Origin of the sequence: Sulfurivirga caldicuralii, assembly GCF_900141795.1 — a bacterium.
Classification (GTDB): domain Bacteria; phylum Pseudomonadota; class Gammaproteobacteria; order Thiomicrospirales; family Thiomicrospiraceae; genus Sulfurivirga; species Sulfurivirga caldicuralii.
Map to the genome: position 1 here is coordinate 56,147 of NZ_FSRE01000001.1, position 53,703 is coordinate 109,849.

The window sequence follows — 53,703 nt, forward strand, 5'->3', positions numbered from 1 at the left end:
GACCTGCGCCGTATCGAGCAGCTGCTGACCGGCTGATGCGCGCCGCCTATTCCACCCTGCTTGCGCTGCTGTCTCCCTGGCTGGAATCCCGCCTGCAGCGTGCGCGACAGGGGGGTCCCCGACTTTTTTCACCGCCCGATTTTTCCGCCCTCGAAACTCGGTGGAAAACTGCCGAAAAACGCCCCATCTGGCTGCATTGCGCCTCGGCTGGCGAGGTGACGGCCGCTCAACCCCTCATTCAGCGACTGCAGCAGACCGGCACGCCATTCTATGTCACCGTCTTCAGTGCAAACGGTGCCGACAAGCTCATTCAGCTGTATGGCGAGCAGGTGCCGTGGGGCTGGCTGCCGCTGGATACCCGTGGGAATATGCGTGATCTGCTGCAGCGACTGCAGCCGCAGCACCTGTGGCTGCTGGAAAGCGAACTATGGCCCAACATGCTCGCCAGTGCACACGCCGCGGGTGTGCCCATTACCCTGATCAATGCCCGGGTGGGGGGCAGAAACCGTCGTGCGCCGACACTGCTGAGGCGGTTGTGGCGTGAAGTCGTGCCGCTGTTCGATCGTGTGCTGGCCCGGGGGCAGGAAGACGCCGCGTGGTTCGAGCAGCTGGGTGTGCCCGCCGAACGCATTGCGGTGCTGGGTAACCTGAAATGGTACAGTGCGCGCCTGCTGGCGGACGCGTCACCCCAGCCCCTGCGGCAGGTGCCTTATCATCTTTTCGCCTCGGCCTATGTTGAGGAGATGGACGCCTTTTTTCCGGCCATCGCTGAGCGCAAGGATTTACTTCCCTGGGTGGTGGTGCCGCGGCGCACGCGGGACGTGGACGCGATGGTTCGTAAGGCCGAGGATGCCGACCTGCGAGTGTGCGCTGTTGATTCGGACGAGACGGCGCGCAACGCTGAGGCGGATTGTCTGATCGAAACCCGCTTTGGCAACCTGACCCGCTGGATAGCTGGGGCGCACAGCGTGGTCATGGGGGGCAGCTTTGCCCCGTTTGGTGGCCACAACTTTCTGGAGGCTGCGGCGCTGGGGCTGCCGGTCATCACTGGTCCGGATATGGGCGACTTTGAGGCGGAAACGGCCCTGTTCCTGCAGCAGCATGCACTGCTGCAGACCGAAACCCCGGAAAAAGCGCTGGATGTGCTGTCCACGTGGGTGCGTCACCCCGAGCAGGGCGAAGCATTGGGGCAGCGCGCCCGGGCGCTGCTGCACGCCGAAGCCGAGGGCATCGCCCGGCGTTATTTCGACGCGCTCAATCTGTAAGCTGCTTGTCCTCCAGCCCGATATCGCGCCGTGCACTGACGATGGAGACGGTAAAGCCGGCCATCACGTCAAACAGGCTCATTATCAGCAGCATCAGAAAGAACTGATTGCCCGCCGCCGGCATCGCGATAAAGGCGATCAGAAAGCCGATGAACACCAGGGTGGAGAGCATGTGATCGATTACGGAAATGTTGCTCGGGCGTGTCGCCTTGATCACTTCGAAAAACAGGAACACCAGTCCGACCAGCACCAGCAGGCCGGCCGTGGTGATCGCCAGCGTTGCCCCAGAAAAGAGCTTGAATGTAATAATCGTTTCATAGAGCGTCTTGCCCCCACCGCCCAGATAGACGATGCCCAGATAGGCGAGCAGAATCCACAGCAGGGACGGGATGGCGAAAATCATGCGCATGGGGCGGTTCCTCCGCTTATCTCTGAGAGACAGTTATCCACAAGCGGCTATAATATGTGTTTTGAACCGCATATAAAAGGATTTGCTCCATGGCACGCGTGACTGTAGAAGATTGCCTCGACAAGGTTGAAAACCGTTTCGAGCTGGTACTGGTGGCGGCGAAGCGCGCCCGCCAGATCGAATATGGCGCTGAGCCCACCGTTCCACGGGAGGGGGATAAGCCCACCGTTATCGCCCTGCGCGAACTGGCGGAAGGCAATATCGACCCGCAGGTGGTGCTCAACGATCCCGACACGCCGCCGGTATTCGGCTGATCAGTCATGTCTGACCTGGGCGGCGAGGCGGGCCAGCACCTCACATTCGATGCGGCGCAGCAGTCGCTGGGACTGAAGCCGCCCGTGCCTGCGCTGCACACGTCCCCGGATTTGCAGGATACCCCCCTGCAGCAATTGCTGGAAACCGCCAGCACCTATCTGCCGCCAGAGCAGGTGGCCGAGGTGGAGCACGCCTTCGAATTCGCCGCCGCGGCACACGCCGGGCAGAAGCGCAAGTCCGGCGAGGACTACATCTGGCACCCGGTGGCGGTGGCCACCATTCTGGCAGAAATCCAGCTGGACAAGGTTAGTCTGATCGCGGCACTGCTGCACGACGTGGTGGAGGACACGCCCGTTGGCAAGGATGAGATCGCCGAGACGTTTGGCGAGACTGTGGCCGAGCTGGTGGATGGGGTCACCAAGCTGGGCAAGCTGGAAACCCGCTCGCCCCAGGAGGTACAGGCGGAAAACTTCCGCAAGATGATGCTGGCCATGAGCCGCGACATCCGCGTGATCCTCATCAAGCTGGCGGACCGCCTGCACAACATGCGCACCCTTGGCGTGATGCGCCCCGACAAGCAGCGGCGCATCGCGCGGGAAACGCTGGACATCTACGCCCCCATTGCTGCCCGTCTGGGCATCAACGCCTTTCGCATCGAGCTGGAAGATCTCGGTTTCAAGGCCATGCACCCGTGGCGCTACGCCGTGCTCGCCAATGCGGTGAAAAGGGCGCGTGGGCCGCGCCGAGAAATCGTGCAGCAGATCAGCGACACCCTCAACCGCCGGCTGGAGCAGGACAATATCCCCGGCCGTGTGGAGGGGCGTGAAAAGCATCTGTACAGCCTCTACAAGAAAATGCGCAAGAAGCGCATGAAGTTCGCCGAAGTGCGCGATCTGTTCGCTTTCCGCATCATCACCGACAGCGTGGACAACTGCTATCGTGCCCTCGGTGCGGTGCACCAGCTCTACAAGCCGCTGCCGCGGCGCTTCAAGGATTACATCGCCATTCCCAAGCCCAACGGCTACCAGTCGCTGCATACGGTGGTGTTCGGCCCCAACTCCACCCACATCGAGGTGCAGATCCGCACCGAACTGATGCACGAGGTGGCCGAGCACGGCATCGCCGCCCACTGGGAGTACAAGGAGAAGGGCTCGGTGCAGCCGTCCCCAGTGGAAGTGAAGGCGCAGGAGTGGATCAAGCACCTGCTGGAGATTCAGCAGAGTGCCGGCAACTCGGTGGATTTTCTCGAAAACGTCAAGGTGGACCTGTTCCCGGACGTGATCTACGTGTTCACGCCCAAGGGCGACATCGTCACCCTGCCGCGTGGTGCGACACCGGTGGACTTCGCCTATCAGGTGCACACCAACCTGGGGCACGCCTGCATCGGCTGTCGCATCGACCGTCAGCTGATGCCGCTGCGCACCCCGCTGGAAAGCGGACAGACGGTGGAGATCATCAAGGGCAAGGAGCTGCAGCCCAACCCGGCGTGGCTCGATTTCGTCGTCACCCCCAAGGCGCGCACGCAGATTCGCCACTTCCTCAAGCAGCAGACGCAGGCCAGCGCGCTGGAACTGGGACGCCGCCTGCTGATGAAGGCGCTGCTGCCGTTCAATATTCATTGTGAACAGCTGGATGAGCAAACCCGCGAACGGCTCATGCGCGCACTACAGATGAACGGCTGGGAGGAACTGCTGGAGAAGATCGGCCTGGGTGAGCGCAATGCCGCACTGGTGGCCAAGCAGATTCACGACTTCCTCCACGGCGAGAGCATGCCCGCCGATAAGCAGGAAGCATCGCACCAGCCACTGGCCATCAGTGGCACCGAAGGGCTGGCGGTCAGCTTTGCCAACTGCTGCCACCCCATTCCGGGCGATGCCATCATTGGCTTTATCTCCAGCGGCAAGGGGCTGGTCATCCATCGTCAGGACTGCCGCAATGTCAAGAATTACCGCAGCCAGCCCGACAAGTGGCTGGATGTAAAGTGGGAGCCCGAAGTGGCGGGCACCTACAAGAGCGTTATCCAGCTGGAGGTGGAAAACCGTCGCGGTGCGCTGGCGGAAATCGCCACCGCCATCGCCAGGACCGGCACCGACATCGCTCACGTGCAGTCCGAGGACAAGGACGACACCCTCAGCCTGATGCGCTTCGAGATTAGCGTGCGTGACCGCCAACATCTGGCACAACTGATGCGTCACCTCAAGCGCATTCCCATTGTGCACAAGATCATTCGTATTTGATGCCGCACCGCCACAGCGTACGACAGCACTTTTCCCGTGCCGCGGCTCGCTATGACGAGGCAGCGGTGCTGCAGCGTGCCGTGGCCGACCATCTGGACGAACGCCTCGATCTGGTGACGCTCGCGCCAAAGCGCATTCTCGATGTGGGCGCCGGCACCGGCATCCTCACCGAAAAAATGCTCGCCCGTTACCCCGACGCCGAGGTGGTGGCGGTGGATCTGTCCGAAGCTATGCTGCGCTGGGCGCACGGCAAGCTGCAGCGCCCCCGCTGGCCGTTGCTGGGCGGCCTGTGCGAACGGCTGGGCTGGACCCGCTGTCCGGCGCAGCTGGTGGCTGCGGACGCCGCCCGGCTCCCCTTTGCCGATGGCGTCTTTGATCTGGTGGTGAGCAACCTGATGCTGCAGTGGTGTGAGGATCTCGATGCCGTGCTGCGCGAACTGCGCCGTGTGCTGCGCCCCGAAGGGCTGCTCATGTTCACCAGCTTCGGGCCGGATACGCTGAAAGAGCTGCGCGCCGCCTGGGCGCAGGTGGATAGCCGCGAGCATGTGAACACCTTTATCGACATGCATGACGTGGGCGATGCGCTTATCCGCGCCGGTTTTGCCCAGCCGGTAATGGATGTGGAGCATTTTACCCTGACCTACGACGTGCCAATGGGGGTGCTTCAGGATCTGAAGGCGCTGGGCGCTACCTACGCGCCCAATGACCGGCGCGGGCTTACCGGCAAGGGTACCCTGCAACGCATGCTGGAAGCCTACGAAGTCTTTCGTCAACCCGACGGGCGTGTGCCCGCCACCTACGAGGTGGTGCATGGGCATGCCTGGGCGGGACAGGAAATTATCAAGGGCCCGAACCGCCCGCGCGACGGTGTGGTGGAAATGACGCTGGACGAGTTTCAGGCGCAGCTCAAACGTCGGGGGGACTAGCCGGGCTAGTTAGACTTGATCACTTGCTCCACCCATTCACATCCGCCTCTCTTGTCGCCCATGCGGATGCCGAGTACCTCGCGATAGCCTTCGGCATTAATGCCCGAGACCAGCAGGACCGCCTTGGTCACAACCCGCTGCTGTTCGCGCACCTTGATTCTTCGGCCTGAGCTTAAGCACTTGATTGAGTACGCTCCCCACCAGTTCTCCCAGTCCCTGTCTGTCACCTGTGAGCAGATTGGACAACAGGGTGTCGTTTACCGTAATCTTGTACTCGGCCATCGTGTTTTCTCCTTTCGGTTGGTTAATGTTTTGCAACATCAATCCTACGGTGAGGAGGCCACGGTGGCCAATTCAATTTACAGCACTATAGGGACTAACTCGCCAGCGGTCAGGGCGCGCATTGCTACGTTGCTGGGCGTGCCTGTTTCGGTTCAGTAAACCTCTGCGTCGGCTGGACAGGGCGGTTGTCGGCTAGGCGGCTTACACCGTGAGGGCACAGGGCGTGACGGTCCTCAGAAGGGGGCTTGCGACCGAGGGCTGGCATGGGGCGTGCAGCACCGATGTGTATTCGACCACATGGCGGATCTGCGGGGGGGATGCGGTGGCTGTTCGCTGATGCAGCGAGTCTGCGAAGGGTGTGAAGCTGGAAATTTTTGCGTGACGATTGAATGCGTTGCCCCACCGTTTTGATGGTTCAGGCTGCCGGGGTGGCGTAGACTTTGACGCGGTTGCGACCGGCCTGCTTGGCTCGATAAAGGGCGGTATCGGCCTTTTTGTAGAGGCCATCAAAGGATTCTTCAGGCTGCCATTGAGCGAGACCGGCGCTGAAGGTGATGGTAATGGATTGCTGTGTGTCCGGCTTGATGGTGTATTGTTCAAGTATTGTGCGCAGCTTTTCAGCCACTTCTAGAGCGGCTTGTAAATCCGTGTCCGGAAGCAGCAGAACAAACTCTTCCCCACCAAAACGGGCGAGCATATCCGTATCCCGGGTATGGTGTTGCATGATCTTTGCAGTGTGTCTGAGCACTTCGTCGCCGAAGTGATGCCCGTATCGGTCGTTGATCTGCTTGAAATGATCCAGATCGATAATGATCAGGCTGAGCGGGGTTTTATTACGTAGCGCCCGGCCGCGTTCACGTCGCCACAGCTGCATGAATGCGCGGCGGTTCAGGGTGCCGGTAAGGGGGTCCAGGCTGGATACGCGCTGCAGTTCACGCAGAGCGTTTTCCTCGCGCGTGATATCTTCCACCTGCCAGAAAATCCCCTTGACCTCGTTGTTTTCCAGCAGTGTCTGGGCGGAAACCACTACCCATTTTTCCTGGCCATTGATGCTGCGAATGGGAAGCTTGACCTTAAGCAGGTGTCCGGGGTGGGTGAGCAGATCGTAATAGGCTCTGAGCAGCGATTGGCGGGCAGTTTCGTCGGTAATCAGGCTGCTCAGCGGTGTTCCCATTCCGTCCAGAACTTCGGGGCGAATGCCCAGAATGGCTTCAAGCGCGGCATTGCTGCGTATGATGCGCCGCGCCTGGTCCTGCACCATCATGCCAATGGGCGAGTGGGTGAACACGGTTTCCAGCAGGGAATAGTTCTTTTCAAGGGCATCTTGTGTGTACGTTGCTGTCCTGAGCGTCTTAAGATGGTGACGATGGTAGAGGAGCAAGCTGATTATCAGGGCGAGAAGCAGGCAAAGCAGAAGCAGTAGGCCGGCCTGCGTGTCAACCGTGTTGGGGGGGGCTGCGGTGGCTGGCACTGAATGGTACACCAGAACACCACCAATCAGGCGATGCGGCTGAAGGAATACCGGAATGGGCCTTATGGTGCACCTGAAAGGCGAAACGTGTCGTCGCAAGCGCTCCATATGATGCTTCGTTGCCGGTAAAGGCCTCTTCTGCTCGCTATACTGGAGCCATGGCATCATCAGGGGCGGTGATTGCATTTGGCAGTCTTGCTGAAATGATTTAAAACCACATTATAGGCATGTGATCCCGTACTGCTAATTTTTTTGCATGATAGGCCATAACAGATTTTGATACGGGTCATCACCTGTTGTTATCTGTCTGTCCTGACATTCCTTTTTTATGGACTGTAATTCAAAAAGTCTGATTGGTTGTGGCATTTGCGGAGGTGCCTTAATCGGGATCCGCTGCGAACTGGAGGGCTGTTCCATTGATGCAATAGCGCAGTGCGGTAGGCGGCGGCCCATCGGGAAAGACATGCCCAAGATGCGCATCGCATTGGGCGCAGCGCACTTCGGTGCGGATCATGCCGTGACTGCGATCCTCCAGCGCTCGCACAGCGTCGGGATGTATTGGCGCGGTAAAGCTGGGCCAGCCACTGCCAGAGTCGAACTTGTCCGCACTGGCAAACAGCGGTGCGCCGCAGCAGACACATTGGTAGGTGCCGGGACGCTTTTCCTGCAGCAATGGGCTGGAAAAGGGCGGTTCGGTGCCGCATTCTATACAGATGTAATGTTGCTCAGGCGTCAGGGTCTTTTTCATGTCAACAGCTTCCTCTGAAAATCCAGGTTTGCAGGCCGCACGCATTCAGTGGCGTGAAGGCGGCACGCCAGAATCTGATGCGTTTGGCGATGTTTATTTTTCCCGTGATGGCGGCCTGGCAGAAAGTGAATACGTCTTTTTCAAGCATAATGGTCTGCCGGCGCGCTTTGCGCAAGCGCAGGATGCGTTTTTCATTGCTGAAACGGGCTTTGGCACCGGCCTTAATGCGTTGCTGACTTTTGAGCACTGGCAACGCACGGCACCGCCGCATGCAGTGCTGCATTTCATCTCTTTCGAAAAGTTTCCCCTGCGCAGAGCCGACCTGATCCGTGCTCATGCAGCCTGGCCTGAGCTGGCGGTCATGGCCCAGCAGCTGCAGGCGGGATATCCGCCGCTGACACCGGGCTGGCATCATGTACCCATCGCTGACAATATTTTGCTGTGGCTGTGGTTTGGCGATGTCCATGAGGGCTTGGCAGATCTCGAGGTGCCCGGTGGCGTGGATGCCTGGTATCTGGATGGGTTCGCGCCCAGCAAAAATCCGGACATGTGGACGGCGCCCTTATATGAGCAGATGGCGCGACTGAGCCATGCCGAAACCACGTTTGCTACCTTTACCGCGGCCGGTGTGGTGCGCCGTGGCCTTGAGGCGGCGGGTTTCGCGGTGGACAAGGTGCCGGGTTTCGGCCGCAAGCGCGAAATGATTTGCGGTCATTTCGCCGCAGGGGCACCACGTCAACGTTTGCAGAAACCCGAGCAGGTGCAGGTTGTAGGGGCAGGTCTTGCGGGCGCTGCGGCGGCGCGGGTGCTGGCGGACGCTGGGATGGCGGTGACGGTTTACGAAGCCGAAAGCCCTGGCGCGGGTGCCTCCGGCAACTGGGCAGGTGTGCTGCACCCGCTGGTAACGGCGGACTGGAGCCTGCGCAGTCAGTGGTATCAGCTGGCGCTGGAGCAGGCGCTGCCGCGCTGGCGCGACGCCATTGCTGCCGGTGTGGCCGGTCGGCTGTCCGGCTTGGATCAGCTTCTGGTTACCCCTGCCTGGCAGGTGCGCTTTGAAAAATTCGCGCACCGGTTTCCGGATCATGATTTGTTCCATGTTGTTGAAAAACCGTGTAAAACAGCTTTTAATGCAGTGCATTATCCACAAGGCGGCTGGCTTTCTCCGCCCAAGTTGGTACAGCATTTGCTTGACCATCCACGCATCGAGATGAAGCGTCAAAAAGCAGACGTTCATTCGAGAGGATTGGATAAAGCGATGACAATTTGGGCGACTGGTGTTGGAGAGAGCCCGCTTCGGTCAGCAATTCGGCCAGTTAAGGGACAGGTCAGTCGCTTGAGCGGCTCTATGCCAGCACTGCATGAGCCCCTGGTTCATCAGGGTTATAGCGTGCCGACCACGATGGGGTTGATTACCGGCGCAACGTTCGAAAAAACGGCGCTGGATCAAACCATCCCCACGCGGGAGGGACATGCGCATAACCGCCAGCTTCTGGCGCAGGCCTGTCCTGAGCTTGAACTGGGTGATACGCTGGAAGGACGTGTCAGTCTGCGGCCAACCACGCGAGATCATATGCCGATCATCGGTGTGGATGCTGCCCGGCAGCAGGCCTTTTCGCTGGGGCATGGCGCGCGTGGATTGATTTCGGTCTGGTATGCAGCTCATCAGCTGGCCACTCAACTGGGCGCCTGTCGTCGTCCTTGCTTTATCCGCATAGAACATCAAAGTCGCATCAGTCGCGTGTAAGCCACTACCGCGACAATATGCACAAGGGATAAAGCCATGGGCGGAAGAAAACGACTACATGGGGTGTTTGCCGTACTGGCCCTGTATTCATTGATCGGGTGTAGCTATTTTCCTGGCGATAAAAAAGCGCCATCTGCTCAGGCCGTGCAAGCGCAGGGGGGCGCATTTGAAGTGACGGTCAGCCAGACTTTGCCTGATGAGACACAGATGCCTCAGGCGCAGGCTGCTCTGGAAAAGCAGGCTGTGACGCAACTGCAGAAACATTTCCTCGAGGAAGTGATTCAAGCTGAGCAGGAACGTCTGCAGGCTCATCTTTCGCTATATGAAAAGCGTCTGCTGGGCAAAATGGCATGGCGGGCGGACGCAATCCCCCCGATCGAGCTTCCCACCTTTATGGCAAAAGTTACCTATAAAGAGGATACACTGAAGGTGACCAAAGAGGTGGATCGCGCTGCGCTGGCCAAAATACTGGCTGAGCGCATTGCCAAAATCGATCAGGTGCTGTTGGCGTACCGTTTCGTACCGGATTCGCAGCCTCGTCTGGTCCAGATTCAATACCTGTTGCCGGCTTATCCGCTACTGCTGGAGCGGCAGCTGTATGAGCGCGTGCTGCAGCGCCTGCCGATGGATTATGATCGGCGTGTGCAGGATATCTATGCCACTACACTGCTTGGCAAGTTGCAGACGTTGATGCGTAAGTTTACCATCGAGGTGCGTGCCAACCTGTCCAAGGATGCAACGGTAGAGACCGGGCTACGCACGTTGCTGGCAGAACAGGGCCTGAATCTGCAGGGGATGCCGGATGTGTTTGTGCTCTACGATGCGCAGCGACAGGTTACGGCATTTAACGGTGGGGTCGAAGTGACAGTTCAGGGGCGCATTAGTCTTGCTGATGCCAATGAAGTGCCATTTGCTCAATTCAATTATCACGTGCGCAAGCAGGGCACGACAGCGCAGACGGCTGAAACGAAAGCCATTCGTGCCATAACCGAGAAAACCTTGCACCATCTGGATAATCTGCTGTTGAAACGCTTCTACATTCTTCAAGGGGTCTATCAGAAATGAGCAAATGCATCTGGGCCGTGGTGCTGATTCTGCTTGGCATCGTGGCGTTTATGCTGTTTGACTGGTTTGACGCCCGAGAGCATGTCCACGACGCGCTGAGTGGCCTGCAGTATGCAGTGGACGTGCTCAGCGATTGGGGTGATCGCCTGCAGGAAGCGCTGGGGATGGCGCAGGATACCGGTGATGCAGCCAGAGAGGCTGTTGAAAAGGCACGCGCCACGGTCGAAAAGGTTTCAGACTGAAGCACCCTTTCATGGCGTCCCACCGCCCGCTCTGAAGCGCACCGCGCACCACATCTGCCCTAGTTATATGTCGTAACGTGCGCTCCGGACATGGGGCGTCTCGGTCGTAGGGCGGACACAGCATTCACACCGATTAGCCCGGCACAGGCTTTCAAAGATGACGAATGGGGCCGCGCCCGTGGCCAATTTGCCATGTGCTGGCTGCCAGTCGTTGTTGCATCCACGCAATCGCTTCCGCCACGGCCGCTTCCAGCGGCTTTTTTTGTGCCAGCAGGGTGGCGATGGCGCTGCTGAGGGTGCAACCGGTACCATGGGTATTGGGTGTATCGACGCGAGGATGGGTGAAAGTCTGCTGCCAACCCTCGGGCATGAGCAGTTCATCTGTAAGGGTGCCGCCCGCCAGATCACCGCCGGTGCGCAGCACGGCACAGCCCAGCGCAGTGGGTAGGTCTTGCGGTTCGCAATCCAGCGCCTGCGCCAGCTGTTCGGCCTCGGCATGGTTGGGCGTTATCAGCGTGGCGCGGCGCAGCAGGGGCAATAGTGTGGACAGCGGGTCGTGATAGAGCGGATGGCCGCTACTGCTGGCGATGACCGGGTCCAGCACCAGCGGCCCCTGCCAGTCCTTCAGTGCTGCGGTGATGGCGTCCGTCACGGCTGCACTCCCCAGCATGCCGATCTTCACGGCGGCAGGCGGCGTATCTTCCATTAAAGCAGCGATCTGCGCGGTAATGAGTTCGGGCGGCTCCATGCGGGTTGCGCGCACGTGGCAGGTGTTCTGTACCGTCTGCGCGGTGATCACGCCGGTGCCATAGCCGCCGAGCGCATGGATGGTCTTGATGTCGGCCAGCAGGCCGGCACCGCCGCTGGGATCAAAACCGGCCAGGGTGAGAATGACGGGTGATGTGTTCATGGTGCGTATAATGCCAGAAGACCCGCAGAGACACGAAATATGCACAAGCCCAATCGCAAAATCGGTTTGATCATTATCGGCGATGAAATCCTTTCCGGACGGCGGCAGGACCGTCACCTGGCCAATCTGGCCACCCTGCTCAAGCCACGCGGCCTCAAGGTGGACTGGGTGCGCATCGTGGGCGATGACCCGGCGCTGTTGACCGAAACCCTGCAGGAGACCTTTCAGCGTCCGGATATCGTCTTCTGCCATGGCGGTATCGGCGCAACGCCCGATGATCGCACACGCCAGTGCGCGGCCCGCGCCCTCGGTGTGCCGCTGGTGCGTCATCCCGGTGCCGTGGCGGAGATCGAGGCGCAGTTCGGCGAGGAAGCCTATCCGCATCGAGTTGAGATGGCGGATCTGCCCGAAGGCGCCGAGCTGATTCCCAATCCCTTCAACCGCGTGCCCGGCTTCAGTCTGCTGAACCTGCCGGGCGGCGGCCATCATCACTTCATGCCCGGATTCCCGCAGATGGCGCAGCCCATGACCGCCTGGCTGCTGGATCACTACTATGCCGATCTCACTCAGCCGGTGCAGGTGGAAAGGGTGGTGCGGCTGCTGGATACGTCCGAATCGGAGTGGCTGGATTTCATGCGTGCGTTCGAGCAGCGTCATCCTGAGCTGCGCCTGTTTTCGCTGCCACGCATCGAAGCCGATGGGCGCCGCAGCATCGAGCTGGGTGTGGAAGGCCTGCCGGCGGCAGCGGAGACGGGATTGCGCGAGATCATCGCCGAGGCTGTGCGTCGCGGCATTGCCCATGAATCAGTGTGATGTCGCCATCATCGGCGCCGGTGCCGCCGGGTTGATGTGTGCGGCCACGGCCGGTTATCGGGGGCGGCGGGTGCGTGTGCTGGATCATGCGCCCAAGCCGGCGGCAAAGATTCGCATTTCCGGGGGCGGCAAGTGCAACTTCACCAATATTGCGGTGTCCGCCGAAAACTATTACAGCGCCAATCCGCACTTTCCGGTCTCGGCGCTGAAGCGCTACACCAATGAGGACTTTATCGCCCTGGTGGAGCGCCACGGCATCGAATACGACCGGCGCGACCACGGGCGCCTCTACTGCCGTCATCACGCCAGCGACATCACGCGCATGTTGCTGACCGAATGCGATTGGGCCGGTGTCACCCTTCAGATGAATGCGGCGGTGCAGGGTATTGAGGCGGTGGGGGGCGGTTTCGTGCTGCAGACGTCCGCAGGCCCATTGCAGTGTGAATCGCTGGTGATCGCAACCGGCGGCCTGGCCTACCCGAAACTGCGCGCTAGCGATTTCGGCCTGCGCATCGCCCGCCAGTTCGACCTGCCGGTGGTGCCGCCGCGTCCGGCACTGGTGCCGCTGGAAATGGATGCACGTTGGCAGAAGCGCTATGGCGTCCTCAGTGGCGTGAGCTTCGATGCCTGTGTGTCTTGCCGCGAGGCAAGCTTTTGTGAGCCGGTGCTGATCACGCCAAAGGGACTGAGCGGCCCGGCCATTCTGCAGATTTCTGCGATGTGGCGGGAAGGGGAACCGATCACGCTGAATCTGTTTGCGGGGGAAGCGCTGGAGGCGGCTCTGCTCGAGCTCAAGCGCAGTGGGCGCAGCCTGCACGCTTGGCTGAAGCGGGGGCTGCCGCGGCGTTTTGCACAGGTGTGGATCGCACACCTGCAGTGGCCCGATCGGCTGGATGCGCTGACCGATGCCGCAGTCCGACAGCTGGCGTCGCAGCTGCAGGCATGGACGCTGTACCCGCAGCGGACCGCCGGCTATGGTAAGGCCGAAGTCTCACTGGGCGGCGTGGACACCGCCGCCCTCTCCAGCAAGACAATGATGGCGCAGGCGGTGCCCGGGTTGTTTTTTATCGGTGAAGTGGTGGATGTGACCGGACAGCTGGGCGGCTACAACTTTCAGTGGGCCTGGAGCAGCGGCTATGCTGCAGGCACGTTTGCATGACACGACAGGACGGACATCATGAGCAATCTTCTTAATTTTGACCCCGCCAACCGTGACGCCTTTGCCACCATGGTAGGCACACTGGTGCAGCGGCATGGGCAGTCGCCGCGGGATATCTTTATCCATGCGCTGGAAAGTCAGACCGAGCCCGAGGTGAACTACTGGACGATTCTCGAATTGGTACAGAATCACTTTGTCAGCCCCACCGAAGCGGTAGGCGAGGACGCCGAGGGCGAGCCGGTCAAGCCGCTGCATGCCGCCGTGCTGATGCAGAACCCCGGCGCGCTGGCCGCACTGTTGGAGCTCAAGGCCTACGAGGGCAGTGTCACCGATCGCGACTATCAGCTGGCGGCGCGCATGGCCAGTCAGCACGAGGATCAGGCGCTGCTGGCGATCCTGATGAAACACGCCGAAAACCAGGGCGCGCTGGAGCCGTTCATGCGCGCACTGCAGAATGCGCCACTGCATTGAGGAGAGCAAGCCATGCCGGAACTGATTGCACTTGTCGCCATTGTCATCGTTATGGCTGCCGTGGTCGGCCTGTCGCTGTGGCGCTTTGAAAAACGCCGTGCGGATACCCTGGCGGCACGCCTGGCCGAGGCGGAACCTGCGCTGCAGCATACCCGCGATGAGCTGATCGAAACCCGCAGTCACCTCGACCATGCCCGCGAAGAGTCCGCACGGCTACAGAGGGAAATCGAGGACCTGCGCGCCCAGCTCGCCAGTGCCAATGGTCGTCTGCAGCAGCAGGCCGCCCTGCAAGGGCGCATGGAAGGACTGGAGCAGACGCTGGTACAGACGCGCACGCAGCTACAGACGCTCGAGCAGGACAAGGCAGCGTTGCAGCGGGAGTTGAATGCCCTGTCCGCGCAGCGGGCCGAGCTGGAAACCCGACTCGAGGAACAGACGCGTCAGCATGCCGAGCAGATTCGTCTGCTGGAGGATGCCAAGAAGCAGCTTGCCAGCGAATTCGAGAACCTCTCCAATCGCCTGTTCGAACAGAAGCAGCAGCAGTTTTCCACCACCAGCAGGCAGCAGCTGGAAGCGGTGATGCAACCGTGGCGCGAGCAGCTGGAGCAGTTTCGCAAGCGCCTGGACGAGATGCATACGCAGCAGCACAGCAGCCTCGGTAAGCTCAAGGGTGAGTTGAATACGCTCAAGGCGCTCAATGAGTCCCTGTCAAAGGAAGCACAGACGCTCAGTGAGGCGCTGCGGGGCGAGAGCAAGACCCAGGGCAACTGGGGCGAGCTGCAGCTGGAGCGACTGCTGCAGGCGGCGGGGTTGCGCGAAGGCGAAGAGTATGTGCGCGAGGCCAGCTTCAGCACCGAGACGGGGCGCCAGCGACCGGACGTGCTCATCAATCTGCCGGACGGCAAGCATATTGTGGTGGATGCCAAGGTGTCGCTTACGGCCTACACCCGTGCGCTGGAGGCGGATGACGAAGCGGCGCGCAAGGCGGCGATCAAGGCCCATGTGGACAGCGTGAAAAAGCACGTGGATGAGCTGGGTGGCAAGCAGTATCACCTGATCGACGAGCTGAATGCGCCCGAGTTTACGCTGATGTTCATGCCCATCGAGGGTGCCTATGTCATGGCGCTGGAAGCCGATCCGCACCTGCAGGAGTACGCCTATCGGCAGAATGTTGCCATCGTTACCGCTCCCACGCTGCTGGTGACGCTGAAAACGGTGGGGCACCTGTGGAAGCTGGCGCATCAGGATCGGCGCATGCTGGAGCTGATGGACGAGGCGGGCAAGTTGCACGACAAGTTTGTGGACTTCATCAAGGATTTCGACGCCATCCGGCAGCGGCTGGATCAGGCGCAGAAGGCGTGGCAGGCGGCGGACACAAAACTGCAGAGCGGCACGGGGCATATCGTACGGCGCATCGAGAAGATCGGCGCGCTTTCGGCGCGGGTGCGCAAGCAGTTGCCGGAAAGCCGCAGTTCACTGGCTCAGTCTGAAGCGTCGGCTGGGGAGTTGTCATCCGAGTAGGGCTTGATTGTCAGAGTATCAGGTCCAGTCGGATAATATTCAATTCAAGGGGTGCCGCTACGCGGGAGCCCCTTGCGGTGATCCCCGTGCCGTTTCACTTGGCTTGTTGTGTACAACGGCGCTTTCAGACAGGCCGTCGCGTTCACGGGCCAAGTCGCGGGTGGTCTTTCAGATCAGTTCGCCAGTGTAGCAGACCACACGGTTGCGGCCGGCTTTCTTGGCGCGATACAGCGCAGCATCGGCCTGCTTGAGCAGGTGGCTGTAGTCGGGATGCGGGTGTCGGCTGTACTGGCTGATCCCAATGGAAATGGTCACCTGCAGATCGGGAGTATCCGCGTTCTGGTGCACCCTTTCGCTGACGGCCAGGCGCAGTTTTTCGCCGATGGGCGTGGGGTCGGTGCCCCTCGTGATGGGCTGGACCACCAGAATTTCTTCACCGCCATAGCGAAATGCCAGATCTGTCACGCGCAGGTTCTGACGAATGATCTGGGCGACTTCCTTCAGCACCGCATCGCCGACGGTGTGTCCATAGGTGTCGTTGATCTGCTTGAAGTGGTCCACATCGATCATCAGCAGGGCGTAGTCACCGCCATGGGTGCGCACCTGACGGTGTTCGCGACGTAATATGCCATCTAGCAGGCGCCGACTGAGCAGGTGTGTGAGCGGATCGCGGTTGTTGCTGTCTTCGGAGACTTCTTCCGAAAGCAGTTGCAACGCATGGCTGAGACGCTTGATCAAGGTCTTAAGGGTGCCTCGCCACTGCGCCTGAATTCCCTCTGCGCAAGTCTGACGAAACAGTTCCAACTCATTGAACACCTTTTCAATCGCTGCGGTGGAGCGGAAACCGTCGCCCAGTTGGGCTAGCCGGTGCTCTATCCACAGCCAGAATTTGGCTTCATTCAGGTGGCGTATCTCATGGCAGGCAGAGGGCTCGTCGCTGCTGGCCAATACATCGATCAGCCAGTTCTGCAGGTTTGAGTTGACGTTCAGAATTTCAAGCGCCAGATCGGACGAGGCATAGGTGGTGGCGAACAGACGTGTTTCCCGTTCAAGCTCGTTTTCAAACTGCATGTAGGCTTCATTTATGAGGTACGTGGCATAGTCCAGTACCTCGTTGATGGATAAAGCTGAATATGCGCATCATTGTGCGCCGCGTCCGCCGCGTCATCGAAGAGTATTTCGATAAAGGCGCGCTTTTGCAGGCGCACTCCCAGTGTCATCAGTTGCAGGGGCAGCTCGATGCGGGCATGCACCTGGCCGATATGGGCCTGGCGTGCTTCAAAGGCGTCCTTTTCATCTACTGTATGCGGGGCCAAGGTTTCGATGATCCATTGCTTTTGTGCCTGCATGAGACGTTGCTGCACAACCTCTTCGTTGAGGAAGGTGTGCGCATGGTCGTGGTTCAGCAAGACTTCATAAAACCGCTTGGCCACATGGTCGGCAGCTTGCGCAATCAGATCGCTGTGAGCGGCCAGCAGCGCATTGGTTTCATCGGTGAAAATGTCCTGAAAATCGATTATGTGCGTAGGCCAGGTGAAGGGTGTATGGTTAATGATACAAAAAGTTGGCAGCGTTTTCAGCTTAATGATAGTTAGAGCCTAACAATAATTAATTATCAATTGCTATTGACAATCATGCATCTCAAGGCTATCATCTCTTACACAATGATTGGCAATCATTACAACTTAAACTGATCCAAAAGGAGGCTGACAGTGGCATTGGAAAATCGTGAAGGTCAACGCGTCCCCAATGTGGTGTTGCGCGTGCGCAAGGGCAATGAGTGGGTGAATGTATCCACGGATGATCTGTTCAAGGGCAAGACGGTGGTCGCGTTTGCGCTGCCCGGGGCGTTTACCCCCACCTGCTCCTCATCCCACCTGCCGCGTTATAACGAGCTGGCACCGGTGTTCAAGCAGCACGGCGTGGACGACATTCTCTGCATCAGCGTCAACGACACCTTTGTAATGAACGCCTGGGCAGAAGATCAGGAAGCGGAAAACATCACCATGGTGCCGGACGGCAACGGCGAGTTCACTGACGGCATGGGCATGCTAGTGGACAAGTCCGATCTGGGCTTCGGTATGCGCAGCTGGCGCTATTCCATGCTGGTGAAGGACGGCGTGATCGAAAAGATGTTCATCGAACCCGATTTGCCGGGTGACCCGTTTGAAGTTTCCGACGCCGACACCATGCTGGACTATATCGCCCCGGGGGCCGAACGACCCAAGGCGGCGACGCTGTTTACCAAGCCTGGCTGCCCATTCTGTGCCAAGGCCAAGCAGATGCTGGAAGCCGCCGGCATTGCATACGAAGAGATCGAAGTGAGCAAAAAAGGCGTCAGCTCCCGTGCGCTGCGGGCGGCCACTGGGCGCGACACCGTGCCACAGGTGTTTATCGAAGGCGCGCACATTGGCGGCTCCGACGATCTGGAAAAGTGGCTGCACACCCATAAATAAGCCTTGAACGGGCTGTTTCAGTTATAGGGGGCAATCCGGCGGCGCGGCGAAAAAATGGCCGCGTGAAAAAGTCGGGGACCCCCTTGCATGCGCCCCGGTTTCGGGGCGTTTTGCTTTACAATCTGAAAAAAAACGGGAGAGAGAACATGGCCTACGATTACGACATGATTGCCATCGGCGCAGGCTCCGGCGGCCTGTCAGCGGTGGAAAAGGCAGCAGAATTCGGCAGGAAGGCCGCGGTGGTGGAAGCGAAGCATCTGGGCGGCACCTGTGTCAACGTGGGCTGTGTGCCCAAGAAAGTGATGTGGTTTGGTGCCAATATCGCCAGTGCCATCCATGATGCCCCCGATTTCGGCTTCGACGTGGCGCTGAAGGGCTTCGACTGGGCCACCCTAGTGGACAAGCGCCAGCAGTACATTAAAAACATCAACGAATGGTACGCCGGCTACCTAAAGGATTTGGGCGTAGACGTGCTGCAGGGCTGGGGCCGGCTGGTGGACGAACATACCGTCGAGGTGGATGGCAAGCGCTACACGGCAGAAACCATCGTTCTGGCACCGGGTGCCGAGCCCATTGTGCCGCCGGTGGAAGGCGCCGATCTGGGCATTACCTCGGATGGCTTTTTCCAGTTGCGCGAGCAGCCGAAGAATGTGGCGATCATCGGCGCCGGCTATATCGGCGTGGAGCTGGCGGGTGTGTTCCGATCACTGGGCACCGAGGTGACGCTCATCGACATCATGCCGGAGCCGGTGCCGCTGTTTGACAGTCTGCTCAAGGAACAGGTCAAGACCAACCTGATCGATCAGGGCGTTCAGCTGGAGATGCCCTTCAAGGTGCAAAAGCTGGAACAGGCCAGCGACGGCACGCTGAGCGTGGTGGGCGAGGGCAAGACCTTGTCCGGCTTCGACAAGGTGATTTGGTCCGTGGGGCGCCGCCCGCTGACGCGCAACCTGGGGCTGGATGCCGTGGGCATCGAAACCGATCCGCGCGGTTATATTCCCGTGGACGAATGGCAGCATACCGGCGTGGCGAATATCTACGCCATCGGGGATGCGGTGCAGGGCTTCCCGCAGTTGACCCCTGTGGCCATCCGTGCAGGGCGCTATCTGTCGCGCCGTCTCTATAACAACGAGCCGGAGCTGAAGTTGGATCTTACCTATGTGCCGACCGTGGTGTTTGCCCATCCGCCGGTGGGCACCGTGGGGCTGACGGAAGAAAAGGCGCGCGAGCAGTATGGCGATGCGGTCAAGATTTACCAGAGCGTATTTACGCCCATGCGCTTCGCGTTTACGCGCCATCAGCCCAAGACGGCACTGAAGCTGGTGTGCGTAGGGGAGGACGAGAAAGTGGTGGGCATCCACATTGCCGGTGATGCCGTGGACGAAATGCTGCAGGGCTTTGCCGTGGCCGTGCAGATGGGCGCCACCAAGGCCGACCTGGATGCCACCATCGCCATCCACCCCACGTCGTCAGAAGAGCTGGTCACCATGCGCTGACCACCTTGATGTGCCAATAACGAAAACGCCCGCAATCGCGGGTGTTTTTGTTTGTAGATTTCTCTGAGGCGGCAAGCAGTCAGGGGCGAAAAATCCACCAGTCAACCAGACGGGTCAGCAGCCGACGAAAGAAATTATAGCTGTGGGTATATTCACTCCCGGCATAGATGGTATCGCCTTTTTTCTGCGTCAGCAGCTTGAAGGCTTCGGGGGTCAGTTCCGTTTCGGGGGATACATGGCTTCGCGCGGCCTGAGCTTCTTCATCCATGACTTCGCGGATGGCCATCTGGAAGCTCAGGCTTTCGCGGCTGAGCATATCCAGGAATTCCTGCATGTCGGGGTTGTGATCCTGCTGTGTTTTCTTGAGCCAGGCGCGGGCTTTTTCTTTCAAGTGTTCATAATCGTCTTCCGTGTTGAAAAGTTCCTCCACTTCTTGAAGGAGTTGGCTTTTTTGCTGGGCTTCTTCCGGCGTAAGGATGATCTGGACCACTTGATCGGCATGGGCCCACAGGTCGCGCAAACGCTCCATGGCTTCCTGAAGGGTCTGCGGTTCTGGCGGAATGCCATGGCGCTTGAAGAGCTGCGCTTCGAGATAGGGCAGGGCGACGGGGATTTCGCGAAGCTCCAGCTCGGTCAGAATATCGCCGATAGTGAACTCCAGTGTGACGGCTTCTCCTCGCTCGGCCATTTTCTCCAGTTCGTCAACCAACTGCTGGCGTCGTTCCAGACGCCGCTTTTCCATGTCAAAGAGTTCGTCATTGAAATCCAGCTGAAACTCATCCACCCACATCACGATCAGAGGCACCACCTGACGTAGCCCCAGCTCAGGTGTGTTGAGCATCTCTTGCAGCTCTTTTTCCATCGTGGGCTGACTGACGGGGTTTTCAACTGGTTTGCCGGTGTCAGGATCCAGATCGCCATATTGTTGAATGAATTTTTTGGCGATAGTTTCGATAATGCCTCGGTCAAGGTCACGGAGATTATTGAGCTCAGCTCTGTCACGTTGCATGGGAGACTCTCTGAATGATGATTTGTAATGATAGCAATTAACGGCTAATTAAATGTTGGTAACCCCTAGCGACGCAAAAAAATATTCAAAATCAGCGAGAGCACAATACTGACCACGATCATGGAGGTGATGGGGATGAAGATGCGCGTGTGCTCGGTCTGAATGTCGATATCGCCGGGCAGGCGGCCGAACCAGCTCAGCAGCTGAGGTGCCCATTGCAACAGGATGCCAATGGCCAGCAGAAACAGGCCGAGCATGATAAACAGCTTTCCCATGGATTTTTCCTTGAAGGCGGCGAATACGGCCTTATCATACTTACAGACGAGATGAAATTAACAGGAGGTTTCACGCATGATCAATACCCTGGCGCAACATCGGCAGAACGAGGACCGCGAGGGGTTTTTTGCCGTATTGAACGAATTTCTGCCCAAGCTCAAGAAGTATGTAGCCAATCGCCTGCGCACGGCGGTGCGCAAGGGTTGGGTGCCGCGCGGCATGTATGACCCCATGGACATTGTGGATGAAGTCTATCTGGAAGTTTACGAGCAGTTTGACGACAGCGTGACACCGGAAAAGCTGCGCGTGCTGATTTTCCGCCTTGCAGATCAGAAGCTGGAGGCGATTATCGAACACGAGCGTGCGCACATGAAGGATCTTTCCATTGAAGCGCTGGCCGCGAAAGAGCTGAAGGAACTGGAAGAGCACATCACCGCCGATGCGGAAGGTGAAGTGGTGTTTGTGGAGGATCTGGATGACATTTCCTACCACCAGGACGACTACAAGCCCAAGGTTTATCTACTGGACGAAGGCTTCGAAGAAGAGCTGGTGGAGGTGCTGGATCTGCCACGGGAAATTCTGGGCGATCGCGAAAAGCGTCAGATTCTGGCGCAGACTTACCAGAACCTGCCGACGCTCAGCCGCATCATTCTCGACCTGCGCACCCGCGGCGGTCTGGTGATCAAGGAGATCGCCGAGGTGCGCGGTATGGCGGTGGATGATGTGGAAAAGGTGATGGCGGCCATCAAGGACCGTTTCCACCGTGCCCTTGGCCTGAAATAAGCCAAAATTCTTTTTCACCGCCCCAAAGCCCGCCTGTGCGGGCTTTTTCATTATGGGGTTATGGCAGCGTGTTATAACGCAGGTAGCTGTGGCTCTGCAAGGGCCCCTGCCGCAGGCGTGTCTGCACGGCAGCCACGTGCCTGGGGTAGGGGAGGTCTGCGATGGCGGTCAGGCTTGGCAGAGCGCTATCGGCCAGCCACTTGAGGCCACTTTGTCCCGGCAGCAGCGGTGCGGCGGAAAATTTCCAGCCGGAAGAGGTGAGAAAGTTGCGTGCCGTGCGTTGGCGCAGTGGGGCGGTGTCTTTCCCGAGCGTTTCGCCGGCCGCCACCGTCAGGGCATAATCCTGCAGGGTCGCCTGTCCCATGGGGCTGCCATCGTCATTGAGCGCGCGGGGTGGTTGTAGCGTACGCAGTTGCCGGCTCAGTTTGTTGTAGAGTGCGACAGCGCGTGTGCGCCACTGCGGGTCGCCGGTGGCGTCCGTAGCGGCTGCCAGCGCGTCCACCATCAGGGCATTCCAGGCGAGCACCTGTTTGCTGTCGCGGGCGGGTTGCGTGCTGTGTTCGGCCAGAATGCGGCGAATGGCAGGCCAGGCATTGCCTTCAAACGGGGCGGGCAGCCACTTGCCGTCCCACGGCCCGCTGCCGTCCAGCCCCCATGCGTCTGCGGCGGCGCGATACAGTTCGGGCGGCAACAGTTTTTTCAGGGTGGCGGCGTCCCACAGGTAGTTGCCGCCTTCGTGGTGGTGAGCGTCGGTGGCAGAGAGGCTGCCGAAGTAGAGCCCGGTTTTCGGGTTGTAAAGATGCCTGTCGAGGAAGCGTAGTGTCTCCAGCCCGACCGTTATCCAGTCGGGGCGGTTGAAACGCTTGCCGGCGCGCAGATAGAGTGTGGCCAGCTGTGCATTGTCATACAGCATTTTTTCGTAATGGGGCGTGTGCCAGTCCGGATCGACGGTATAGCGGAAAAAGCCGCCATTGACATGATCACGCAGATGCTGGCTCGCCATGGCATCCAGAGAGAGGATAAACCACTCCTTGATGTGATCCGGCCACTGCGTGAGTGTGAGCAGGGAAAGATACAGCGGTGTCTGCGGGAATTTCTGCTGTCCCTTGAGGCCGCCGCCAAAGTCATCCATGGCGCCCTCCAGCGTGGCAAAGAGCAGCTGCGCCAGCTGGGTATGGGTCAGTTTCAGCAAAGGTGGGGGATCAGGATAGGGCTCCGGTTGGGGCAGGGCCTTGCGTGCTGCTGTGCGAATTGTGTCCGGGTCCGTGCGCCACAGGCGTGCGGCCCGCTCGATTATGGCGATAAACCGCGCCTTCGGCTGATACATGAAGGCGTAGAAGGGATAGCCTTCCGGCGTCAGCAGCACATGGATCGGCCAGCCGGCGCGGCCGGTGGTGCGCTGGGAAAAGTCGATGAGATAGTGATCCAGTCCGGGCGAGAGCTCGCGGTCAATCTTCACGGGAATGGTGTCTGCATTGAGGATGGTCGCCGCATCGGCGTGATGATAGACGTCTTCTTGCATGCGGTGGCACCAGTAGCAAGAGAAGTAACCGCTGGAAATGAAGATGAGCCTGTTTTCCCGCTGCGCCTCCTTTAGCACCTCCGCAGACCACGGGCGCCAGTCCACCGGGTCACTGCCGTGCATGGCCAGATAGGGCGACGGGTTGTGCTTGAGGGCGTTGGCGAGGCTGTTGAGGCTGACAAGGCTCAGCAGGAGGACAAGCAGAAGGGGGGTCCCCGACTTTTTTACGGGGCGATTTTTCAGGCCCTGATCAATCGCTGGTTTTATGCAGTGGTTTGCCATCTTCAGCCCCCTTTTCGATCCCATTATCTTGATTATGGGTCGTTTCGGGGGCGGAATCCATTTCATTTTCCATGGCGGCTTCATCTTCGGTGGCCGCATCCTCCATGCCCTGATTCAGCGCCGCCATCTCCTGTTCGATGCGGTCGAATTCGGCGTCCCAGTCGAAGTCGTCATCCTCGTTCTCATCCTCGGCCACATTGCCGCCTTCCAGTTCCTGGTCCTCGGCCGGTTCCGGTTCCATCGGATTGCCGTCGTCATCAAAGTGCAGGCCAGGTTCGGGTGCCGCCTGTACGGCCAGTGCACCGGTTCCGGCTGTTGCAGCGGCCGTGGCCGCAGAGGAGCCACCGGAGGGTGCGTCCGGTGCAGAAGGCTTCGGACCTGATGGGGGCGTGTCATCGCCAGGCGGCGGAGTGTCGGTGTCGTCCGGCCCGCCTTCGCCTTCGTCCTCATCCTTGCGGTTGCGGATGATCAGTGCGCCGATCCATACGCCCAGTTCGTACAGCAGCCACATGGGCACGGCCAGCAGGGTCTGGGAGATGATGTCCGGCGGGGTGAGCAGCATGCCGATCACAAAGGCTGCCACGATAATGTAGGGGCGAATGTGGCTCAGCTTTTGTGGCGTGGTCATGCCGGTGAGAATGAGCAGTACCGTGGCGATGGGGACTTCAAAGGCTACGCCAAAGGCGAAGAACATCTTGATGACAAAGTCCAGATAGAGACTGATGTCTGTGGCGATGGTGACGCCTTCGGGGCCGGTGCTGGTGAGGAACTGGAACACCAGCGGGAAGACCACGTAGTAGGCGAACAGACCGCCGGCATAGAACAAAAAAACGCTGGAAAAGAGCAGCGGGCCGACCAGCTTTTTCTCGTGTTCATACAGCCCGGGGGCGATAAAGGCCCACAGCTGATACAGAATCACAGGCATGGCCAGATAGATGGCCAGCACCAGGCTGAGCTTGAACGGGGTCAGGAACGGTGAGGCCACCCCGGTGGCGATCATGCTGGTGCCCTGCGGCAGGTAGCGCATGAGCGGCTCAGCAATGATTAGATACAGGTCGTTGGCGAAGGGGAACAGCACCAGAAATAGCACGATGACGGCCAGCACGGCCTTGGTCAGTCGGTCGCGCAGCTCGAGCAGATGCTCGACGAGGGTCATCTCCTTGTCGGTGGGAGGCAGGGGGCTGTCGCTCATGAGGAGGTGCTGTGTTCCACAGGTTGGACGCTGGGTTTCTCGGCGGTCTTGGGCTCAGGCCTGTCCGGTGTCTCCGCTGCCTTTTTCGGCGCAGCGGCGGCTGTCGGATCCTGCTTGTCGATATGCAGCGGCGGCGGTTCGCTACCCCCGAAGGTGGGGCGCTGCAGCTTGTCCAGGTCCAGTTCGTCGGCCAGGTCGTTCTGTGCTTCGCGCAGATTGCCGTAGAGGTCGTGTTGCAGGTCCTGTTCGATCTCGCGCAGCTGGGCGGTTTCTTCGCGCAGATCCAGTTCGCGGCGCAGTTCGGCAACGGTTTCCTTCAATTCGCTCTCTTCCTGAACGGAGCGGATGAAGTTGCGCGTCTTGGCGACGAAGCGACCGATCTGGCGGGCGACTTCGGGCATGCGCTCGGGTCCGATCACCAGCAGGGCGATGATCAGAACCAGCAGAATCTCGAGGCCGCCAATGTCGAACATGTGAGTCGCTTAAGCCTTGGGAGCGCTGTCGTCTTGCTTCTGTTCAGGCTTGACGTCGTACACCTTGCCGTCGGCCTTTTCCAGCTTGGCGGCGTTTTCTTCCGCCTTGGCGTCTTCATCCTTGATGGACTGCTTGAAGCCCTTGATGGCGGCGCCCAGGTCAGAGCCCACGGAGCGCAGGCGCTTGGCGCCGAACAGAACCAGCACGATGGCCAGGATGATAAGCAGTTGCCAGATACTAATGCCCATGTAGAGAACTCCTTTTGTTTCGAATCAGTTGCCCATTAGGTGGATGTGAAGGTGAAAGACTTCCTGTCCGCCGCTCTTGCCGGTGTTGATCAGGGTCTTGAAGCCGTCGAGATTGTGCGCCTGCGCCAGTTGCGGCAGCAGCAGCATCATGTGGCCCATCAGATCCTTGTCTTCCGGTGTGAGATCGAACAGGGTGGGGATCTTTTTCTTGGGGATCACCAGCAGGTGCACCCGTGCCTTGGGGTTGATGTCCTTGATGACAATGCACTTGTCATCTTCATAGACGATATCGGCCGGGATTTCACGGTCGATGATCTTTTCAAATACGGTTTTTTCTTCCATAGCCGAAGCCTCTTGTTGATCCGCGCGGGGTAGGCGGGATGCCGCTGAAAACGGGACGGGTTGTCCGCTTTACGTTGTACGGCTGGCTTTTTCTTCCAGTCCGGACAGGCCAAAGCGACGCGCCAGTTCCTGCAGAACCGCGTCGCTGCTCAGATTTTGCTGCGCTAATAATATCATGGTGTGAAACCATAGATCAGCCACTTCATAGACCAGATGGTCGCTGTCGCCATCCTTGGCGGCCATGACCGTCTCGCACGCTTCTTCACCCACCTTCTTCAGGATGGCGTCCAATCCCCTGGCATACAGACTGGCCACGTAGGAACTGTCGGGATCGGCGTCCTTGCGTTCTGCCAGCACGGCGTCCAATTGCGAAAGAATGTCGCTCATAGTCGTACCTCGATGCCGCGCGCCTGCATGTGACGCTTGGCCTGTTCAATGGTGTATTCACCGAAGTGGAAGATGCTGGCCGCCAGCACCGCATCCGCCTTGCCCTGCAGTACGCCGTCGGCGAGGTGATCCAGGTTGCCCACGCCGCCCGAGGCGATGACAGGGATCTGCACCCGCTCGCTGATGGTGCGCATCAGCTCGAGATCGAAGCCCTGCTTGGTGCCGTCGCGATCCATGCTGGTGACCAGCAGTTCGCCGGCGCCCAGCTCTTCCATGCGTTCCGCCCAGGCGATAGCGTCGATGCCGGTCTCGCGGCGGCCGCCGTGGGTAAAGATTTCCCAGCGCAGTGGTTCGTCACCGGCACTGACACGCTTGGCGTCGATGGCGACCACGATGCACTGGCTGCCAAAGGTGTCGCAGGCCTCCTTTACAAAGCCGGGATTGAAAATGGCGGCTGTATTGATGGAGACCTTGTCGGCACCGGCGTTGAGCATGCGGCGGATGTCATCCAGCGTGCGGATGCCGCCGCCGACGGTCAGGGGAATAAAGACCTCGGAGGCCACCTGCTCTACCACATGTACCATGGTTTCGCGCTCATCGGCGCTGGCGGTGATGTCCAGAAAGGTGATCTCGTCGGCGCCCTCATCGTTGTAGCGGCGGGCGATTTCCACCGGGTCGCCCGCATCGCGAATGTCCACGAACTTGACGCCTTTCACTACGCGGCCGTTGTCCACGTCCAGGCAGGGGATGATGCGTTTTGCCAACCCCATCAGGCGCCTCCCGTCAGGTCATCCAGCAGGCGCTGCCCTTCGGCAAAGTCCAGCGTGCCCTCATAAATGGCGCGGCCGGTGATGGCGCCGGTGACGCCTTTTTTATAGAGCGGTGCCAGTGCGCGCAGATCGTCCAGATCTGTGACACCGCCCGAGGCGATTACGGGAATGTCGATGGCTTCGGCCAGGCGGGCAGTATCTTCAATGTTGACACCTTGCAGCATGCCGTCCCGGCCGATGTCGGTATAAATAATGGCGTTCACGCCATCGCCTTCGAAGCGCTTGGCCAGCTCGATGACGTCGTGATCGGTGACCTCGGCCCAGCCGTTGATGGCCACCTTGCCGCCCTTGGCGTCCAGGCCCACCATGATGTGGCCGGGGAATGCCCTGCAGGCCTGCGCGACAAACTCGGGTTCGTGAACGGCCTTGGTGCCGATGATGCAGTACTGCACGCCGGCGTTCAGGTAGGCCTCGATGGTTTCCAGGCTGCGAATGCCGCCACCGATCTGCACCGGCAGGTCGGGGAAGGCCCGGGTGACGGCCAGTACGGCCTCCTGATTGACCGGATTGCCGGCAAAGGCCCCGTTAAGGTCCACCATGTGCAGGCGCCTGGCGCCAGCGTCCTTCCATTGCCTGGCGGTCGCGACGATGTCGGAGGAGAAGACGGTGGCGTCATCCATTTCGCCCTGGCGCAGGCGGACGCACTGACCGTCCTTCAAGTCGATTGCGGGAATGAGAATCATGGGGTTCCGTTCCATTGAATAAAGTTTTTCAGCAGCTGCAGGCCTGCATCGGCGGATTTTTCCGGATGAGCCTGGATGGCGAATACATTGTCACGGGCGATGGCGGCGGTAAACGGGTGGCCGTAGTCGCACACACCTGCCGTCAGGCTGTGATCCGCCGGCTGGACATAGTAGCTGTGCACGAAATAAAAGCGGGTATTGTCCTCGATGCCGTGCCACAGGGGGTGGTCCTGGGTCTGAGCGATCTGGTTCCAGCCCATGTGCGGTATCTTCAGGGGCTGCGTCGGCGGAAAGCGAAAAGGGGTTACTTCACCGGGAAAGACCTTGAGACAATGCACGCCGTCGTTTTCTTCGCTGTAATCCATCAGCACCTGCATGCCCATGCAGATCCCCAGAAAGGGCTTTTCCTTCGCGGCCTGCTGGACAGAGTGTTCCAGCCCCGTTTCGATCAGGTGATCCATGCAGGCACGGGCGGCCCCCTGGCCCGGGAAGATAATGGCGTCGGCATCCCGAACCCTGGCCGGGTCGCTGCTCACTTTAATGCGTGCATGGTTGCCGGCCACGTGTTCGGCGGCCTTGGACACCGAGCGCAGGTTGCCCATGCCGTAGTCCACCACGACCACATGTTTCATTTACAGCGCTCCCTTGGTGGAAGGCAGCTGATCGCCCAGGCGCGGGTCAGGGGTGAGCGCCATGCGCAGCGCACGCCCGAACGCCTTGAAGATGGTTTCCGCCTGATGGTGGGCATTGATGCCGCGCAGGTTGTCGATATGCACGGTGGCGTGGGCATGGTTGACGAAGCCCTGAAAGAATTCCTGCACCAGCTGAGTATCGAAGCGCCCGATGCGCTCGGCGGTAAAGTTGCAGTGAAACTGCAGGCCGGGGCGGCCGGACAGGTCGATGACCACGCGGGAAAGCGCTTCGTCCAGTGGCACATAGGCATGGCCGTAGCGAGCGATGCCCCTCTTGTCGCCAGCCGCTTCGCGGATGGCCTGTCCCAGCACGATGCCCACATCTTCAACGGTGTGATGATCGTCGATTTCGATATCCCCTTCAGCCTCTACGGACAGATCGATCAGCCCGTGGCGAGCCACCTGATCCAGCATATGTTCAAAAAAGGGCACGCCGGTTTCCAATTCGCTTTTACCGCTGCCGTCCAGGTTGACGGTGGCGCGGATGCGGGTTTCCAGGGTGTTGCGTTCAACGGTGGCAGTGCGCATGGGCAGGCTCCTGATTGTGCTGAGGTAGTTTATTTTACCTGTTCCGGCGGTGCGTGATGTTAGCCTGGGCGCAAGAACACATATTAGGCGATAAGTAATCTCTGTTGAGTCATAAGTCTAATCAATGAGTATAAATAAGTGCTTTGTATTGTTGTGGCCTGGCGAAAAGATGATAATTACGCTGTTCTGGAGTAGCAGGCGCTTGAGAAACTGGCTCAAAACTTAATCCAGATCAAGTTTTGAGCGGTCCGTTCTCGAAAGGGCGGGTTGCCTCTCAATATAATGGAGCGTGACAACCCGAACCCTTGAGAGAGTGTGGCGATTCAAGGGCGCGTGGTATGACTTGTAAGTTAAAAGGAGAGTTCGCAATGAACGCTGCAAATCCCCAATACGAATATGGTTTGCTGAAATTCGGCACCATACTCACCGTCATTCTGCTGGTGGCGGGTACTGCGATCGGTACCTATGCCGCTGCGCAACTGGCGTGGCCATTCCTGAACTTTGACATTGCGGAGATTACGTTTGGTCGTCTCCGTGTGGTTCACACCAATACCATTATTCTTGGCTTTGGTGGTCTGGCGCTGTTCGTGACCTCGCTGTATTCCGTACAGCGTACCAACAGCAACCGCCTGTGGTGTGTGCCCTGTGCTTGGTTGTCAGCGCTGTTTCTGATCGTCTCCATCGTGGGCGGTATTATCGGTATCGCCTTTGGTCTGACTCAGGCCAGGGAATACCACGAAATGGAGTGGATCTTTGACCTGGGCGTGGCTATTGGCTGGGTGCTGTGGACCATGGTGTTTGTCATGACCATCGCCACACGTGACAAGGAAAAGGTTCCCCACGTTTACGTGTCCAACTGGTTCTATCTTGCACTGCTTATCGCGGTCACTTATCTGTTCCTTGTTAACGGGCTTTCGATTCCTGTTACCTGGTACAAGTCCTACTCGCTGTACAGCGGGGTGCAGGACGCCATGATTCAGTGGTGGTGGGGGCATAATGCAGTGGGCTTCTTCCTGACTGCAGGCTTCCTGGGCATGATGTACTACTTCGTACCGAAGCAGGCACGTCGCCCCGTTTATTCATACCGGCTGTCCGTGGTCCACTTCTGGGCACTGATCTTCGGTTATGTATGGCTGGGTGCACACCACCTGCAGTACACCGCTGTGCCTGACTGGACCGGTTCGCTGGGTGCCGTGATCTCTCTGGCCATGATCATTCCGTCCTGGGGTGGGGCGCTGAACGGCATGCTGACCCTGTCCGGTGCTTGGGACCGTCTGCGTACGGACTACATCCTGCGCTTCCTGATCATGGCGCTGGCCTTCTACGCCATGTCCACCTTTGAAGGCCCGGTTATGTCTTCCAAGACCGTTAATGCCCTGTCACACTACACCGACTGGACTATTGGTCACGTTCACTCCGGTGCCCTGGGCTGGGTTGCTATGGTGGCCATCGGCTCCATCTATCACATGGTGATGAAGATGTGGAACACCGAGATGTACAGCATGAAGCTGATCAACGTTCACTTCTGGCTGGCTACGCTTGGCACCGTTTTGTACATCGTGGCCATGTGGGTATCCGGCATCATGCAGGGTCTGATGTGGCGCGCGTATGACGAATACGGCGTACTGGCTTACACCTTTGCTGAATCTGTTGCGGCCATGCACCCCTACTACGTAATGCGCTTCATGGGTGGTGTACTGTTCGTGGCAGGTGCGCTGGTCATGCTGTACAACGTTGCCATGACCGTGGCAACCGCCAAGTCTCGTCAGCCTGCTGTTGCTGCAGCCTGATAAAACGATACAAGCCCGCCCTTAAGGCGGGCACCTAACCATTGAGTTGAGGAGCTAAACTCATGGCAGACAATCACGAGCCTAAAAATCTGCAGGAGCGCCTGGAACGCAATATCTTCGGATTGTTCCTGGCAACTGCATTCATGGTCTCTATTGCGGGGATCGTCGAAATCGTACCGCTGTTCTATCTTAAGGATGCAGTGGACTACACCGAATTTACGGACAAGTACGGGAATATCAAGAATGACAAGTTCCCGGAGCTGGTCTGGACCCGACACTTCGAGATGAAGGACGGCAAGCTGGTTGCCGACAAGCGTCTTTATTACAAGGACGAACACGGCAACTGGAAATCTGACTGGAAGCCGGGTGACGGCATGCGCCCCTACACGCCTCTGGAGCTGGCCGGTCGTGACATCTATATGCGCGAGCACTGCATGTACTGTCATTCTCAGATGATCCGTCCGTTCCGCGACGAAAAAGAGCGCTATGGTCACTATTCCCTGGCGACCGAGTCCATCTATGACCATCCGTTCCAGTGGGGCTCAAAGCGTACCGGTCCTGATATGGCGCGCGTGGGGGGCAAGTACTCCGACGAGTGGCATGCGTTGCACCTGATGCGCCCGCAGGCGGTAGTGCCTGAGTCTGTCATGCCGGCGTATCCCTGGTTGGCGGAACGTTGTATCACAGATCAGTATATTGGCCGCATCAAGGTCGGCAAGCGTGACATGGCGGCCCGCATGAAGGTGCTGCGTCTGGAACGTGTGCCTTACACCGATGAAGAGATCGCGCTGGCCGATGAGTACCTGCGCACCTATGGCAATCCGGATCCGGACAAGCACTGCACCACTGAAATGGATGCGCTGATCGCCTATCTGCAGGTGCTGGGCACCATGGTGAAACTGGACGATAACAAGGTCTATCGTGAGTAAACTGGCTGATTACTTCCATACCGACTGGGCCGCCATGACGGCCCAGGATTGGGCAGGTGTAATCATCACTGTCGGTGCTTTTGTTGGAATTGTGATTACGTTTGCTTGGGCACTGCGTCCCAGCAAGCGCAAGGAACTGGAAGAGCAGAAGTACCGCGTACTGCACGACGACGATGAATAAGACACACACTCTGAGGAGTAACGACATGGCAGGACATAACCCATGGCCCAATGAGGGCAATACCGGCCACATCTGGGACGAGGATATCCGCGAGCTGGATAACCCGCCTCCATTGTGGTGGATGCTGGCCTTTTATGCCGGCTTTATCATGATCATCTTCTACGCGATCTACTATCCGACCATTCCTCTGGCGAACGGCTTTACCAAGGGGATTGCCGGATGGACTGCGATCAAGGAATATGAAGAAAGCTACAATGAGCTTAAAGCGTGGCGCAAGCAGAAGTTTGCCGACAAGGAAGAGAAGCTGGCTTCCTTGCCCCTGGCAGACATCATGAAGGATACTGACCTCAAGCTCTACGCTGTTGCCACCTCCAAAATGCTTTACGGTGACAACTGTGCGGCCTGTCACGGTGCCGGTGGTATGGGTAACCCCAACTTCCCCGTGCTTGCTGACGATGATTGGCTGTGGGGTGGTCATATCAATCAGATCCATGCCTCCATCGCCAATGGCCGGGTAGGTAACATGCCGGCACGTGGCATGATGGGTAACTTGAGCGATGAAGAAATCGAGCAGGTTACTGATTACGTCATGGCGCTGTCTCAGGGCAAGGGCAATGATCCTGCTGTTGCCGCGGGCAAGGCTGTCTATGCCAAGGGCATGTGTCTGGCCTGTCATGGTCCCAACGGCAAGCCGTTGGCACCTAATGGCGCCGCTAATCTGACCGATCAGATCTGGCGTTTTGTTCCGTTCAACGACGGTACCTGTAAGAGCATGGTTGAGAAGACTCAACGTGATGCAGTGTTGCGCACCATTAAATACGGTGTAAACGTGAAGAAAAACGGTGATTTGATCGACTGTACCCGCGAAGGTGCGATGCCTGCATGGAAGGGGCGCCTGTCCGACAAGGACATTAAGCGCCTGGCCATCTATGTGCACGAGCTGGGTGGCGGTCAATAACGAGTTGACATAGATCAATTTTATGATTGAAAGGGGGAAATTTCGATTCCCCCTTTTTTTGTCCTGTGATTTAATAAGGTCGTCCACAAAAAACAATTAGTTCTGTCTGAGGAGACTGTTATGGGCGATCTGAATAACGATTGGGTTCTGTGGGGTTCCATCGCAGCGGTTGTTTTGACTGTTGTGTCACTGGCTGGATTTGCCTGGCGCGCAATCCAGGGCATGGAAGGTGAAACTGGTCAAACTGGAGACGATGACAACGCTCAGCAAGGTTAGTTGCTGGCACTTCCCCTGCTTTATAAAGCCCATCCATAGATGGGCTTTTCGCGTTTAATAGGCCAATAATAATATTGATTGCCATTAATTAGAAAAACTTATCCACTTATAAGGGCTAACACATGAGTGTAAAAGACGGAACGTCCAAGTCACTTCTTGACGAATACGAAGTGAACTCAAAGACACTGGAGGAAATTGGTGTCGAGATCCTGCCTGTCAATACCGGCAAGACTGTGCATGCGAAGCGCATTCCGGGCCGTTTCAGAACGCTGAAATGGATTGCGGCCAGTGTATGGCTGACGCTGTTTTTTGGCCCCTACCTGCGCTGGAATGGTGAACAGGCCATTCTTTGGGATCTACCCAACCGCCAGTTCCACTTTTTTGGGTTGACGATCCTACCGCAGGATATCTGGGTTTTGGCCATGATCCTGCTGTTTTTTGCCCTGTTGCTAGCTGCCGTCACTGCCGTAGCCGGGCGTGTATGGTGCGGGTTCTTCTGTTTTCACACTGTTTGGACGGATGTATTTACCTGGTTGGAGGAGAAATTCGAAGGATCGCCTGCGAAACGCATCAAGCTGGATCAGGCACCATGGACGTGGGAAAAGATCAAGGTCAAGATTCCCAAGCATCTTGCCTGGCTCGCCATAGGCTTTGCCACTTCGTTCAGCTTCCTTGCATTCTTTACCGACTCATTTGATCTATGGAAGCGCCTGTTCCACTTTGATCTCGGTTTCTGGGAGTGGGCAACCATCATCGTGATTGGTCTCGCTACCTATTTCTTTGCCGGCTTCATGCGGGAGCAGGTGTGTATTGGCTTTTGCCCCTATGCACGTATTCAGGGGGCGATGATCGACGAAACCACCATCCTGCCTACCTACGACAAGGACCGCGGCGAGCCGCGCGCGCAGATGAAGGAGCGCAATGCCTATGTGCGCAAGGTGATGCAGAAGTACATTGAGCAGGGACTGGACAAGAAGGAAGCGCGCAAGAAGGCGGAAGAAGAAGCCGATCAGCACTTTGGCGACTGTATCGACTGTCGTCTCTGCGTAGATGTCTGTCCGACCGGGGTAGATATTCGACTGGGCCAGCAGTTTGGCTGCATTACCTGTGGGCTGTGTATTGATGCCTGCGACAGCATCATGGACAAAATCAAGAAGCCGCGTGGGTTGATACGCTATGCCTCACTGGATGACTTCCTTGGCAAGGAACCACCACCGATCTGGAAGCGTCCGCGCGTGATTGTCTATACCACGGTCATGCTTATTGCCGCTGGCCTGCTGGTGTGGAAGTTGACGCATCTGTCACCCATCGATGTGAAGGCGCTGCATGACCGTGCGCCGTTGTTTGTACAGCTGAGCGATGGCTCCATTCAGAACAAGTACACGATCAAGATCGTCAACAAGACCAACAAGCCCATGGCGGCGAAGGTCGAAGTGAAAGGCCCCGAGGGGCTGGTGGCGCTGGTGGATCCGGTCATTCCTGTACAGCCTGGTACGGTTGCCAGCGCGGTATTGCGGGTTCGCATTCCGAAAAACGCCTTGAAGGGCAAGGAAACGCCGATTGATATCATCGTGCGCGATGCCAACAACCCGGATATCAAGGCGGTGTATCACAGTGTCTTCCTCTATCCGCTCTATCGATGAAGCGACGATTAAGGCACTATAATGATGAGGGCGCCGACGAGGCGCCCTTTTTCGTTGAGCTGCACTGGATGAGGTACACATGACAACTGAGAAAAAACGCGACTGGAGTCGGCCACTGCGCAATCCCTTCGTGATTGGATGGCTGGTGATGCTGGTTCTGGTCCTGTCGGTTAATCTATTCATGGTAAACATGGCCATTGTCACCAACCCGGGGCTGGTGAAGACCGATCTGGACCATGCCGAGCAGAGTGTGGCCCAGATCATTCGCATGGACCGCAAGCTGGAAAGCCTGGGCTGGCACCTGGAGCTGAACATTCCGTTGCTGACGCAGAATGAACGTGTACCTGTTGAGGCGCGGATCGCGACGCGTGATGGCCACACCATTGTGGGTGACAAGGCTACGCTTTTTTACTATCGGCCCGCAGACAAGCGCTTTGATGGTCAGGTTGAGATGATTCGCAACAAGGATGGCGTGTTTACAGGCTCACTCAAGCTGCCGCTGAAGGGCAAGTGGGATGTGGTGCTGGAAATCCACAAAGGGGAAGACACCTACCAGCTGGGTCGCTCCCTCTGGGTGCAGGAAAAGGGCGCGTCCAAGACGGCCGCAGAGACCGGGAAGTAAATGGCCCAATTGAACTGCTACCATTGCGGCCAGGCGATACCCCAAGGCGAGCTTGTTCTGAAGCCCATCGAAGGCACGGAGCGCGCGTTCTGCTGCCATGGCTGTGCCAGTGTATGCGAGGTGATTCACGAAGCCGGGCTGGAAAGCTTTTATCAGCGCACCCCGGAAGGTGAGTTGCTGTCGCCACCCCCGCCGCCGCCGAAGAATCTGGACTTTATCGACCATGATGAAGTGCAGGCGCAGTTCACCGAAGCCAGGGGGGATCGGCGCGAGATTACCCTGATGTCGGAGGCCATTCATTGCGCAGCCTGTGTCTGGCTGATTGAGCACCGACTGGCGCAGGTGGACGGCATTCTCTACGTCCATGTGAACTTCACCAACAAGCAGATCAAGGTGCGCTGGGACAACAGCCGTATCAAGTTGTCGGAAATTATCAGGATTCTGCACAGCATCGGCTATGACGCCACCCCCTACGATCCGAGCGCATCCGAAGCCGCCTACCGCAAGGCCAATCGCGAACTGCTGTACCGCATGGGGTTTGCCGGCTTTGCCATGATGAACATCATGTGGTTCTCCGTGGCGCTCTACAGCGGCGCCGATGAAAACATCGAGTGGCGCAACTACTTCAATGTCCTGCAGTTTGTGATTGCGACGGCCGTGCTCCTCTATGCCGCGCAGCCCTTCTTCAAGGGTGCCTGGACGGCTCTGAAGGGCAGGGCACTGGGCATGGATGTCTCCATCAGCCTGGGCATACTCACCACCTATGCCTACTCAACCTGGGTGACCTTCAACTTCGACCGCATCGTCGGCCATGTCTATTTCGACACCATGACCGACTTTATCTTCTTTCTGCTGATCGGGCGCTATGTGGAGGCCATTTCCAAGAACAAGGCGGTAGATGCCACACGGCGGCTGATGGCGTTGCAGCCCAAGGTGGCGCGCAAAAAGGTACCCGATGGCGAGGAAGTGGTGGCGGTACGTCTGCTCAAGCCAGGCGATGAGGTGATCGTGCGCCCCGGCGATCATATCCCCGTGGATGGCGAGGTGGTGGATGGCATTGGCTACGTGAACGAGTCCATGCTCAGTGGCGAATCTCAGGAGGTGTACAAGGAGCCCGGCGACAAGGTGGCCGCTGGTACCGTAAGTGTGGACGCCTCGCTGGTGGTGCGTGTGGAAAGAATTCTGCAGGATACCACGCTGGGACGCATTATCCAGATGGTGGAAAAAGCGCAGGGCTCCAAGGCGCCGATTCAATGCACCGCAGACAGGATCATGCCCTGGTTCGTCTCTGCGGTAATCACCTTGGCGGTGGCTTCGGCGGTGTACTGGTTTTTCAATGCCGATATTGAAACCGCCATCATGGCGGGCACCGCCGTGCTCATCATTACCTGTCCGTGTGCACTGGGATTGGCCACGCCCATGGCGATCGCCGTGGCCAGTGGCGTCAGTGCGCGCAACGGCATACTGGTAAAGAATGGGGCGGTGCTGGAAATCCTCAACGATGTGGATCATTTCGTGTTTGACAAGACCGGCACCTTGACAGTAGGTGCCATGCGCGTTGTGAACGTCTGGACCCGTTATGGCGATGAGTCGGATCTGCTCAAAACCATTGCCGCCATCGAGTTCCAGTCCCAGCACAGTATCGGTCAGGCCATCTATCATTCCGTGCGGGCGCGGTATCCCGCCTTCCTGCCGGCCGACTATCCGGTGAGAAACTTCACCACCCATGCCGGCAACGGGGTGGAGGCGGATGTGGGCACCCATCACTATCTGATCGGGCATGCGGACTGGTTGCGGGCTGAGGGCGTCGAGATTCCGGAAGACTGGCTGGCCCACGAAGCGGCCCATCAGCGCACCGGTGGCACCACCATCTGGGTGGCGCGGGATGGCGAGGTGGTGGCGTTGCTGACCCTTGCCGATGAGCTGCGCCCGGATGCGAAGGAAACCATTGCCCGGCTCAAGGCGCGGGGCAAGAAGGTGACGCTGCTTTCCGGCGACCGCAAGGCGGTGGCCGAAGAGGTGGCGCGTCAGCTGGGCGGCATGGAAGTGATTGCAGAAGTGCTACCTGAAGACAAGCATGAAGTGATTGCGCGCCTGCAGCGACAGGATGCGAAGGTGGCCATGGTGGGCGACGGTATCAACGATGCCCCGGCGCTGGCACGGGCCCATGTGGGCTTTGCGCTGGGATCGGGCACCGACATCTCCATGGACAGTGCCGATATCGTGCTCATGAACAATGAACTGCTGGCAGTGGACACGGCGGTGGCCCTGTCCGAGCGAACGCTGAAGACCATCCGCCAGAATATCGCCAGCTCCATTCTCTACAATGTCATCATGGTGCCGCTGGCCATGAGCGCCACACTGACGCCGCTGATAGCTGCCATTACCATGCCTATCAGCTCGCTGATCGTGATTGGCAATGCTGCACGCATTCGCAGCTTCTTTTCCCACAAGGCCGTTGCACGCAGGAGGGCCCGGCAGTGGACGTAATCTATGGACTGATTCCCTTTGTACTGGTTTTCGGCTTTATTGCCGTGGTGGTGTTTATCTGGATGGCCAAGAAAGGGCAATTCGACGATCTGGATCGGGCCGCCAATCAGATTTTTCTGGACGATGATGACTTTGAACCGGGGCAGGGCGGCCGTCGTGATCAGCAGCGTATCGCAGATGACGCGTCAGACAAGGGCCGGGATGGCCACGGCATGGAGGAGGAGAAGTCCTAGGATGCGCTCAAAGTGGTCGTCGTTCCCACTGTGGAATGGTGCCCTCGTGCCATTGGGCAGGATAAAAGGTTTCTGGCCCAGCAGAGCTTAAGCATCTGCTTCCTTGCCAAAATGATGCGCCCTTATTCTCGGAGTTCTGATGGCTCAAATCCTGAATCATTAAGGGCATATAGTCTTTTCAGCGAATACAGGCGGGATGCCTGCGCATACTCAAGGTGATGCAAGGGTCTGCACTGGGAGAGGTGAGTGGCCTCCACGATTTCAGGGCATTTGGCACAAGCGCGGGGCGCCACCCCGGGCCATCGTGCTATTGCACGGCCGTTATATCGTCAAATCACGCTCTGTGTGCCTAGCCTCGAATGAAATTAGCCCATTCGAACACTTCCTTGCCCTCCGGATCCATAATGATTTCCAGCCCCTTTTGCGGGTAAATCCAGCGTTCGGTCTTGTCAGCCGGGTTCTTGCGGATGTGTGTGGGCTGTCCGAAGCGCTTCAGAATGGCTTCCTTTGGCAGGTCCTTGCTTGCGGGCAGGGTAATGGATTCGATGGGGGCATCCAGCAGGGTGCGTGCCTGAAACTCGCTCAGCAGCACCTCCTTGTCGCCGCTGGGGGTGGCACGCACGCCCGGTGCTTCCTTGAGCAGGGCCTGCATGCGCTGCGGGTCCACCTTGAGGCGCAGGATCAAAGGGGATTTGATGCTCACAATATACACCGCCGGGAAATAGGCTTCCACGCTGGTGGGTTGCAGATCCGGATCGGTAAACTCCTTGATTTCCACATCCTTACCGTACAGCGCCATGGCGTCCCGCAGGGTGCTTTGTCCGATCACGAGCCCCAGGGCGTGGACGCGTCCCTGCTCGTCGCGGAAACTGTTCCACGGCAGTGCGCTTTTATCCGGCTGCTGGGTCGGTTCCGGCAGGAGCAGCCAGGCACCCAGCGTGGCAAAAATGGCAAACAGCAGCACTTGCAGAAAGACAGGCAGGTTTTTCAGTTTGTTCAGCATGAGAGCATCGTCCTGAGCTGGAGTGGACGGCCGCCCCGATGGGGGCCGGCTGCATTGAACACGAAGCTGGAAACAGGGTTCAGTGATGTCGCTGACGAACCTCGTCCGGGACCGATTCTTCTTCTGCGTGGCCCAGCGCTTCGTTATCACCGTCCTTGCGCGGGAAGCGCTTCTCCACCTTGTCATCCAGAATGCCCTGTCCGGCCTCAAACACGGAGATGCCAGTCTGCAAGAAGGTGAACAGCACTGTCACGAAAACGATAAAGGCGGAGAAGTACATGAAGATCACCTGCACCAGGTTGGTGGAACCGCCGTCGCTGGAGAAATTGTTCATTCTCATCCCGCCCGGGAACAGCCAGTCGATAAGCAGGTAGATGGACATCAGCGCAATGGCGGCGATGTAGGCACCGATTAGAATCTTGCCGCGGCGGCAGGCGACCAGCCAGTTGGCGGCGACAAACCAGGTATCGGTCTCGCGCTTCACCTTCACGCGCGTGCAGATAAAGAGAATGACCAGGGTGGAAACCGTCGGAATCAATAAAAACGCAGCCATGTTGCCATGGGCGATTTCCAGAATGGTGTAGGCGGCGAACAGGTGTGTTACCAGAAGATTGAAGTTGAAGATGTGGTGCGGCACCTTGGCACGATGTGCTTCTTCGGGGGTGATCTTGTATTGCATGCTCGCTCTCCAGCTCAGAATTGTGCTAATTTTTGAATTCTACCACTTTTGGGTGTCGTCAAGGCTGACGAGAGGCTTGCAGCACGTAGCCTACGGGTAAACGGGAGGTGCCAAGGGGTAATCGTGATGCCCTAGTAGAGACTGGCCGGTTATTGCAGGAGGGAGACAGCGCTTGAGCGCGGTGTTTTAGTCCGCGCCCCGTAAGCGGCTGATAAAGGCTTCTCGGTCCACAGGCTTGCCATACAGATAGCCCTGCAGAATGTCCACGCCACAGGCGCGCAGGAAGTCCGCCTGCTCGGCGTGTTCCACCCCTTCGGCGATGAGGCGCTTGTCCAGTGCCTGCGCCATGGCGCAGATGCCGCGGATCAGCTGCTGCATGGCCGGCTTGTCCAGTTCGCGCACGAAACTCTGATCAATCTTGAGCGTGTCCACCGGCAGCTGATTGAGCCAGGCCAGGGATGAGTAGCCGGTGCCGAAGTCGTCCAGCGCCAGTCCGCAGCCCAGCTGCTTGAGCGCATTCATGGTCTGCTGCGCCAGTTCCAGATGGGTCATCGCCTGGGACTCGATGATTTCGAACTCCAGCAGCTCGGGGGGGAGCGGATGACGCTTGAGGGTGGCTGCGATCTCGTTCAGCAGGGTTTCGTAGAGAAACTGCCGTGGGGACAGGTTGATACCGAAGTGCAGCGGCTTGCCGGCGGTGTGCAGGGTTTCGGCATCGTGCACCACCTGCTGCAGGGCAAAGGCGCTGATCTGCTGGATCAGCCCGGTGGCCTCAGCGATGGGCACGAATTCACTGGGAGCAATGATGCCCAGGCGCGGATGGTGCCAGCGTATGAGCGCTTCGGCACCGTAGAGCGCACCGCTTGCAGCGTCCACCTGCGGCTGGTACCACACTTCGATTTCGTCCCGCGCCAGCGCGTAGCGCAGGTGGTTTTCCAATAGCAGTTCGCGCGAGAGGTCGGCATTGAATTCGCTGGTGTAAAAGAGGTACTGATTGCCGCCCAGTCCACGTGCCTGACGAAAGGCAAGGGTGGCATTGTTGACCAGCTGATCGACCGTTTGCGCACAGCTGGGCCAGGCGGCAACACCCATGCTGTAGCTCAGGTGCGTGCGGCGCCCCTCCACCTGCAGCGGTTGCGACAGGTCGTGGAAAAAGCGTTGTGCAATGGCTTTCAGGCGGGTTTCATCCTCGTAGCCTCTTACCAGCACGGCAAAGTGGTCGCCGCCCATGCGGGCGACGCGGTCTCCATGGCGGGTGACGCCCTGCAGCCGTTCACCCAGCGCCTTCAGAACGGCATCACCAAAGGTGAGGCCGCGACTGTCGTTGAGGAACGTCATGCGGTCAATGCCAAAGTAGAGCAGGGCGCACTCGGGCTGGCCAGGCTGCAGGTGTTCCTCCAGTTCGCGCAGGAAGAAACGGCGGTTGTGCAGTCCGGTGAGCAGGTCGAAGTCCAGCAGGTGGGCATCGACGCAGTCCAGTGCCCAGTTGATGGTTTCGCGGCGCGCCAGTACCCATTCCGGACGCAGGGCGGTGAAGTATTCCCGTCCCTGTTTGGAATCAAACGCCTGAATGAGCGGATAGGGGCAGTGCGGGGTGAAAAAATCTTCGTCGGTGCGATCGGGGCTGAGCAGAAGCAGGCGCGGGTCCATGGGCTGTCCGTGGCTGGATTAAGATTCTCAGTTTAGCCGTCGGACGGGTCCACCTGCAACCAGAAGGTGACCGGGCCGTCGTTGCACAGGCTCACCTGCATGTGGGCGCCGAAGCGGCCGGTGGCAATTTTCGGCCAGCGAGTGCGCACCTGTTGGGCAAAGCGTTCAAACAGCTCGGCGGCTACCTTGGGCGGGGCGGCTGGGGTAAAGTTGGGCCGCAGCCCCTTGCGGGTGTCCGCAGCCAGGGTGAACTGCGGTACCAGCAGAATTTCTCCATCAATTTGCTGCACATTCAGGTTCATGCGGTCCTGCTCGTCAGCAAACAGACGGTAGTGCAACAGTCTGTGCGCCATCTTTTCCAGCGTGGAGCTGTCGTCGCCGCGCTGAAAGCCTACCAGCACCACCATGCCATAGCCGATTTCGCCCACGGTTTCACCGGCGACGTCCACCTTGCCATGACAGGCACGCTGAATCAGGCAGATCATGGTTTTAAGCCCTCCATGCAAAGGGGGTCCCCGACTTTTTCACGGGCCGAATTTTGACGACCTGAAAAAAGTCGGGGACCCCCGTGGTTTAAGGCAGAAAAAGGCGTTTACCGCGCTTCAGTCGTTCTTTTTGCGGCCGTGACGCTTGCGTTCGCTTTCCGTGAGGTATTTCTTGCGGATGCGAATGTTTTCCGGCGTTACTTCCACCAGCTCGTCCTCATCGATAAACTCCAGCGCCTGTTCGAGGGTAAAGCGAATCGGCGGGGTAAGCAGGATGTTTTCGTCGGAGCCGGCGGCGCGCACGTTGGTGAGCTGCTTGGCCTTGAGCGGGTTCACCGTCAGGTCGTTGGCGCGGCTGTGAATGCCGATCACCTGCCCCTCATAGACTTCATCCCCCGGGCCGATGAACAAGCGGCCGCGCTCCTGCAGGTTGAACAGCGCGTAGCCCAGCGCCTTGCCGGTGCCGTTGGAAATGAGCACGCCATTGGTGCGCGCACCGATGCGGCCCGACAGTTTCGGCCCCCAGTGGCTGAAGCTGGAGAAGATCAGCCCTTCGCCCTGGGTGGCAGTGAGAAACTCGGTGCGGAAGCCGATCAGCCCGCGCGACGGGATGGTGAAATCGATGCGCACGCGGCCGTGGCCGTCGGGCACCATGTTGGTCATCTCCGCCTTGCGTTCGCCCAGCTTCTCCATGATGGTGCCTTGCGCGCTTTCGGGGATGTCCACCGTCAGCGTTTCATAGGGTTCCTTCATTTCGCCATCCACTTCCTTGAAGATGACCTCGGGACGGGAAACGGCCAGCTCGTAGCCTTCGCGGCGCATGGTTTCGATCAGTACCGACAGGTGCAGCTCGCCGCGGCCGGAAACCTGGAACTTGTCCGGGTCGTCCTGCTGTTCCACTTGCAGCGCCACATTGGTGAGCAGCTCCTTGTCGAGGCGCTCCTTGATCTGGCGCGAGGTGAGATATTTGCCTTCCTTGCCGGCAAACGGTGAGGTATTGACCTGGAAGGTCATGGTGACGGTGGGCTCTTCCACGCTCACGGCTGGCAGGGCCTCCACCAGCTCCGGGTCACACAGCGTGTCGGAAATGTACAGCGGATCCACGCCGGTGAAAGCGATGATGTCGCCCGCCTGCGCTTCGTCCACATTGATGCGGTCGAGGCCGTGATAGCCGAGCACTTCCAGCACGCGGCCGCTGCGGGTATTGCCCTCGCGGTCAATGATGGTGACCGGGGTATTGGGCTTGATACGGCCGCGCTTGACGCGGCCGGTACCGATGACGCCCTTGTAGGTGTCGTAGTCGAGGCTGATGCACTGCAGCTGGAAGGGCGCGTCGGGATCCACGTCGGGCGCCGGCACCTTGTCGATGATGGTCTTGAACAGGTGGGTCATGTCCTGCTCGTCAGAATCCGGTTCGGGGCGGGCAAAGCCGTTGAGGCCGGAGGCATAGACCACTTCGAAGTCCAGCTGTTCGTCGGAGGCGCCGAGGCGGTCGAACAGGTCGAAGGTCTGATCCAGCACCCAGTCAGGGCGCGCACCGGGGCGGTCGATCTTGTTGATGACCACGATGGGCTTGAGGCCACGCTCCAGCGCCTTCTGGGTCACAAAGCGCGTCTGTGGCATGGGGCCTTCCACGGCGTCCACAAGCAGCAGCACGGAGTCCACCATGGAGAGGATGCGCTCCACCTCACCACCAAAGTCCGCATGCCCCGGGGTATCCACAATGTTGATACGGTAGCCGTCGTAGTCGATGGCGGTGTTTTTCGACAGAATGGTGATGCCGCGTTCCTTTTCCAGATCGTTGGAGTCCATGACGCGTTCGCCATGGTCCTTGCGGGCGTTAAGGGTGCCCGACTGGCGCAGCAGCTGGTCTACGAGGGTGGTCTTGCCATGGTCAACGTGGGCGATGATGGCGATATTGCGAATCTTCTCAGGGGTCATGCGGGTCCTTTGTGGTCTTGCAAACGAAAAAACCCGCAGCGCGGGCTGCGGGCATTATACACAGGAGCGTGCAGGTTAGTGGTTGAAATATCGGCGAAATTCAGTCCCGACGGCAGCTTAGACGCGCGTCCTGCAGCACCCCATAGGCAAAGGTGCCGAGCACGATACCCAGCAAGACGAACAGGGCGGGCAACTTGCCTTCGCCCAGCATGGCCGGCACGGTACCGGGGCAGGAGGCGGTCATGGCCCAACCGATGCCAAACAGAAAGGCGCCCAGCACCAGCGTGTCGTTCCACGGCTTGCGCGGGAACTGGATCGGGTCTCCCGAGAGACTGAGCATGTGGCGGCTCTGCATCCACCAGATGCCTGCCATGCCAATCAGCACGGCCACGCCAATGACCTCCATCAACTGGAAATCCTGAAACAGGAACATCTTGGCGTGATAGTCGTAGGTGGTCGCGCCGGCACGGCTCATCAGAAAGCCGAACAGGGCGCCCAGCAGCCAGCCGAGAATATTTTTTGTGCGCGTTGTCATCGTTTTGCCCCTTAGACGTAAAACAGCAGCCAGGTCATGCCCATGGCGCTGGCGAAAAACACCATGCCGGCCACGAGGCTGGGTGGGTTGAGCATGGCACCACCGACCAGTGCATGGCCTGTGGTGCAGGCGCCTGCGAGGCGGGCGCCAAAGCCCAGCAGCATGCCGCCAAAGGTGAGCCACAGGGCCTTTCCGGTAAAGGTTTGGGGCAGTACGGCGTCGTACATGCCCATGGTGAAGGAAACGTGCCACGGCTCACTGGAGGCCTGTGCGCTGATAAGCCCGCCCACGGGAATGCCCAGCAGAAACCACAGCCGCGGGTTGTTGAGTTCCTTGTATTCGCCACTGCGGAAATAGTTGAGGCGGCAGATGTAGCCACAGAAGTTGCCATACCCGGTGGAGCAGCCGGCCGGGCGCCCCATGATCCAGAAGTGGAGGATTACGAACAGGCCGATGCCGATGCCGCCGACCCAGCCGGGCCAGATGTCGATTGCCATAATGTGCCTCGCCTTTCAGGAACTGAATGGTTGCGCGGCAAGATGGAAAGCGGTATGAAGGGTTGGATCAGCGCACATTCATTAGCATGCGCGAGAAAAAGTGTCTCTCTTGCCGTCTGAGTGTATTGTCGATAAACAACACTGCGGCTTCAAGATAAAGATATTTAATAAGGCATAAGGACGATTTATGCGCAGGCTGCGATCAGGCGGCTGTCATGGCCTTCTGGAGCTTTTTGATGGCGGCCTTTTCGATCTGCCGGATGCGCTCCATGGAGACGCCATATTTTTCCGACAGCTCCTTGAGGCCGGTTTTCTTCTCGCTGAGCCAGCGCTGCTCAAGGATGTCGCGGCTGCGATCGTCCAGCGTCTTGAGGGCTTCGCGCATCCTTTCGGTATTGATGCGCTGCTCCTCTTCCTCGGCAAGCTGCGTTTCGGGGTCAGGCTCGTGGCTGGCCAAGACCAGCTGCGGGCGCTCATTTTCGTCGTCATCGCTGCTGACATCCACGGAAATGTCCTGCCCGTAGAGACGGCTGTCCATTTCCAGTACATCTTCCTTGGTGACGCCCAGCTCCTCCGCCACCCGCTCGGCTTCCTTGTCGCCGAACCACTCCAGCGCTTTCTTGGTGCCGCGCAGCTTGAAGAACAGCTTGCGCTGTGCCTTGGTGGTGGCGGTCTTGACGATGCGCCAGTTGCGGATGATGTATTCGTTGATTTCGGCGCGGATCCAATGCACGGCAAAGGTCATCAGGCGCACGTTCTGTTCCGGATTGAAGCGCTGCACCGCCTTCATCAGGCCGATATTGCCTTCCTGAATGAGGTCGGCCAGCGGCAGGCCGTAGCCGGCATAGCTGCGTGCGATGGGTACCACGTAACGCAGGGAGGAAAGTACCAGCTGGCGGGCGGCGTCCACATCCTTTTCGTAGTACCAGCGTTTGGCCAGTTCGCGCTCCTGCTCGGGGGTGAGCGCGGGGAACTGATTGATGACTTTCAGGTAGGTGTTCAGGTCCTTGCCGGGAACCAGCGCGCGTTCCAGTTTGGCCAGTTCGGCCTTATTTTGTGCCGGCAACTGGGGAGCGGGAGTTTGTTGATCAGCCTTGTGTTCAGCAGACAGGGCGATGGGCGCGTCGTCATACACCTCGGGCAGGGTGTCGTCCTTTCCCTGGGGCGCTTGCGCGATGGTTTGAGTGCTGTCTGACATGGTGTTCCTGCTGAGGATAGATGGCCGAGGTTTTCCAGTTTAACGAAAACAGATGACAAAACAAAGAAAGATTGAAAGGTTGGTGTGAAGAAGGAAGGGGCCCGCCGACTGGCAGACCCGACAGGAAAGGCTTATTGCTCGTCAAGCTGCAGCTCGCCTACGGACACAAGCATTTCCACCCAGGCATCACGCAGTTCGGTGAGGATTTCCAGCGCGGCGTCCAGATAGAAGGTGTCCTTTTCGTACACAGCTTCCTGCACGCACTGATCTACATATTTATACAGCTCTTCCAGGTCATAGGCCAGCGGCGTGTCCTGGGTAAATTGCAGGCGGTCGCGCAGGGCGTCGACGATGGTGGTCAGCCGACCAAGGTGGAAACCTTTTTCCACCCAGGCACCGGACTGGTGGCAGACTTTTGCCAGGCCGGCCTTATCCACGGCCCCTTGCAGTAGCAGCATGACGGTGTGGCGAGGATTTTCCGCCAGATGATTTTCTACTTGTGGGTCGCGGGCATAAGGTTTCAGCAGCGGTTTTTCCTGTGTGTCTGCATTGGGGCATGTGGTTGCGTGTGTCATCGTGTCTCTCCCTTGTGTGTGCAAAATTTTTATTTTGTGTGTGCGTGTAAACAAGCAATGTGTATGCCAATTTTTTAGCCAATGGGTGACGATGTCGGCATGTTTTATGCATGGGGTGTATATGCATAAGTGTCTGTTGCCAAAAAGATGACAGACAACACAAGGGAGCAAACATGTTATGAGCGCATCCACATTCACCAAGTTTGGTCAGCGAGCCAAGAATCGATTAAAAGAGCAGGTGCCAACCCCCTCAACCTTATGGCGTTATAAAGTGCGCGCTTGGCTCAAGCAGTGGCCGGAACGTCTGTTGCGAAAAACCTCGTTGGCCAAACTAGTCGAAGCTCAGGTGCAGGCGCGGACGCAAGCCCTGTTCCGTCAGGCCAATTACGATACCTTGACGCATCTTCCCAACCGAAACTACTTCACCGCAACGCTGGAAGATACACTGACCCGTGCAGAAAACGAGGATGCCGCATTTGCCCTGCTTTTTCTTGATCTGGACGGCTTTAAACCTGTCAATGACACCTATGGCCATGCAGCGGGGGATGAGCTGCTGCGCCTTGTAGCCGCGCGCCTCGTGGCCAGTGTGCGAGAAGATGACTTTGTGGCTCGGCTTGGCGGGGACGAGTTTGTCATTCTGCTGCGGGACCTGGTGGATGAGGACATTATTCAGACCATTTCCAAGCGCCTGATTCATGAGGTGAGCCGTCCCTACTGGGTGGATGGCCGTGCCGTTCAGGTCTCTACTAGTGTGGGAATCGCGGAATTCCCAAGCGATGGAAAAACGGCCGCTCAGGTAATGGAACGGGCGGACCAGGCCCTGTATGCAGCGAAACATCGCGGGCGCAAGCAGTTCTGTTTTTATCGTGATGTGGCGTCCGATGCTAAAGTGGCACCGGATCATCTGCAGACCCATTTTGAAGTGGATGTGGAACATCAGAAGTTTATTCCCTGTTTCCGCCGGGTCGAGCCCCTATCCGCGGCGGAGGATACGTTCATGCGCATGAATGTACGCTGGCAGGATGCGCCCATTGAGAATGACTGGTATGAAGGCTGGCAGCCGCTTCTCGCCCGCAGTCAGTGGAGTACGTCCATGGGGCTGTGGATGGTGGAAACTGCGGCCTGGTATCTGGCCCAGTGGCGGTCTCCCTCGACGGGGTGTAGTGTTCCGTTGGATACTGCCCTGCTACTGCAGGAGAGTGTGGCCGACCTGCTCGCACAGCGGGTTGAAAGTTATGGCGCCAAGCCAGAGCAGCTCATTCTTTCAGTCGATATAGATGCCGTAAATAGACTGGATCTGAAGGCTGTTGAAGTGCTTGACGCTTTGAAAAAGAAAGGATTCAAGCTGCGTCTGCAGGGGTTCGGCAGCCGCACCATCGAGCCGGCTTTGTTTGCGCACCTGCAGATCGACTACCTGGCCATTAACTGGGTGGATGCACTGCGTTTTGCAGGTCAGTTGGAAAAGCGTCTGCGCTGGTTGGAAGGGCTGGTCGCCTGGGGCCACGCATTGGGTGCCAGGGTGCTGGTGGATGACCTTGATGATGTGGAAGCGCTGCAGGCAATGCAGGCGATCGGGGTTGATGCGGTGGAAGGGGCGGTTATTGAATGCTACCACCCCGGTGAAGAGAGTCAGGCTGCGTAAGACTGAAAAGCGGTGCTATAGAGGCGCAGCTGTTTAGTCGGTCTGAAGCATCTTGATAATTAATTGCGCCGACTGCTCGGCAGCGGTGTCAAGAAACTGCTCGAAGGTCACCGCATTTTCCTTGCCGGCGATATCAGACAGAGCGCGGATGATGACAAAGGGCGTATCAAAACGGTAGCACGCCTGTGCGATGGCGGCCGCTTCCATTTCCGCCGCAAGCATGGCCGGGAAGCGCGCACGCACTCGCGCCACGTCCTCGGGGTCGTGCATAAAGCGGTCACCGCTGGCGATAAGGCCGGTCTTGTGCTTCAGGCCCGTGGCTGTTGCCGCTTCCCGTGCCCGCCGCACCCATTCGTGGTCGGCGAGAAAGCAGGGCGGCAGCCCAGGCACCTGGCCGGCTTCGTAGCCGAACGGGGTGACATCCACATCGTGGTGGCAAATTTTCTCGCCGATGATAAGGTCGCCCACGTCCAGTTCCGGGTCAAAGCCGCCGGCGGATCCGGTGTTGATGACGGCTTCGGGCGCATAATCATCCAGCAGTAGGGTAGTGCCAATGGCGGCATTGACCTTGCCGATGTCGGATTTCAATAACACCACGTCGTGACCGGCCAGCGTGCCGCGATAGAAATCAAAGCCGGCCTTTTGCGTTTTTACTGCGTCCTGCAGGTGGTCCCGGAGCAGGGCGATTTCCTGCTCCATCGCACCGATAATACCCAGTTTCATATTACTGCCTATACCGGATTGCCCAGCGTGCGTAGCTGCGCTTCGCTCAGCGCCAGGTCTTCATTTTTCATGACGCCGATGCCGCGCTCCAGCACAGTGCGTGCAATGTCCTTGGCTTCGTCCAGCGAGTGCATGCGGTAGCTGCCGCACTGGTATTCGTTCAGCTCGGGGATGTCTTCCAGACGTTCCACCTTGAGCACGTCTTCCATGCTGGCTTTCCAGGCCTCGGCCACGCGCTGCTCATCGGGTGAGCCGATCAGGCTCATGTAGAAGCCGGTGCGGCATCCCATGGGGGAAATGTCGATGATTTCCACATCGGGGCCATTAAGGTGTTCGCGCATGAAGCCGGCGAAAAGGTGCTCCAGCGTGTGGATGCCACGTTCGCCCATCATTTCCTTGTTGGGCTTGCAGAAGCGCAGGTCGAACACGGTAATGGTGTCGCCGCAGGGGGTTTTCATGGTCTTGGCCACGCGCACGGCAGGCGCGGGCATGCGGGTGTGGTCAACAAGAAAGCTGTCAAGCAGAGGCATGGTGTTTTCCTTCAGTATGAGGTGTCAAATCGATTCCATTTATTATGCCGGATCATGGCGGCCAGTTCGCGCGGATAGGCGTCGCCCCGTTGGGAATAATGGTTGAGGGCGGGTGCCAGCGTCTGCCCCGTGAGGGGCTTTTCAGCCTCACGCAACTGTGCGCGCAGCTGGCGCAGGTTTTTGAATGCGCCCCCAGTATTGATGAGGTGAAGGTAATAGCGCACGGCTTCATAGGCATTGTCAAAGCGCTTGACAGCATAGTAACCCTTGCCCTTCTGCGGATGGGCCGGCGGAATGCCGCAGCCGGGTTTAAAGCACCAGATGCCGAAATAGTTGTTGCCCTCGCGGGCGAAGCGGGAGGTGCCCCATGCGGATTCGTTGGCGGCCTGGGCCAGCGCAAGAGAAACGGGCACTGTATCCACCCGGCGCAACAACAAAAGCTGCCAGTCCCCATTGTTTTTGGGGTCAAACGCCTTCACACCATAGTCTTCGGCGAGTCGCTTCAGCCATGTGAGGGAATCATCATCCAGACGCTCGCGCTGTGCATACAGCTGCAATAACCGCTGTCGCTGGGCGCTGACTTCGGCATTGGCGTGCTCGATCAAGGGTTTCATGAACTGCACGAAAGCCTGTTTGCGCGCCTTGCCTTGCAGTGTACGGAAATCCGGCGGAGTCAACTGCAGCGGCGGTTCCTTGTGTCTGGCCACCTGGTCGGTCGGTTTTTCAATGCCCAGCCACCGCCGCAGCAGGTGCGGTCGTTCCACGGGCGGCTTTTTTACGCTCTCTTGCGGCGGCGCGGCTGGTTGAGTGGCGCCATGTGTCAGCCCGAGTGTCAGCAGACACACCAGCAGCAGGGAGCCAATAGTGCGCAGCGGGCGACTCATAGAGAGGTATCCTCAACGGCCTTGTCCAATCGCCAGCCGTTTTCAGTCTTGATAAAGCGATACACCTTGGTGCTTTCCACCCTGTCGCCCGCCTTGACGTTGGGCATGGCCAGTTTCATGGCAGTGAGCGTCAGACCGCTCTGCATTTTCTGCAGCGGTGGCAGTGTGGGGTCGTTTTTTACCGCTTCGATCATGTCATCGATGGACTGGGTCGCTTCCAGCGTCAGCTTGAGCTTGGCCAGATAGGTGTTGTCGTCCGGCTGATAGGCGTTGAGCTTTTTCAGAGCGACCACCTTGAATAGCCCCTGGGTTTCCTGCTGGATGCGAGCATCAATTTTCTGCTGCATTAGCTGTTCGGAGGGTGTGGCATTGAAACAGCCGCCCAGAAGCAGGGCCAGCGGCAGCCATACGATTGCAATCAGTTTATTTTTCATCGGCAGTGCTCTTTTGCACATGCTCAGGCGGTTTGGATTTCAGCAGTGCAGCCAGCACCCATGCCTTTTTCTCGGGGTCAAACTCTACCAGCGCCACCAAATGGGTATCGATCTTGTGCCCCGGCACGGCCTGCAGGCTCATCAGACCTTCGATGCGCTTGCGCCGTTCGATGTCCTTGTCAGCCTGTTTCAGTTGGCTGGCCATATCGCCCTGCACCACGGCCTCCAGATCGACATCGTAAATCTGGTGAAAGGTGTCATTGAGCGAGTGCGCCAGCGGCTTGACCTCGATGCGCGAGAGTTCCAGAAGTCCGCCGTAGGCCTTGTTGAAGCGTTCAGTAATCTGCTGCTTGAGCCATTGTTCGTCGGGCTTATCCGGGGGCGGTGGCACCTGGCTACAGGCGCTGAGCAGGGCCAGAAGCCCTGCAAGGAGAAAGACGATGGGTTGACGCATGGCAACACTTCTTGTGAATGGGAAAACCCGTATTATAGGCGCATGCTTTGTAAAGACGCGAAAGGATGCTGTGTGCTGGCGCTTGGCGCCGTTATGGTCAGCGCGCTGGTGGTGGATCTGAGCGTGGGGCCCCTGTCCTGGTCCCGCCTGTGGCATGGGCTGTGGCAGGGGGACCCACTCGCTTGGCAAGTTGTAGGAACACTGCGCTTGCCGCGGGTGCTGCTCGCTGCCGGTGTAGGGGGGCTGCTGGCCTGGGCGGGTGCCGTGATGCAGAGCCTGTTCCGCAACCCGCTGGCCGATCCGGGGCTGATTGGCGTCTCCGCCAGTGCCGGGCTGGGTGCGGTATTGCTCATCGCCCTGACGGCGGCCAGCGTGTCCATGCAGATGTTGGCGGCCTTCGTCATGGCCGGTGGTGTGCTCTGGGGCCTGTATCGTCTCGGCACGCGCCACGGCGTCACCGATCTGGCGTGGCTGCTGCTGGCCGGCATCGCCATCAATGCCATGGCATCGTCAGGTATTGGATTGAGTCTTTATCTGTCCAGCGATGAGGCCTTGCGACGGGTGACGTGGTGGCTGCTGGGCAGCTTTTCTGCTGCCAGCTGGCTGATGGTGGGGCTGGTTTTTACAGGGCTTTTCGTCTGTGTGGCGGCAACGCCGTGGCTGACACGAGCACTGGACGCCTGGTGGCTGGGCGAGTCGAGCGCGTGGCAGGTGGGTGTGGCGGTGCAGCGAATCAAGCTGCTGTCGCTTGCGCTGGTGGCGCTGGCTGCGGCGCTGGCGGTCGCCACCAGCGGCATGATTGGCTTTGTGGGGCTGGTGGGGCCGCACGTGGCGCGCCTGCTGCTGGGGCCAGGGCACCGCTGGCTGCTGCCGGGCGCTGTTCTGGCCGGCATGAGCCTCACGTTACTGGCCGACGCGGCGGCGCACGCGCTGCTGGCGCCGGGCGAGCTACCGGTCGGGTTGATGTTATCCGCGCTGGGCGGTCCTTTTTTCTTTGCCCTGCTAATGAGGTTGCGCCGTGTTTGAAGTGCGCGAGGTTGTCTGGCCGCGGCGGCTTGGCCATGCCGATTTTTGCCTGCGCCCTGGTGAGTTGATGGCACTGGTCGGCCCCAACGGGGCGGGCAAGAGCTCCCTGCTTGCGCTAATGAGTGGCCAGTATGAGGCCGGTTCCGGGGAAATCCGCTTGAATGGGCAGCCCTTGAATCGCCTTGAACCTGTGGCGCAGGCGCAGCAGCGGGCGTGGTTGCCGCAGCGGGTGACGGTGCCTGTCTCCATGCCGGCGGCCATACTGCTAACGCTCGGCCTGCCCTGGCAACCGGCCGGTGCCGTGGTGGAAGAGGTGGTGGCATTGCTGGAGCTGGAGCCCCTGCTGCAGCGGGATGTGCTGACGCTCTCCGGCGGTGAGCAGCAGCGCTGCCAGCTGGCGCGGGTGATGATTCAGGTGGCCAGCAGTCCATTCCAGGGGCCGCGCTTTTTATTGCTGGATGAAAGTCTGCAGGCGCTGGACATTCGCCATCAGATGCGCGCCCTGCAGGGGCTGAGGCGGTGGTGTCGTGCCGGTTGGCTAGGCGTGCTGTGGGTGTCCCACGATCTGGGACTCGCATACGAGGCGGCGGATCGTTGGCTGCTGCTGCAGCAGGGACGGCAGCAGGGCGTGGCGCCGCCTGCGACGCTGGCACAGGCGATTGATTTGAGTGAGGTATTCGGCTGGCCGTTGCAACAGGCTGAATGTGGCGGGCGGCAACGGCTCTGGCCGCAATGGGAGACGAGGCATGATTGAGATAGAAATTCCGGGCACTGGGGCATTAACCATCGAGCATGTATTGTGCGATTACAACGGCACCTTGGCCGTCAATGGCGACTTGATCGAGGATATTGCGCTGCGTCTGCAGACGCTTGCGGCGCAGGTGGCCGTGCACGTGGTTACGGCCGACACCTATGGCAGTGTGGAAAGGGCGCTGGCTGGTCTGCCCGTGCAGGTGCATGTGTTGCCGTCAGACCATCCGCAGGACCGTGGCAAGCTGGATCTGCTGCATGAACTGAATCCGTTGCATACGGCAGCGCTGGGAAACGGGCGTAACGACCGCCTGATGCTGCGGGCTGCGGTGCTGGGTATTGGGGTGATCGATGCGGAGGGGGCCTGCTTTGAAACCCTGGAAGCAGCAGACATGGTGGTACGCAGTGCGAGCGAAGCGCTGGATCTGCTGATCCACCCGAAACGGCTGGTAGCGGGGTTGCGGATTTAGGTTGAAATGGTGCGGGAGGAGAGACTCGAACTCTCACGCCTTTCGGCACCAGAACCTAAATCTGGCGTGTCTACCAATTCCACCACTCCCGCGGGCAGACAAAAAAGCCGGTTGTGAAAACCGGCTTCTAAAGATGGTGGCCAGGGGCAGAATCGAACTGCCGACACAGGGATTTTCAATCCCTTGCTCTACCAACTGAGCTACCTGGCCGAAAAGATTGGCGCATTTTAGCCAACGCCCTGGGGGCTGTCAACGCCTTTTCAGCCTTCCAGCGCAGCGAGGATTTCCTGCTCCACCTTGTCGATGGTCTGGGTGCCGTCCACATGG

Annotated in this window: 62 protein-coding genes and 2 tRNA genes (2 of these 64 only partly in view); 28 read left to right on the forward strand and 36 right to left on the reverse strand. The window is 58.8% G+C overall.

Annotated features, from left to right (window positions below; translation table 11 throughout):
• On the forward strand, nucleotides 1–36 hold the 3' end of the coding sequence (kdsB, locus tag BUQ81_RS00275; RefSeq protein WP_074200406.1) for a 3-deoxy-manno-octulosonate cytidylyltransferase. The gene continues 711 nt to the left of window position 1, outside the view; 36 of the gene's 747 nt are visible here — the last part of the coding sequence; its start codon lies off the left edge, out of view; the stop codon is at nucleotides 34–36.
• Complete coding sequence (locus BUQ81_RS00280; RefSeq protein ID WP_074200407.1) at nucleotides 36–1,265, forward strand: 3-deoxy-D-manno-octulosonic acid transferase; 1,230 nt, start codon at nucleotides 36–38, stop codon at nucleotides 1,263–1,265. The genes kdsB and BUQ81_RS00280 overlap by 1 nt, the downstream gene beginning before the upstream one ends.
• Here the strand turns inward: BUQ81_RS00280 and BUQ81_RS00285 are convergent.
• The gene (locus tag BUQ81_RS00285) at nucleotides 1,255–1,674 is read right to left on the reverse strand and encodes a hypothetical protein (protein ID WP_084188152.1); all 420 of its coding nucleotides are present in this window, start codon (nucleotides 1,672–1,674) and stop codon (nucleotides 1,255–1,257) included. The genes BUQ81_RS00280 and BUQ81_RS00285 overlap by 11 nt on opposite strands.
• Before the next feature lie 89 nt (nucleotides 1,675–1,763).
• On the opposite strand from BUQ81_RS00285, the gene rpoZ reads away from it, so the two are divergent.
• From rpoZ to bioC, 3 genes are read left to right on the forward strand one after another with little or no spacing between them, the layout of a single operon-like run.
• On the forward strand, nucleotides 1,764–1,988 hold the full coding sequence (gene rpoZ, locus BUQ81_RS00290) for a DNA-directed RNA polymerase subunit omega (RefSeq protein ID WP_074200408.1): 225 nt from the start codon (nucleotides 1,764–1,766) through the stop codon (nucleotides 1,986–1,988).
• 6 nt (nucleotides 1,989–1,994) lie between these two features.
• A complete protein-coding gene (locus BUQ81_RS00295) occupies nucleotides 1,995–4,226 on the forward strand; it encodes a RelA/SpoT family protein (protein ID WP_084188153.1) in 2,232 nt (743 codons plus the stop codon).
• Nucleotides 4,226–5,152, forward strand: coding sequence for a malonyl-ACP O-methyltransferase BioC (gene bioC / locus BUQ81_RS00300; RefSeq protein ID WP_074200409.1), 927 nt, complete (start codon nucleotides 4,226–4,228; stop codon nucleotides 5,150–5,152). Before BUQ81_RS00295 ends, bioC begins: the two co-directional genes overlap by 1 nt.
• A 5-nt stretch (nucleotides 5,153–5,157) precedes the next feature.
• Here the strand turns inward: bioC and BUQ81_RS08895 are convergent, their stop codons facing one another.
• The 3 genes from BUQ81_RS08895 to msrB all read right to left on the reverse strand — a co-directional run bounded on the left by BUQ81_RS08895 (nucleotide 5,158) and on the right by msrB (nucleotide 7,653).
• On the reverse strand, nucleotides 5,158–5,379 hold the full coding sequence (locus BUQ81_RS08895) for a transposase (RefSeq protein ID WP_074200410.1): 222 nt from the start codon (nucleotides 5,377–5,379) through the stop codon (nucleotides 5,158–5,160).
• A gap of 470 nt (nucleotides 5,380–5,849) precedes the next feature.
• Nucleotides 5,850–6,815 carry a GGDEF domain-containing protein gene (locus BUQ81_RS00310; RefSeq protein WP_159432241.1) on the reverse strand — a complete coding sequence of 322 codons (966 nt, stop codon included), beginning with the start codon at nucleotides 6,813–6,815 and terminating at the stop codon, nucleotides 5,850–5,852.
• Between the two features lie 469 nt (nucleotides 6,816–7,284).
• Entirely contained in the window at nucleotides 7,285–7,653 is a 369-nt protein-coding gene (gene msrB / locus BUQ81_RS00315; protein ID WP_200770518.1) for a peptide-methionine (R)-S-oxide reductase MsrB, read from the reverse strand.
• Between msrB and mnmD the strand changes: the two genes are divergently transcribed.
• The 3 genes from mnmD to BUQ81_RS00330 are packed head-to-tail and all read left to right on the forward strand — an operon-like array spanning nucleotide 7,652 to nucleotide 10,704.
• Nucleotides 7,652–9,397, forward strand: coding sequence for a tRNA (5-methylaminomethyl-2-thiouridine)(34)-methyltransferase MnmC2 (mnmD, locus tag BUQ81_RS00320; RefSeq protein WP_084188156.1), 1,746 nt, complete (start codon nucleotides 7,652–7,654; stop codon nucleotides 9,395–9,397). The genes msrB and mnmD overlap by 2 nt on opposite strands.
• Before the next feature lie 36 nt (nucleotides 9,398–9,433).
• On the forward strand, nucleotides 9,434–10,462 hold the full coding sequence (locus BUQ81_RS00325; RefSeq protein ID WP_143598433.1) for a hypothetical protein: 1,029 nt from the start codon (nucleotides 9,434–9,436) through the stop codon (nucleotides 10,460–10,462).
• On the forward strand, nucleotides 10,459–10,704 hold the full coding sequence (locus tag BUQ81_RS00330; RefSeq protein ID WP_074200415.1) for a hypothetical protein: 246 nt from the start codon (nucleotides 10,459–10,461) through the stop codon (nucleotides 10,702–10,704). The genes BUQ81_RS00325 and BUQ81_RS00330 overlap by 4 nt, the downstream gene beginning before the upstream one ends.
• A gap of 151 nt (nucleotides 10,705–10,855) precedes the next feature.
• Here the strand turns inward: BUQ81_RS00330 and thiD are convergent, their stop codons facing one another.
• Nucleotides 10,856–11,614, reverse strand: coding sequence for a bifunctional hydroxymethylpyrimidine kinase/phosphomethylpyrimidine kinase (gene thiD, locus BUQ81_RS00335; RefSeq protein ID WP_074200416.1), 759 nt, complete (start codon nucleotides 11,612–11,614; stop codon nucleotides 10,856–10,858).
• A gap of 39 nt (nucleotides 11,615–11,653) precedes the next feature.
• Here thiD and BUQ81_RS00340 point away from each other — a divergent pair, with 39 nt between their 5' ends.
• Genes BUQ81_RS00340 through rmuC form a run of 4 tightly spaced genes read left to right on the forward strand, consistent with a single transcriptional unit; the run spans nucleotide 11,654 to nucleotide 15,578 of the window.
• Nucleotides 11,654–12,427 (forward strand): competence/damage-inducible protein A, encoded by a 774-nt coding sequence (locus BUQ81_RS00340; protein WP_074200417.1) that lies wholly within the window; start codon nucleotides 11,654–11,656, stop codon nucleotides 12,425–12,427.
• Nucleotides 12,414–13,586, forward strand: coding sequence for a BaiN/RdsA family NAD(P)/FAD-dependent oxidoreductase (locus BUQ81_RS00345; protein WP_074200418.1), 1,173 nt, complete (start codon nucleotides 12,414–12,416; stop codon nucleotides 13,584–13,586). Before BUQ81_RS00340 ends, BUQ81_RS00345 begins: the two co-directional genes overlap by 14 nt.
• Before the next feature lie 18 nt (nucleotides 13,587–13,604).
• Nucleotides 13,605–14,057: a hypothetical protein gene (locus BUQ81_RS00350; RefSeq protein WP_074200419.1), complete on the forward strand. Its 453-nt coding sequence runs from the start codon at nucleotides 13,605–13,607 to the stop codon at nucleotides 14,055–14,057.
• Nucleotides 14,058–14,069: 12 nt separating this feature from the next.
• The gene (gene rmuC / locus BUQ81_RS00355) at nucleotides 14,070–15,578 is read left to right on the forward strand and encodes a DNA recombination protein RmuC (protein WP_074200420.1); all 1,509 of its coding nucleotides are present in this window, start codon (nucleotides 14,070–14,072) and stop codon (nucleotides 15,576–15,578) included.
• Nucleotides 15,579–15,746: 168 nt separating this feature from the next.
• On the opposite strand, the gene BUQ81_RS00360 is transcribed toward rmuC, so the two are convergent.
• Complete coding sequence (locus BUQ81_RS00360) at nucleotides 15,747–16,649, reverse strand: GGDEF domain-containing protein (protein ID WP_074200421.1); 903 nt, start codon at nucleotides 16,647–16,649, stop codon at nucleotides 15,747–15,749.
• 11 nt (nucleotides 16,650–16,660) lie between these two features.
• Nucleotides 16,661–17,167 carry a protoglobin domain-containing protein gene (locus tag BUQ81_RS08965; protein WP_084188157.1) on the reverse strand — a complete coding sequence of 169 codons (507 nt, stop codon included), beginning with the start codon at nucleotides 17,165–17,167 and terminating at the stop codon, nucleotides 16,661–16,663.
• Between the two features lie 123 nt (nucleotides 17,168–17,290).
• On the opposite strand from BUQ81_RS08965, the gene BUQ81_RS00370 reads away from it, so the two are divergent.
• Together BUQ81_RS00370 and gorA are read left to right on the forward strand one after the other, a co-directional pair.
• Entirely contained in the window at nucleotides 17,291–18,034 is a 744-nt protein-coding gene (locus BUQ81_RS00370) for a glutathione peroxidase (RefSeq protein ID WP_074200423.1), read from the forward strand.
• Nucleotides 18,035–18,180: 146 nt separating this feature from the next.
• On the forward strand, nucleotides 18,181–19,530 hold the full coding sequence (gene gorA / locus BUQ81_RS00375) for a glutathione-disulfide reductase (RefSeq protein ID WP_074200424.1): 1,350 nt from the start codon (nucleotides 18,181–18,183) through the stop codon (nucleotides 19,528–19,530).
• A gap of 79 nt (nucleotides 19,531–19,609) precedes the next feature.
• Here the strand turns inward: gorA and BUQ81_RS00380 are convergent, their stop codons facing one another.
• On the reverse strand, nucleotides 19,610–20,539 hold the full coding sequence (locus tag BUQ81_RS00380; RefSeq protein WP_074200425.1) for a hypothetical protein: 930 nt from the start codon (nucleotides 20,537–20,539) through the stop codon (nucleotides 19,610–19,612).
• Nucleotides 20,540–20,604: 65 nt separating this feature from the next.
• Nucleotides 20,605–20,814 (reverse strand): DUF2905 domain-containing protein, encoded by a 210-nt coding sequence (locus tag BUQ81_RS00385; RefSeq protein WP_074200426.1) that lies wholly within the window; start codon nucleotides 20,812–20,814, stop codon nucleotides 20,605–20,607.
• A 76-nt stretch (nucleotides 20,815–20,890) separates the two neighbouring features.
• Here BUQ81_RS00385 and BUQ81_RS00390 point away from each other — a divergent pair, with 76 nt between their 5' ends.
• Nucleotides 20,891–21,598 carry an RNA polymerase sigma factor gene (locus tag BUQ81_RS00390; RefSeq protein WP_074200427.1) on the forward strand — a complete coding sequence of 236 codons (708 nt, stop codon included), beginning with the start codon at nucleotides 20,891–20,893 and terminating at the stop codon, nucleotides 21,596–21,598.
• A gap of 58 nt (nucleotides 21,599–21,656) precedes the next feature.
• Here the strand turns inward: BUQ81_RS00390 and BUQ81_RS00395 are convergent, their stop codons facing one another.
• The 10 genes from BUQ81_RS00395 to hisB form a co-directional block, all read right to left on the reverse strand.
• Nucleotides 21,657–23,402, reverse strand: a complete 1,746-nt coding sequence (locus tag BUQ81_RS00395) for a thioredoxin domain-containing protein (protein ID WP_074200428.1) — start codon at nucleotides 23,400–23,402, stop codon at nucleotides 21,657–21,659.
• Nucleotides 23,371–24,594, reverse strand: a complete 1,224-nt coding sequence (gene tatC / locus BUQ81_RS00400; protein WP_074200429.1) for a twin-arginine translocase subunit TatC — start codon at nucleotides 24,592–24,594, stop codon at nucleotides 23,371–23,373. The genes BUQ81_RS00395 and tatC overlap by 32 nt, the downstream gene beginning before the upstream one ends.
• On the reverse strand, nucleotides 24,591–25,067 hold the full coding sequence (tatB, locus tag BUQ81_RS00405) for a Sec-independent protein translocase protein TatB (protein ID WP_074200430.1): 477 nt from the start codon (nucleotides 25,065–25,067) through the stop codon (nucleotides 24,591–24,593). The genes tatC and tatB overlap by 4 nt, the downstream gene beginning before the upstream one ends.
• Nucleotides 25,068–25,076: 9 nt before the next feature.
• On the reverse strand, nucleotides 25,077–25,316 hold the full coding sequence (locus BUQ81_RS00410) for a Sec-independent protein translocase subunit TatA (RefSeq protein ID WP_074200431.1): 240 nt from the start codon (nucleotides 25,314–25,316) through the stop codon (nucleotides 25,077–25,079).
• A gap of 24 nt (nucleotides 25,317–25,340) precedes the next feature.
• Complete coding sequence (locus BUQ81_RS00415; RefSeq protein WP_074200432.1) at nucleotides 25,341–25,658, reverse strand: histidine triad nucleotide-binding protein; 318 nt, start codon at nucleotides 25,656–25,658, stop codon at nucleotides 25,341–25,343.
• 69 nt (nucleotides 25,659–25,727) lie between these two features.
• Nucleotides 25,728–26,045 carry a phosphoribosyl-ATP diphosphatase gene (locus BUQ81_RS00420; protein ID WP_074200433.1) on the reverse strand — a complete coding sequence of 106 codons (318 nt, stop codon included), beginning with the start codon at nucleotides 26,043–26,045 and terminating at the stop codon, nucleotides 25,728–25,730.
• Nucleotides 26,042–26,815: an imidazole glycerol phosphate synthase subunit HisF gene (gene hisF / locus BUQ81_RS00425; RefSeq protein ID WP_074200434.1), complete on the reverse strand. Its 774-nt coding sequence runs from the start codon at nucleotides 26,813–26,815 to the stop codon at nucleotides 26,042–26,044. The genes BUQ81_RS00420 and hisF overlap by 4 nt, the downstream gene beginning before the upstream one ends.
• Nucleotides 26,815–27,558, reverse strand: a complete 744-nt coding sequence (hisA, locus tag BUQ81_RS00430; protein WP_074200435.1) for a 1-(5-phosphoribosyl)-5-[(5-phosphoribosylamino)methylideneamino]imidazole-4-carboxamide isomerase — start codon at nucleotides 27,556–27,558, stop codon at nucleotides 26,815–26,817. The genes hisF and hisA overlap by 1 nt, the downstream gene beginning before the upstream one ends.
• A complete protein-coding gene (hisH, locus tag BUQ81_RS00435; protein ID WP_074200436.1) occupies nucleotides 27,555–28,190 on the reverse strand; it encodes an imidazole glycerol phosphate synthase subunit HisH in 636 nt (211 codons plus the stop codon). The genes hisA and hisH overlap by 4 nt, the downstream gene beginning before the upstream one ends.
• Entirely contained in the window at nucleotides 28,191–28,778 is a 588-nt protein-coding gene (hisB, locus tag BUQ81_RS00440) for an imidazoleglycerol-phosphate dehydratase HisB (RefSeq protein ID WP_074200437.1), read from the reverse strand.
• 368 nt (nucleotides 28,779–29,146) lie between these two features.
• Here hisB and ccoN point away from each other — a divergent pair, with 368 nt between their 5' ends.
• The 9 genes from ccoN (at nucleotide 29,147) to ccoS (ending at nucleotide 37,900) form a co-directional block, all read left to right on the forward strand.
• Complete coding sequence (gene ccoN / locus BUQ81_RS00445) at nucleotides 29,147–30,568, forward strand: cytochrome-c oxidase, cbb3-type subunit I (protein ID WP_074200438.1); 1,422 nt, start codon at nucleotides 29,147–29,149, stop codon at nucleotides 30,566–30,568.
• Between the two features lie 62 nt (nucleotides 30,569–30,630).
• Nucleotides 30,631–31,497: a cytochrome-c oxidase, cbb3-type subunit II gene (gene ccoO / locus BUQ81_RS00450; RefSeq protein WP_074200439.1), complete on the forward strand. Its 867-nt coding sequence runs from the start codon at nucleotides 30,631–30,633 to the stop codon at nucleotides 31,495–31,497.
• Nucleotides 31,490–31,678 carry a cbb3-type cytochrome c oxidase subunit 3 gene (locus tag BUQ81_RS00455; RefSeq protein ID WP_074200440.1) on the forward strand — a complete coding sequence of 63 codons (189 nt, stop codon included), beginning with the start codon at nucleotides 31,490–31,492 and terminating at the stop codon, nucleotides 31,676–31,678. The genes ccoO and BUQ81_RS00455 overlap by 8 nt, the downstream gene beginning before the upstream one ends.
• A gap of 25 nt (nucleotides 31,679–31,703) precedes the next feature.
• Entirely contained in the window at nucleotides 31,704–32,636 is a 933-nt protein-coding gene (gene ccoP, locus BUQ81_RS00460) for a cytochrome-c oxidase, cbb3-type subunit III (RefSeq protein WP_074200441.1), read from the forward strand.
• Nucleotides 32,637–32,756: 120 nt separating this feature from the next.
• Nucleotides 32,757–32,912 carry a hypothetical protein gene (locus BUQ81_RS08760; protein WP_200770519.1) on the forward strand — a complete coding sequence of 52 codons (156 nt, stop codon included), beginning with the start codon at nucleotides 32,757–32,759 and terminating at the stop codon, nucleotides 32,910–32,912.
• Between the two features lie 122 nt (nucleotides 32,913–33,034).
• Entirely contained in the window at nucleotides 33,035–34,555 is a 1,521-nt protein-coding gene (gene ccoG, locus BUQ81_RS00465) for a cytochrome c oxidase accessory protein CcoG (RefSeq protein ID WP_074200442.1), read from the forward strand.
• A gap of 79 nt (nucleotides 34,556–34,634) precedes the next feature.
• Nucleotides 34,635–35,177, forward strand: coding sequence for a FixH family protein (locus BUQ81_RS00470; RefSeq protein WP_074200443.1), 543 nt, complete (start codon nucleotides 34,635–34,637; stop codon nucleotides 35,175–35,177).
• Nucleotides 35,178–37,667: a heavy metal translocating P-type ATPase gene (locus BUQ81_RS00475; protein WP_074200444.1), complete on the forward strand. Its 2,490-nt coding sequence runs from the start codon at nucleotides 35,178–35,180 to the stop codon at nucleotides 37,665–37,667. It abuts the gene before it with no gap.
• Nucleotides 37,658–37,900 (forward strand): cbb3-type cytochrome oxidase assembly protein CcoS, encoded by a 243-nt coding sequence (gene ccoS, locus BUQ81_RS00480; protein ID WP_074200445.1) that lies wholly within the window; start codon nucleotides 37,658–37,660, stop codon nucleotides 37,898–37,900. Before BUQ81_RS00475 ends, ccoS begins: the two co-directional genes overlap by 10 nt.
• A 349-nt stretch (nucleotides 37,901–38,249) precedes the next feature.
• Here the strand turns inward: ccoS and BUQ81_RS00485 are convergent, their stop codons facing one another.
• The 9 genes from BUQ81_RS00485 to BUQ81_RS00525 form a co-directional block, all read right to left on the reverse strand.
• Nucleotides 38,250–38,903: a type 1 glutamine amidotransferase family protein gene (locus BUQ81_RS00485; protein ID WP_074200446.1), complete on the reverse strand. Its 654-nt coding sequence runs from the start codon at nucleotides 38,901–38,903 to the stop codon at nucleotides 38,250–38,252.
• A gap of 79 nt (nucleotides 38,904–38,982) precedes the next feature.
• Nucleotides 38,983–39,582 (reverse strand): hypothetical protein, encoded by a 600-nt coding sequence (locus tag BUQ81_RS00490; protein WP_074200447.1) that lies wholly within the window; start codon nucleotides 39,580–39,582, stop codon nucleotides 38,983–38,985.
• Between the two features lie 186 nt (nucleotides 39,583–39,768).
• On the reverse strand, nucleotides 39,769–41,232 hold the full coding sequence (locus tag BUQ81_RS00495) for a putative bifunctional diguanylate cyclase/phosphodiesterase (RefSeq protein ID WP_074200448.1): 1,464 nt from the start codon (nucleotides 41,230–41,232) through the stop codon (nucleotides 39,769–39,771).
• Nucleotides 41,233–41,264: 32 nt separating this feature from the next.
• Nucleotides 41,265–41,717: a D-aminoacyl-tRNA deacylase gene (dtd, locus tag BUQ81_RS00500; protein ID WP_074200449.1), complete on the reverse strand. Its 453-nt coding sequence runs from the start codon at nucleotides 41,715–41,717 to the stop codon at nucleotides 41,265–41,267.
• A 117-nt stretch (nucleotides 41,718–41,834) separates the two neighbouring features.
• Nucleotides 41,835–43,658 carry a translational GTPase TypA gene (gene typA, locus BUQ81_RS00505; RefSeq protein ID WP_074200450.1) on the reverse strand — a complete coding sequence of 608 codons (1,824 nt, stop codon included), beginning with the start codon at nucleotides 43,656–43,658 and terminating at the stop codon, nucleotides 41,835–41,837.
• A gap of 100 nt (nucleotides 43,659–43,758) precedes the next feature.
• On the reverse strand, nucleotides 43,759–44,193 hold the full coding sequence (locus BUQ81_RS00510) for a DUF6691 family protein (RefSeq protein WP_074200451.1): 435 nt from the start codon (nucleotides 44,191–44,193) through the stop codon (nucleotides 43,759–43,761).
• Nucleotides 44,194–44,204: 11 nt separating this feature from the next.
• The gene (locus tag BUQ81_RS00515) at nucleotides 44,205–44,690 is read right to left on the reverse strand and encodes a YeeE/YedE family protein (protein WP_074200452.1); all 486 of its coding nucleotides are present in this window, start codon (nucleotides 44,688–44,690) and stop codon (nucleotides 44,205–44,207) included.
• 202 nt (nucleotides 44,691–44,892) lie between these two features.
• A complete protein-coding gene (gene rpoH, locus BUQ81_RS00520; protein ID WP_084188159.1) occupies nucleotides 44,893–45,888 on the reverse strand; it encodes an RNA polymerase sigma factor RpoH in 996 nt (331 codons plus the stop codon).
• Between the two features lie 131 nt (nucleotides 45,889–46,019).
• Nucleotides 46,020–46,463 (reverse strand): flagellar export chaperone FliS, encoded by a 444-nt coding sequence (locus BUQ81_RS00525; protein WP_074200453.1) that lies wholly within the window; start codon nucleotides 46,461–46,463, stop codon nucleotides 46,020–46,022.
• A gap of 178 nt (nucleotides 46,464–46,641) precedes the next feature.
• Between BUQ81_RS00525 and BUQ81_RS00530 the strand changes: the two genes are divergently transcribed.
• Entirely contained in the window at nucleotides 46,642–48,105 is a 1,464-nt protein-coding gene (locus BUQ81_RS00530) for a sensor domain-containing diguanylate cyclase (protein ID WP_084188160.1), read from the forward strand.
• 33 nt (nucleotides 48,106–48,138) lie between these two features.
• On the opposite strand, the gene mtnN is transcribed toward BUQ81_RS00530, so the two are convergent.
• From mtnN to BUQ81_RS08665, 5 genes are read right to left on the reverse strand one after another with little or no spacing between them, the layout of a single operon-like run.
• Nucleotides 48,139–48,828, reverse strand: coding sequence for a 5'-methylthioadenosine/S-adenosylhomocysteine nucleosidase (mtnN, locus tag BUQ81_RS00535; RefSeq protein WP_074200455.1), 690 nt, complete (start codon nucleotides 48,826–48,828; stop codon nucleotides 48,139–48,141).
• An 8-nt stretch (nucleotides 48,829–48,836) separates the two neighbouring features.
• Nucleotides 48,837–49,358: an S-ribosylhomocysteine lyase gene (gene luxS / locus BUQ81_RS00540; RefSeq protein ID WP_074200456.1), complete on the reverse strand. Its 522-nt coding sequence runs from the start codon at nucleotides 49,356–49,358 to the stop codon at nucleotides 48,837–48,839.
• An 11-nt stretch (nucleotides 49,359–49,369) separates the two neighbouring features.
• Nucleotides 49,370–50,242, reverse strand: coding sequence for a glucosaminidase domain-containing protein (locus BUQ81_RS00545; protein WP_084188161.1), 873 nt, complete (start codon nucleotides 50,240–50,242; stop codon nucleotides 49,370–49,372).
• Entirely contained in the window at nucleotides 50,239–50,676 is a 438-nt protein-coding gene (locus BUQ81_RS00550) for a YqhG/Tai3 family protein (protein WP_074200457.1), read from the reverse strand. Before BUQ81_RS00550 ends, BUQ81_RS00545 begins: the two co-directional genes overlap by 4 nt.
• On the reverse strand, nucleotides 50,666–51,130 hold the full coding sequence (locus tag BUQ81_RS08665; protein ID WP_074200458.1) for a hypothetical protein: 465 nt from the start codon (nucleotides 51,128–51,130) through the stop codon (nucleotides 50,666–50,668). The genes BUQ81_RS00550 and BUQ81_RS08665 overlap by 11 nt, the downstream gene beginning before the upstream one ends.
• Before the next feature lie 42 nt (nucleotides 51,131–51,172).
• On the opposite strand from BUQ81_RS08665, the gene BUQ81_RS08670 reads away from it, so the two are divergent.
• From BUQ81_RS08670 to BUQ81_RS00570, 3 genes are read left to right on the forward strand one after another with little or no spacing between them, the layout of a single operon-like run.
• Nucleotides 51,173–52,156: a FecCD family ABC transporter permease gene (locus BUQ81_RS08670; protein WP_159432242.1), complete on the forward strand. Its 984-nt coding sequence runs from the start codon at nucleotides 51,173–51,175 to the stop codon at nucleotides 52,154–52,156.
• Entirely contained in the window at nucleotides 52,149–52,910 is a 762-nt protein-coding gene (locus BUQ81_RS00565; protein WP_074200459.1) for an ATP-binding cassette domain-containing protein, read from the forward strand. The genes BUQ81_RS08670 and BUQ81_RS00565 overlap by 8 nt, the downstream gene beginning before the upstream one ends.
• A complete protein-coding gene (locus tag BUQ81_RS00570; RefSeq protein WP_074200460.1) occupies nucleotides 52,903–53,376 on the forward strand; it encodes an HAD family hydrolase in 474 nt (157 codons plus the stop codon). Before BUQ81_RS00565 ends, BUQ81_RS00570 begins: the two co-directional genes overlap by 8 nt.
• 7 nt (nucleotides 53,377–53,383) lie before the next feature.
• Here the strand turns inward: BUQ81_RS00570 and BUQ81_RS00575 are convergent.
• The 3 genes from BUQ81_RS00575 to adk all read right to left on the reverse strand — a co-directional run.
• Nucleotides 53,384–53,468 (reverse strand) — tRNA-Leu (locus BUQ81_RS00575).
• A 42-nt stretch (nucleotides 53,469–53,510) separates the two neighbouring features.
• A tRNA-Phe gene (locus BUQ81_RS00580) sits at nucleotides 53,511–53,586 on the reverse strand.
• A gap of 50 nt (nucleotides 53,587–53,636) precedes the next feature.
• Nucleotides 53,637–53,703, reverse strand: partial view of an adenylate kinase gene (gene adk / locus BUQ81_RS00585; protein WP_074200461.1) — the end only. It continues 584 nt past the right edge of the window; the window shows 67 of its 651 coding nt (coding positions 585–651); its start codon lies off the right edge, out of view; the stop codon is at nucleotides 53,637–53,639.

Coding starts and splice junctions, on each gene's coding strand:
- BUQ81_RS00385 (WP_074200426.1), bottom strand. CDS start 20,814: ATGGGAAAGCTGTTTATCATGCTCGGCCTGTTTCTGCTGGCCATTGGC.
- rpoH (WP_084188159.1), bottom strand. CDS start 45,888: ATGTCAGACAGCACTCAAACCATCGCGCAAGCGCCCCAGGGAAAGGAC.
- BUQ81_RS00470 (WP_074200443.1), top strand. CDS start 34,635: ATGACAACTGAGAAAAAACGCGACTGGAGTCGGCCACTGCGCAATCCC.
- ccoO (WP_074200439.1), top strand. CDS start 30,631: ATGGCAGACAATCACGAGCCTAAAAATCTGCAGGAGCGCCTGGAACGC.
- BUQ81_RS00380 (WP_074200425.1), bottom strand. CDS start 20,539: ATGCAACGTGACAGAGCTGAGCTCAATAATCTCCGTGACCTTGACCGA.
- BUQ81_RS00415 (WP_074200432.1), bottom strand. CDS start 25,658: ATGGAAGAAAAAACCGTATTTGAAAAGATCATCGACCGTGAAATCCCG.
- hisA (WP_074200435.1), bottom strand. CDS start 27,558: ATGATTCTCATTCCCGCAATCGACTTGAAGGACGGTCAGTGCGTCCGC.
- hisB (WP_074200437.1), bottom strand. CDS start 28,778: ATGCGCACTGCCACCGTTGAACGCAACACCCTGGAAACCCGCATCCGC.
- BUQ81_RS08760 (WP_200770519.1), top strand. CDS start 32,757: ATGGGCGATCTGAATAACGATTGGGTTCTGTGGGGTTCCATCGCAGCG.
- BUQ81_RS08670 (WP_159432242.1), top strand. CDS start 51,173: ATGCTTTGTAAAGACGCGAAAGGATGCTGTGTGCTGGCGCTTGGCGCC.
- dtd (WP_074200449.1), bottom strand. CDS start 41,717: ATGATCTGCCTGATTCAGCGTGCCTGTCATGGCAAGGTGGACGTCGCC.
- rpoZ (WP_074200408.1), top strand. CDS start 1,764: ATGGCACGCGTGACTGTAGAAGATTGCCTCGACAAGGTTGAAAACCGT.
- ccoP (WP_074200441.1), top strand. CDS start 31,704: ATGGCAGGACATAACCCATGGCCCAATGAGGGCAATACCGGCCACATC.
- typA (WP_074200450.1), bottom strand. CDS start 43,658: ATGACCCCTGAGAAGATTCGCAATATCGCCATCATCGCCCACGTTGAC.
- BUQ81_RS00345 (WP_074200418.1), top strand. CDS start 12,414: ATGAATCAGTGTGATGTCGCCATCATCGGCGCCGGTGCCGCCGGGTTG.
- ccoN (WP_074200438.1), top strand. CDS start 29,147: ATGAACGCTGCAAATCCCCAATACGAATATGGTTTGCTGAAATTCGGC.
- BUQ81_RS00550 (WP_074200457.1), bottom strand. CDS start 50,676: ATGAAAAATAAACTGATTGCAATCGTATGGCTGCCGCTGGCCCTGCTT.
- BUQ81_RS00420 (WP_074200433.1), bottom strand. CDS start 26,045: ATGAGCGACATTCTTTCGCAATTGGACGCCGTGCTGGCAGAACGCAAG.
- hisH (WP_074200436.1), bottom strand. CDS start 28,190: ATGAAACATGTGGTCGTGGTGGACTACGGCATGGGCAACCTGCGCTCG.
- ccoG (WP_074200442.1), top strand. CDS start 33,035: ATGAGTGTAAAAGACGGAACGTCCAAGTCACTTCTTGACGAATACGAA.
- BUQ81_RS00285 (WP_084188152.1), bottom strand. CDS start 1,674: ATGCGCATGATTTTCGCCATCCCGTCCCTGCTGTGGATTCTGCTCGCC.
- mtnN (WP_074200455.1), bottom strand. CDS start 48,828: ATGAAACTGGGTATTATCGGTGCGATGGAGCAGGAAATCGCCCTGCTC.
- BUQ81_RS00510 (WP_074200451.1), bottom strand. CDS start 44,193: ATGACAACGCGCACAAAAAATATTCTCGGCTGGCTGCTGGGCGCCCTG.
- BUQ81_RS00280 (WP_074200407.1), top strand. CDS start 36: ATGCGCGCCGCCTATTCCACCCTGCTTGCGCTGCTGTCTCCCTGGCTG.
- BUQ81_RS08665 (WP_074200458.1), bottom strand. CDS start 51,130: ATGCGTCAACCCATCGTCTTTCTCCTTGCAGGGCTTCTGGCCCTGCTC.
- BUQ81_RS00295 (WP_084188153.1), top strand. CDS start 1,995: ATGTCTGACCTGGGCGGCGAGGCGGGCCAGCACCTCACATTCGATGCG.
- BUQ81_RS00515 (WP_074200452.1), bottom strand. CDS start 44,690: ATGGCAATCGACATCTGGCCCGGCTGGGTCGGCGGCATCGGCATCGGC.
- tatB (WP_074200430.1), bottom strand. CDS start 25,067: ATGTTCGACATTGGCGGCCTCGAGATTCTGCTGGTTCTGATCATCGCC.
- hisF (WP_074200434.1), bottom strand. CDS start 26,815: ATGGGGTTGGCAAAACGCATCATCCCCTGCCTGGACGTGGACAACGGC.
- BUQ81_RS00350 (WP_074200419.1), top strand. CDS start 13,605: ATGAGCAATCTTCTTAATTTTGACCCCGCCAACCGTGACGCCTTTGCC.
- gorA (WP_074200424.1), top strand. CDS start 18,181: ATGGCCTACGATTACGACATGATTGCCATCGGCGCAGGCTCCGGCGGC.
- BUQ81_RS00570 (WP_074200460.1), top strand. CDS start 52,903: ATGATTGAGATAGAAATTCCGGGCACTGGGGCATTAACCATCGAGCAT.
- luxS (WP_074200456.1), bottom strand. CDS start 49,358: ATGCCTCTGCTTGACAGCTTTCTTGTTGACCACACCCGCATGCCCGCG.
- BUQ81_RS00330 (WP_074200415.1), top strand. CDS start 10,459: ATGAGCAAATGCATCTGGGCCGTGGTGCTGATTCTGCTTGGCATCGTG.
- BUQ81_RS00360 (WP_074200421.1), bottom strand. CDS start 16,649: ATGCAGTTTGAAAACGAGCTTGAACGGGAAACACGTCTGTTCGCCACC.
- tatC (WP_074200429.1), bottom strand. CDS start 24,594: ATGAGCGACAGCCCCCTGCCTCCCACCGACAAGGAGATGACCCTCGTC.
- BUQ81_RS00410 (WP_074200431.1), bottom strand. CDS start 25,316: ATGGGCATTAGTATCTGGCAACTGCTTATCATCCTGGCCATCGTGCTG.
- BUQ81_RS00530 (WP_084188160.1), top strand. CDS start 46,642: ATGAGCGCATCCACATTCACCAAGTTTGGTCAGCGAGCCAAGAATCGA.
- thiD (WP_074200416.1), bottom strand. CDS start 11,614: ATGAACACATCACCCGTCATTCTCACCCTGGCCGGTTTTGATCCCAGC.
- BUQ81_RS00545 (WP_084188161.1), bottom strand. CDS start 50,242: ATGAGTCGCCCGCTGCGCACTATTGGCTCCCTGCTGCTGGTGTGTCTG.
- BUQ81_RS00495 (WP_074200448.1), bottom strand. CDS start 41,232: ATGGACCCGCGCCTGCTTCTGCTCAGCCCCGATCGCACCGACGAAGAT.
- mnmD (WP_084188156.1), top strand. CDS start 7,652: ATGTCAACAGCTTCCTCTGAAAATCCAGGTTTGCAGGCCGCACGCATT.
- BUQ81_RS00340 (WP_074200417.1), top strand. CDS start 11,654: ATGCACAAGCCCAATCGCAAAATCGGTTTGATCATTATCGGCGATGAA.
- BUQ81_RS00490 (WP_074200447.1), bottom strand. CDS start 39,582: ATGCAATACAAGATCACCCCCGAAGAAGCACATCGTGCCAAGGTGCCG.
- BUQ81_RS00525 (WP_074200453.1), bottom strand. CDS start 46,463: ATGACACACGCAACCACATGCCCCAATGCAGACACACAGGAAAAACCG.
- BUQ81_RS00395 (WP_074200428.1), bottom strand. CDS start 23,402: ATGGCAAACCACTGCATAAAACCAGCGATTGATCAGGGCCTGAAAAAT.
- rmuC (WP_074200420.1), top strand. CDS start 14,070: ATGCCGGAACTGATTGCACTTGTCGCCATTGTCATCGTTATGGCTGCC.
- BUQ81_RS00325 (WP_143598433.1), top strand. CDS start 9,434: ATGGGCGGAAGAAAACGACTACATGGGGTGTTTGCCGTACTGGCCCTG.
- BUQ81_RS00390 (WP_074200427.1), top strand. CDS start 20,891: ATGATCAATACCCTGGCGCAACATCGGCAGAACGAGGACCGCGAGGGG.
- BUQ81_RS00485 (WP_074200446.1), bottom strand. CDS start 38,903: ATGCTGAACAAACTGAAAAACCTGCCTGTCTTTCTGCAAGTGCTGCTG.
- BUQ81_RS00475 (WP_074200444.1), top strand. CDS start 35,178: ATGGCCCAATTGAACTGCTACCATTGCGGCCAGGCGATACCCCAAGGC.
- msrB (WP_200770518.1), bottom strand. CDS start 7,653: ATGAAAAAGACCCTGACGCCTGAGCAACATTACATCTGTATAGAATGC.
- bioC (WP_074200409.1), top strand. CDS start 4,226: ATGCCGCACCGCCACAGCGTACGACAGCACTTTTCCCGTGCCGCGGCT.